This is a genomic window from Vibrio sp. 10N.239.312.D08 (genome assembly GCF_041466145.1).
In the GTDB taxonomy this organism is placed as follows: Bacteria; Pseudomonadota; Gammaproteobacteria; order Enterobacterales; family Vibrionaceae; genus Vibrio; species Vibrio crassostreae_C.
The window spans coordinates 1-57,671 of record NZ_JBFSSD010000025.1 but is presented as its reverse complement, the minus strand read 5'-3'; the positions used below and the strand labels follow the sequence as shown (position 1 = coordinate 57,671).

Genomic DNA, 57,671 nt, shown 5'->3' with positions numbered 1-57,671 from the left:
AACCAATGTGATGAGATGATCGTCCATAACACCACGCCCTCTGATCTTGGCAAGCGCTTGATGAGCCAATGGCAACCCACCAAGACTCTCGCGTAATCATGAAGTTATTAACTGATTGGGAACAAGCGGCGAGCTAATGTTTTAGTAAATTCTATACTCGTCTCATGTTTGATCGCCTCGTAAGCTATCAAACATGAGGCGTTTCCTCTATATCTTCCAGTCGACTCTCCCCAATAAATACTTTGCATTTGAAACCGCCACAGTGTCCAATATCAGGTAGTACGAAACTGACCGAAAAACCTTATTTTTTAAGGTGTTAAATAGGACCTTTGCCGCATGCGTAAATCAGATAAGAAAATCGAGAATCAAATCAGAGACGTGTTAACTGACGTTTGTGAAGACACGCTGAAAGGCTTCGATGGTTTTTTATGGGTGACTCACTCGGTCAACTTCTCATCTTTTCCGCAAAGTTTGAAAATTGTCTGTGTATTCGATACCAATCAGGATAGAACGAACTTCTTAAGTGGCGAAGGTCAACAGAGTGTCTCAGGGGCTATTCAACAAGCGTTCAATCAAGTTGGAATTCAACTGAAGAATATCGATAAGCATGTTAGCTACGATACGCAAGAAAATTGCGATCGCGACCATCAAGGGAAGTGGAACAAGAGGCTTTAAGGAGCGTTGTCATCGTTCTTGTTTAGACAGCCTATCCAAATTGAGTTTCAATAGTGTGGCGCTCAAACTGAGATTCGATACAGCAAATCCAAGTCCTATTCTGAGTTCTAGGCTCTGATAACTTCTCATTTCCAAACCGTATTATTCTCATTTTGAGAAAATCTGAGCTGATTTCTCGTTAGCCGGAGATACTTGGTTTCCAAATAAAATTAAAATCACAAAAACTTATATTTTCCTTAATGCATTGATTTTGAATCGGCATTTGCTCGTTTTACTTGCCACCGATGAAACAAGACAGACGAGCACTTGAACAATAGAGCCATGTAGTCGATACTTTTTTCGTATTTTGATTCCTAAATTGACACGTAAGTTGGCTGACTTTTCGTTTTGTGATTTAAGGCATGACAGTATCGATTAGGAAATTTGAATCATGAAAACCTACATTTCTGGGCTGCTCGCACTCATACCGTCATGTTTAATCGCTGGTTACGCTTTTGCTGTTGGTACAGCGGTTGTGCTGCCAGGGCAACATGAAGTTGGTGTTGATCTTTTGGGCTCCCCACTATCTACGAATGCCGTCATTGATTGGGAAATTTCCAACAGTGATATTGTGTTCGGAGCTTATGCCGACAAAGCCGACAATGAGCGGGCCACGACAATTGGTTATATGTACAACCAAGTCATGGCGATGAACTCGGGTTGGTTGGAGAACGATCTCCGTAACCAAGCTGAGTTAGAAGGCCTCAATTTCGAAGACTATTTCCTGCACTTTTCTGAAGATACTGTCATTGCCGAAGTTGATAAAACTCATGGCGAAAAGACCCTTTTAAACCGAAAACCTATGATCTTGGGTTATACAGCCAGTGAAGACCATGCTGGTTTTTGGTTGTATCAAGAGCCTCCGTGGGATGCCGATGTGTTTGAGAATTTCGAACAGGGTGGGGCTTTGTATGTCTATCATGCTGAACAGTTCGAACGGCTGACCTTTAAGTTCTCACAGTTTGCTGGCAGCGGTGAATTTTGGATTGAATACCCAACTGCTATTGATTCTCAGGGTAGGGTTTCACAATGGGAAAGGCTTGATGTAAAGAAAGACAAAACGCTCAATATGACCAAAAACCAATCGGTGATCTGGAACCTTCCGGATAACTGGTTAAGAGCTACAACTCATGATGGGAGCGGTGCGAGTTATGGCGGCGGCCAGTATTTTGGTTCAACCTTTTTGAGAGATGGTGGGCGCTTATACGTTGTGAGAGTTCGTTGGCAAAGTGAGAATGCCGACGACAGGCCGCGTTTAAAAGAAGTAAAACTCAAAAACAGTTTTCCAACCGTCAAGTTAACCGATGCTCCGACTTCAACCCCGGACGGCAATGCTATCAGCCAATGGCGAAAAATCCGTGGTTTTGATGTGTCTGCAGACCTAGATGGTGATAACTACTTGTCGCCAAGCGAGTATCGAAATCGAACCAATAAGAACGCGACAGCACGTTTTCGTTGGGAATCAAGAGTGGTACCATTTGGTCGAATGTGGAGCGCTAACTCATCTTGGTCGCTAACGAACGTCGCAAACGCGGATTATCTATCTGCTATTCATCGCTACTACAAGCAAAGCTGGGCAAGACAAGGTTTGAATGGTGCGTACAACGACGACACAAATAAACTCATTGGCTCGAACCAGTTCTATGTTCACTCTGGCGGGCATGTTCAAGAGTTAGGAGCTGTTGCGGGTTCGAATCAAGCGGATGATCTCTACAAGCAACAATTTTCAGCGTTTCTCAAAAATCTTTCTGCTTTAGAAAGTGATGCGTCGATTGGGTTGAATATCGGAACCGCGAACTTACTGGGTCGAAATGGACAGTCTCATCTTAGCGAGGCGGGCTCTCTGTATTTACGCGAGCACTACATTTTTCCGTCTACTGGGTTTAGTGGTTACTCGGGGCTCTCAAAATTCTGGGATAATTCTGCGCTCGCCTACAATGGGCAAAGTGTTATTTTTCAGGCGACAACGCGTTATGGGCGAGTTCAGTATCTTGGAAATAGTGAAGATAATTGGAAGCAAGACCAATACTCGACCCTAGCGATCTACCACCTCAATCGACATGCTCAACATAGCTACTTTAATCAGTGGAACAATGGTTACGTCTATGGAAGTGGCAATACGACGGCTGACACTTTCTGGCAAAGTGGTGTCCCTAAAAACATCGCCTACCAACCCAGTTCGTTATTGGCCGTTGACTTGGGAGAGCCGAGTCATCAAATCCCACATGGCTTTGCGCCGATTCCTTTGATGCTTTCGACAACGACACCTCAGCCTGCTGACTACACCATCGTTGGCGATTCCTCGATGAACGAAATGGTGCATGCTGATCTGCCCAATGGCATGACTCACGTTCTACCGACGTTCACGTACTTTATGTATCAATCTGAAAATCAGGTGGTTGCTGGTGGTCCTGAGGACATGGTGTTAGCGAGAGAGTTCAGCAATGGTCGTGTGTTGTATCGCACGGATTTCCACGGTAAGAATCCGAGCTTTTATGACGCGGCAAAACTCACCATTGCGCTGGATGTCCCAATGAAACCTGTTGATGCTAACGGCAACGTTGGTGACTATGTGAGTGAAATCGAAATTGGCGGTTATGAAGGGCTGTTCTTACTTTATTAGAACCAATGCGAGTGAGTGCTCTCGAACCAGAGCAGACTAGAGCTTAGGTTCGGGATATGAGCTTATTCTTTTTACACTGCTTAAACTCTTTGGCGATCCACGATTGCTCGTTTAAACCATTGTCGATTAGAGCAAAAAGGTAGCCATCGACTTTGCTTGAAGCTGCTGGATATTCTTGAAAATCGTGCTTAGGGTAGCCGGGGTAATCTGTCTCGTATTGAGCGTCTAACTGCTTACCGAGTTGACGCCATTTTACGAATAACTCCGAAGAAGACGTCTCAACCTTATATTGCCCCAAAATGCGTTGGTGATGGGTTAACGCCACTTTAGCGCAGTGGTTGGTCTGTACGACTTTTTGTATCAATTCAACTTGTTCTTCACTCATGGTTTTCGCCAGTACATTCTCTTGTTCGATGCGCGCCATTCGCTCACCAAACGTTTCAGCATGGATGGGAAACACAAAAGTAAGCGGTAAAGCCAATACCAAAAGACGCTTGTAGAACATAACCAAACTCGTTAGAAGGATTCGCGGCTATTATGCCGCCCGCCGCCAATATTATTAATGAATATAAACGCTTAATTGTAAGAATTATTTTTGTCGAGTAGATAAACAGATGATTTTGGAGTGGTGGTATTCAGGCTCTGAATGTTTGGTTATTTTACGAAGCGACACCGATAACAGAATCAACCCAATATCTAACCATCTTGATTATAAATGTTGGATATCAATCGAGTGGTAGGAAAAACCGATTGCTTTAGCGGCGTTCAACAAAGCTTGTTGAGTCTTGAATACCCTGGGTTGCATTTTTCTGTCGGATTCAAGAAAGCTGTTTACTCCCCACTTATGACTTTTGACCATTAAGTAATAACCATTGGCGCCGGGTGATACGACACCAATTGCTGCTTTCAGGTCGCCATGACTGAAATGCTTTTTGAACTCACGTAATACCATATCAACATCCTTATTCGATGATAAAAAAAGGGAGCGCATTGCTCCCTAGTTAGTGCTTTTCTTAATGTTTACAAGAATGCGCGGTATGGCAGTTCTGGGTCATTTGTGAAGATGTCTGCAAAGCCACGGAAGTGCTGGTAGTGCATGCGGCCTTTATCTGTTGGGTATGTGTATTTACCACCAACTTGCCAGAAGAAAGGTGCGAAGCCGTATTGAAGACGTTCTTTCTTCATGTTCCACAGCATTTCGATTTCACGCGGGTCATTTTGGAAGTTAGCCCAAATGTCGTGGTGGAACGGAACAACTACTTCACAGTTCAAAGACTCAGCAGCACGAAGAATGTCTGAAGATGTCATTTTGTCTGTTACGCCACGTGGGTTCTCACCGTAAGAAAGCAGTGCAACGTCGATCTTGTGGTCATTACCGTGTTTAGCATAGTAGTTTGAGTAGTGAGAATCACCAGAGTGGTAAACTGAACCGCCTGTTGTTTCTACTAGGTAGTTCACTGCACGGTCGTCCATTCCGTCTAGAATTTCTTTGTCTAGGGAAGATGTTCCTTCAGGAAGTGTCACTAGAGCTGTACGGTCGAATGCGTCAAGAACCTTGATGTTCACGTCTTTGATTTTGATCTCGTCGCCAACTTTAGCAATAACACACCGATCTTCTGGCACACCCCATTTCATCCATAAATCAACACACGCTTTAGGGCCAATGAATTTAACGTGGTCGCCGCAGCTTTGTAGAACTGCCGCTGCAACGTTGATATCAATGTGGTCGCCGTGGTCATGAGATGCCATAACTGCATCGATCTCTTTGATAGCGAAAGGGTCCAATGGGAAGATCGCGGTACGTAGGTTTGGTTGAAGTGCTTCCACACCGCCCATACGCATCATTTGGTGCTGGTTTTTCATTTTTTGAACGGCTTGTGTTTTTTTACCAGTACCACACCAGAAGTCCATTGATAGGTTTGCACCTTCTTCTGATTTTAGCCAAATACCTGTACAACCCAGCCACCACATAGAAAAGGTACCCGGTTGCACAACTGTTTGTTCAATCTCTTCATTTAACCATGTGCCCCACTCAGGGAATGTATTTAGGATCCAAGACTCGCGAGTGATTTCGTTTACATTGCTCATGATAATACCTTTTATTTCAATAATTTGATTAATTTTGGATGTAGGGAGCCGAGCGCCTTAATTTGGATTAAGGCACTGAGCTAAATTTATTATTATTGGTGGGCTAGTTAGCCCTGCGATTTAAACTAGGATGACTTGCGTCCCTTGAGCTTCAATCAGTTTTACGACTTCGGGATTGGCGTCTTTACCGGTGATGACGATGTCTATTTGCTTGGTGCTGCAAAAGAGCATTCCGGTACGTTGTCCAACTTTTGAGCTATCGACCACGACGACAAGCTTATCGACCTGTTCGAGCATTTGTTGTTCGGCTACGGCCGTTAACATGTCGGCTTTGTACAGCCCGGCATCGGTTAAGCCTTTACCTGAGGTGAACATCCAGTTTCCCGCATAGCCGCCTAATGAATTAGGGGCAGGGTTTAGAAAGATGTTCTGCGCTTTGTTGTATTGACCACCAATGATGATGACATCGTCATGATCTTCGTTGATCAAGTAGCTTGCGAGTGGAAAGTAGTTCGTTACGATTTGAACGTCATCGCCACATAATTGCTGACCGAGTAGGAAAGCCGTCGAACCACAGTTGATCACGACTGTATCGCCAGCCTGACAAAGCCCTGCAGCTGCTTGAGCAATCTCTGATTTCTCTTCATAGAACTCAGTGCTGTTGATATTCAGTGGTGACCACTTTCTCTTCTGAGTTTCTACTCGTTCCGCACCATTTCGAATTTTTCTAAGTCGGCCAACTTCATCTAACTTAGCGATATCGCGCCTAGCAGTAGCAGGAGAAACGCTAAATTTATCAATAATATGAGAGACGTTGATTGTCTGCATATCTTCTAACAGCGACAAGATGCCGTTATGTCTTTGTACTTCATTCATATTTATCACTCTTTTTGTCGTTGTGACAATTTAATGATTACTTTTGATTTGTTTTGATTCTAATAATCACCATCATGATTGTCAAACCACATCGCTATAAAAACCAGACATTAATCACAATGTTTTATAAGTAGTTGATTTTATTGTATTTATTGTTTTTGCGTGTGATCTAAAGCTCAATTAAGCACATTCTGGGTGTGGTTAATTGATATAAATCAAAGTAATCACAAGTGAGCATTGAGTGATTACTTTTGATTGGTAAAGTCTAGTTCGTGAGCAAAACTAGAATCATCACATCCTACAAATCATTAAAATTAAAAATCAATCAGGGGTAAAGATATGGAATTCTTATACGATATTTTCTATATTTTTTACAGTCAGGTAATGACCAAAGCACCGTTGCTACTCGGTCTTGTTACTTGTCTCGGCTACATCCTTCTAAAACGTGACGCAACAACTGTTATCTCCGGCTCTATTAAAACCATCGTTGGTTTCATGATAGTGCAGGTAGGTGCAGGAACATTGGTAGCGGGTTTTAAACCGGTTATTGAAAAAATGAGTGAAATACATGGATTAACGGGATCGGTAATCGACCCGTACACCTCCATGATGTCCACCATGGAAACCATGGGCGACAACTACTCTTGGGTTGGGTATGCAGTATTACTGGCTCTTGGGCTAAACATTCTACTTGTTGCCTTCCGACGTATTACGGGTATCAGAACCATCATGCTGACTGGGCATATCATGTTCCAGCAAGCTGGCCTCATTGCTGTTTTCTACTTCGTGCTTGGTGCAGGTATGTGGGAAACCATTATTTATTCAGCAATATTGATGGCGTTGTACTGGGGTATCTCCTCAAACATCATGTTCAAGCCGACTCAAGAAGTCACTGGTGGTGCGGGTTTCTCGATTGGTCACCAACAACAGTTTGCTTCATGGGTAGCCACCAAGGTTGCACCGAAGCTTGGCGACAAGAACGACAGTGTTGACCACATCAAACTGCCTAAGTGGTTACACATTTTCCACGACAGTATCGCTGCAACAACGTTAGTAATGACTGGCTTCTTCGGCATTATTCTTCTTTCGTTCGGTCTTGATAACCTTCAGGACATGGCAGGTAAAACGCACTGGTTTATCTACATTTTTGAAACTGGTTTGAAATTCGCTGTTGCCATTCAAGTCATCGTTACTGGTGTTCGCATGTTCGTTGCGGAACTGTCCGAGGCATTTAACGGTATTTCTCAACGCCTTATTCCTAACGCTGTTTTAGCAATCGATTGTGCTGCTATTTACGCCTACTCTCCTAACGCAATGGTATTTGGTTTCATGTGGGGCGCAGTGGGTCAATTCACCGCTGTTCTTGCAATGCTAGCGTTTGACGCACCAATCATGATCATTCCTGGCTTTATCCCAATGTTCTTCTCGAACGCCACTATCGGTGTGTTTGCTAACCACTTTGGTGGCTGGAAAGCGGTGATGAAGATCTGTTTCGTGATGGGCATCATCGAAGTGGTTGGCTCTGCGTGGGCAATCCATATCTTCGCTCAATCAGGTACTGAGTTTAATGGCTGGATGGGCATGGCTGACTGGGCTCTGGTATTCCCACCAATCATGCAAGGTATCTCAAGCTCTAGCATGTTCTTCTTTGTGATTTTGGCTTTGGCTGGCATCTACATGTACTTCGCTTCTAAGCAACTACGAGCTGAAGAAGACGCAGAAGCTGCTGCTGAAACAATGACCGCAGTAACGCCTGAAGGTATTGAGGTTGAAGTCGCGGTTCCACAACAATCGACAGCAACCGCTGAAGCACCATCTGTTTCAACAACGGCAGCTTCTACAACATCAGAAACTCGAATCTCACCAGCCGCTGACCAGAAACCGGTTCGTGTCTTAGTGTGCTGTGGCTCAGGACAAGGTTCTTCAATGATGTGCTCTAAGAAAATCAAAGAGTATTTGGACAAGAAAGGCATCCCAAGCTCGACCTTTAACAGCGCCATCACTGATTACAAATCACACCTTGGTTCATTCGACATCATCGTTACTTCGGTTGCTCTTGCAGCGAAGATCACGGGTCTGCCGGAAGGTAAGCAACAGTTAGCGGTTAAGAACATGATTATGGTGAAAACTTTCGGCGACGAGCTTGTTTCCATCATCGAGAACAACTTCCATAAATAATTAAAAACGGCTCAGTGGTGTCGCACTGCTGAGCCAATAAAAACAATTATATAAGTGAGCAATAACATGAACTTAAAAGAATCTCTTATCAAGAATAACTCTATCCTACTGAATGCAAAAGCAACCGACTGGAAAGCGGCGATCAAGCTAGGTACTGACGCATTGGTAAAAGCGGGCGTGGCTGAAGAGCGTTACTACGACGCGATTACCAAAGCGATTGGCGAAGAAGGGCCTTATATCTGTATTCACGATGCGTTCGCACTGCCACATTGCCGCCCTGAAGACGGTGTTATTCGTACTGGGTTTGCGCTAACCGTGCTTGAAGCGCCAATTACCTTTGAAGGTGTTGATGAGCCTGTAGATGTGCTGATAACACTAGCGGGTAAGGACTCAGAAGAGCACATCGAAGGCACCATGCAAGTGGCGAACTTGATTGAATTCGATGAAGACTTCTCAAAACTTCGCGCGTGCAAAAGCCCAGAAGAAGTGGCGCGTTTAATTGATGCTGCATTGCTTCAAGCGGAAGCGGCGTAAGGAGGCAACGATGTCTAAATATAGCCAATTGAAACAACGTGTTTTAGAAGCCAATTTGCAACTTCCGAAATACGGTTTGGTGACATTTACTTGGGGTAATGTCTCTGAGTTTGACCGTGTTAACGGAGTGATAGCGATTAAACCATCAGGTGTCGAATACAGTGATATGACGGCTGAAGACATGGTGGTCGTCGATCTCGAAGGCAAGGTTGTTGAAGGGAAACTCAATCCTTCAAGCGATACCGCAACGCACTTAGAGCTCTATAAAGCTTTCCCTGAAGTGAGTGGCATTGTTCACACGCATTCACGCAGTGCCACCATTTGGGCACAAGCGGGTATCGACATCCCAGCCTTAGGCACCACTCACGCTGATTATTTCTACGGTGACATCCCATGTACACGTCGATTGTCTCACTCTGAAATTTCTGAAGAGTACGAGAAAAATACTGGCTTGGTGATTATTGAAGAGTTCAAGCAACGTCGAATCGATCCAATGGCCGTTCCAAGTGTGATTGTTGCAGGACATGCGCCGTTCTCTTGGGGCAAAGATGCCAACGACGCCGTTCATAACGCGGTGGTATTAGAAGAAGTGTCGGCAATGGCGTTGGCAACGCGCACCTTGAATAGCGGCATCAAAATTCAGCCAGAACTATCCGACAAACACTACTTACGTAAGCACGGTGAAAATGCTTATTACGGCCAACAGTAAATCGGATTTCGTTTAAGTAAGTCGTTTCTATTCGAAGTAGCTTCAATATTGATTAGGCCCGACTTCAGGGAATAAGTAGAGGACTCTATGTATAAAGTGCTGGCGTTAGATCTCGATGGAACCGTGTTAAAGGATGATCACACGATTCATCCAGAAGTAAAAAAGGCGATTCAAGAAGCCAAACAAAGTTGTCACGTCATGATTGTTACTGGCCGACACCACACAGCAGCACGACCTTACTATTACGAATTGGGGCTAGATACTCCAATCATCTGCTGTAACGGCACTTATGTTTATGACTATCAAACTGAAACGGTATTGACTCAAAACGCCATAGAGAAAGATAAGGCACTTACTTTCATTAACATGGCTGACGAGTTTCAGCTCAAGATGGTGATGTATATAACTCATGCCATGACGTACTCACAGTACAACCCATTTGCCTACATGTTGGCATTGGAAAGCTGGGCTGAAACGGCACCAGAGCAACATCGCCCACAAATTTACCAAGTGGAATCATTCATAGAAACAGCTCAACAAGCTGAACACGTTTGGAAGTTTGTGGTAGAGGGGAGCCAAGATTCCGTCGACCGTTTAATGCAACACCCATGGATAGGAGAGAACTTCAACGGTGAGCGTTCTTGGTCAAACCGAATCGACTTTGCTGCAAAAGGTAACAGTAAGGGCCTACGCCTTGCTGAATACATCGCAGAACTCGGTTATCACGCCGATGACGTCATTGCCGTCGGTGATAACCACAACGACATATCCATGATTAAGTACGCCGGATTCGGTGTAGCGATGCTCAATGCTGATGACATCGTCAAATCACACGTTCAACGCGTGTGCTCAACAGATAACAACCATGATGGCTTAGCCCGTCTAATACGTGAACAAATTAAAGGATAACAACATGACTAAACCAATGATTCAGATCGCCCTAGACCAAACAAACCTTCCTGCCGCAATTGAAGTGGCAAATAACGTTGAAAGCTTTGTTGATGTGATTGAAGTGGGTACTATTTTGGCGTTTGCAGAGGGAATGACGGCGGTTTCTACGCTTCGTAAAAATCACCCAGACCATATCCTAGTGTGCGACATGAAAACCACAGATGGCGGCGCAATTCTAGCGCGTATGGCATTTGAAGCAGGCTCCGACTGGATTACCGTTTCTGCAGCCGCACACATTGCGACTATTGGTGCATGTAAGAAAGTCGCTGATGAATTTAACGGTGAAATCCAAATCGAAATTTACGGAAATTGGACAATGGACGATGCTCAATCTTGGGTTGACTTAGGTATTTCACAAGCGATTTACCACCGTTCTCGTGACGCTGAATTAGCAGGTGTGGGTTGGACAGAAGAAGATCTCGTGAAGATGCGTGCCTTGTCTGAAATGGGCATCGAGCTTTCTATCACAGGTGGCATCGTGCCTGAAGACCTATACCTATTTGAAGGTATTAAAGCGAAAACCTTTATCGCAGGTCGCGCACTTGCGGGTGACAAAGGTAAAGAGACAGCAGAAGCGCTAAAAGCTCAGATCGATCTCTACTGGAACTAGGAGGCGTTATGTATCAAAACCTGTTACGCCACCGTGTTGGGCTTTATGAGAAGGCCCTACCTAACGAACTTAACTGGGAAGATAAGCTGGCAACAACCAAAGAACTCGGCTTTGATTTTCTTGAGATATCGGTCGATGAATCAGACGAGCGTCGCAGTCGATTAGATTGGAATGACGATGAGGTTTATGCCTTGCGTCACCTTTGTGAAAAGCACGGCGTACCGCTGCAATCCATGTGTTTAAGCGCGCATCGTAAGTTCCCATTTGGTTCAGCAGATCCGGCGATTCGTGAACAAGCCGTTATTCATATGGAGAAGGCTATCTCGTTGGCTTATAAGTTGGGTATTCGTACCATCCAACTCGCTGGCTATGACGTCTACTACGAGCCTGCTGATAAAGTGACTCACCAGAGGTTCATTGAAGGCATGAAGCTTTCGGCGCAGTTGGCGGAAAGAGCGGGCGTAATGCTTGCTGTGGAAATCATGGATACCGATTACTTGAATTCTTTGAGTAAGTTCGAAGTGCTGAGTCGCGAAGTCAATTCACCGTATTTCACGGCGTATCCGGATGTGGGCAATATTTCTGGTTGGAATTACGACATAGTGACTGAGCTAAAACTGAGTAAGCCTCATATCACTCAGATCCACCTCAAAGACACTTATAAAGTGACTGACGAATACAAAGGTCAATTTCGAGACTTAGTGATTGGTGATGGTGAAGTCGACTTTAATGCCATTTTTGAAACGTTGAAAGAGACTGAGTGCGTCGTACCACTCGTGATTGAGATGTGGGCTCAAGATGAACGTTGGAAAGAGAATATACTTACGGCACAAAAACGACTGAATGATGTTTGTGTGCAAACGGGTGTTCCGATGTTGTTTGACCACTAGCTCTACTTAGAATGATTAACCCGTTTCTCTTTGCGTTCTCAATGCTCCTAACGAAAAGAGAAAATGCAGCATATTGCCCCCAATATGCTGCATTTTTATATCAACATGTCGCTCTAAACTGTTGAAGCTGAGGTTATGTCAATTTCGAAATAGTGGCGGTTCTTAAACTGCGATCGTCACATGATCACGGCCCACTTCAGCCATCTGAATCAGGTAGTCCGTGTGGTATTTTTTCTTGATGACGATTTGGCTACCGATTTCAGCAACAATCTTTACCACTTCCAACGCATCAGAAGGATGCAATGACGAGTCTTTTGAAATTTCGATATTAACGCCTAAATTTGCCAATTTGATGATGTCGCTAGAATGCATGGTCGTGTCCAAGGTATTTGATTTTCGTGGACTATATCATCTTCAATTTATGCAACTCTACTCTGCCCAGCCTAAAATTTCGGTCGATGTTCTCAAACTATGATTCCAATATGTAAGTAGTCGATCTAACTCACAAATTGCGGGTATCAATAACCTCAATGTGAGGGTGACGCTATGTGCTTAGTATTTACTTTATATACTGCCCCTATTAAGTGATTAGCTTGCTGATCTTCAATAGGGGCATTTTTGGATCGGGCACTCATCAAAATTACTAATCTTTTGGATCTCTCAGTATGAAAATTGTTATTGCACCAGACTCGTTTAAAGAATCTCTATCGGCTGTATCTGTGGCGGCGTGTATTGAAAAGGGCTTTCGTGAAATCTTCCCAGACGCTGAATACGTAACATTGCCTTTGGCTGATGGTGGTGAAGGGACTGTGGATGTATTGCTCCAAGGGCTTTTTGGTGAAAAGCGACATAGCCAAGTCGAAGGGCCGTTAGGGCAACCAGTCAATGCAGAATGGGCAATGCTAGAACCGTCGGATCAGAATCCTAAGAAAACGGCTTTAATTGAGATCGCCGCTGCCTCTGGTTTGGATTTACTTAAATCAGAACAGCGTAACCCGTTAATAGCTTCTTCATTTGGTACAGGGCAATTGATCTTAGAAGCCATTGAACAAGGTGCTGAGAGCATTATTTTAGGATTGGGTGGCAGTGCGACCAACGATGGTGGTGCAGGTATTGTTCAAGCGTTAGGTGGACGCTTGTTAGTTAGTAAAGGGCAAGATGGCAAAGGGCAAGATAGTACTGGACAAGAGCTTGGCCGAGGTGGTGCTGCACTTGCAGAATTAGCATCAATAGATCTTACAGGTTTGGATTCGCGCTATGCAGATGTCGAGTTGATTGTGGCATGCGATGTTGATAATCCATTGTGTGGGGATAACGGTGCCAGCCATGTATTTGGTCCGCAAAAAGGAGCGACACCTGAACAAGTCTTAATGCTTGATAAGGCGCTTGCGAATTTTGCTCAAGTCGCAGAAACGCAAGGTTGTGTAGACGGCGGTGAATCCGTTCAAAAGCGTATGGGTTATGGTGCGGCTGGTGGCTCGCCGATGGGACTTGGTTTGCTATTCAACATGCAAATTAAACCCGGTATCGAGATGGTACTGGACGTTTTGCAAGCCGATGATGTGTTGAAAGGTGCCGACCTTGTGATTACCGGTGAAGGGCAGATGGACAATCAAACTCTGCAAGGAAAAACACCTTATGGCATTGCCAAACGTGCGAGCTTACAGGGCATTCCAACCATAGGAATTGCCGGATCTTTAGGCACCGAAGTAGAAGCGCTTTACGGCGAAATGAGCAGCTTGTTTGGAACTGTAAGATCGCCACAAACTTTAGAAAAAGTATTACAAGAGGCAGAGCTTAACTTAACAAGAACGGCAAGAAATATCGCAGCGACTTTACGGTTAGGTCACAAAATATCTCAAAAATAGTGGCTTCTACGAGGTAGGCTGCGCCTAGCTTTGGTTTTCTGCGTGTTGTAAGTTCATGATTATTATATTGTAAATATTATTGTCAATATTGAATGATTATGATTTAGATCATTAATTTGATAGGTTTTATCCATGATAACGATAAATACAAACGATTATATTTTACTTTAGCCCAGGCGTATTCTATATCCTTAATTACTGCGTGGTTTTGTGTGATGAATAGCCACCATTCAGAAGTAAAGATGCAACAAAGATGGTGCATCTAAAAGGTAATAAGGAATAGATGATGAGTAAAAAATTAACTACAGCTGCGGGTTGTCCTGTTGCTCATAACCAGAATGTTCAAACTGCGGGTAAACGCGGTCCTCAACTTCTTCAAGATGTTTGGTTTTTAGAAAAAATGGCGCATTTTGATCGTGAGGTGATTCCAGAGCGTCGTATGCACGCGAAAGGTTCAGGGGCTTACGGCACTTTCACTGTGACTCACGATATTACTCAATACACCAAAGCTAAACTATTCTCTGAAATCGGTAAAAAGACGGATCTGTTTGCACGATTTACAACGGTAGCTGGCGAACGTGGCGCAGCGGACGCGGAGCGTGATATTCGCGGTTTCGCGTTGAAGTTTTATACTGAAGAAGGCAACTGGGATATGGTGGGTAACAACACGCCAGTATTCTTCCTTCGTGATCCTCTTAAGTTCCCAGACTTAAACCACGCCGTTAAACGTGACCCTCGCACTAACATGCGTAGCGCGAAGAACAACTGGGATTTCTGGACTTCTTTACCTGAAGCACTTCACCAAATTACTATCGTGATGAGTGATCGCGGTATCCCTGCGACTTACCGCCACATGCATGGTTTCGGCAGTCACACGTTCAGCTTCATCAATGCTGACAACGAACGTTTCTGGGTTAAATTCCACTTCAAATCTCAGCAAGGTATTAAGAACTTGTCTGACGCAGAAGCGGCACAAGTGATCGGTGATGATCGCGAAAGCCACCAACGTGATTTGCTAGACAGCATCGATAACCAAGATTTCCCGAAATGGACGTTGAAAGTACAAGTGATGCCAGAAGCGGATGCAGCGAAGGTTCCATACAACCCGTTCGATTTGACTAAGATCTGGCCTCATGCAGATTACCCGTTGATCGAAGTGGGCGAATTTGAGCTAAATCGTAACCCGCAAAACTTCTTCGCAGAAGTAGAGCAGTCAGCATTCAACCCAGCGAACGTAGTTCCAGGTATCAGCTTCTCGCCAGACAAGATGCTGCAAGGTCGTCTGTTTGCTTACGGTGATGCACAACGTTACCGTTTGGGTGTAAACCATCAGCACATTCCAGTGAATGCGCCTCGTTGCCCAGTACACAGCTACCACCGTGATGGCGCGATGCGTGTCGATGGTAACTTCGGTGGCACATTAGGTTATGAGCCAAACAACGAAGGTCAATGGGCTGAGCAACCAGATTTCGCTGAACCAGCACTGAACCTAGATGGCGCAGCAGCACACTGGGATCACCGCGAAGATGAAGATTACTTCTCGCAACCGGGTGACTTGTTCCGCCTAATGACACCAGAGAAGCAAGCGATTCTTTTTGATAACACTGCTCGCAACCTAGGCGGCGTGCCAAAAGAGATTCAATTGCGTCACCTAAGACACTGTTACAAAGCTGACCCTGCATACGGTGAAGGCATTGGTAAACTGCTTGAAATCGACGTGAGCGAATTTAAGTCGTAATCAATCATCTTGATTCGTTAATTGAAAGGCCGTTGAGTGAATCACTCAACGGCCTTTTTTGATCTCGCTGTTTATTAAGCAACCCTAAATCATTGAAAAATTTAATAATCCACATTGATAGTTTTTACCTATCGAATTGATAAATCTATCCCATTATCTTTGTAAGAGTGATGGGATTATTCTACGACTATCAGTTTAGAAAGTAGAGGAGTTTGAGATGAATAAGAGCGCATTAATCGTTGAAGGTGGAGCAATGAGAGGTATTTTTGCTGCTGGAGTTTTAGACGCCTTCATGCAAGGCGATTTCCGTCCTTATGATTTTGCCATCGGCGTATCTGCAGGTGTGTCGAATCTGGTTGGCTACTTATCTCATGCACCAAAACGCAGTTATGATGTGATCACCACGATGGCGACGGATAAAACTTTCTTTAATCCTGCTCGCTTTGCCAAAGGCGGTAACTTGGTAGATGTTAAATGGTTATGGAACGAATCCAATCAACGTTATCCGCTCGATTGTGGTGAGTTGTTTTCAAGTATCCCACTCATTGCTGCTGTCACAAATGTCGATACGGGCAGTGCAGACTACTACCATATTAAGCCAGAAAACCTTTCTAATGTTGTTGAAGCAACAACGGCTTTACCTATCGCTTACCGTGAAACTCCGTGTTTCTCTGGTGGCTGTTATACCGATGGCGGTGTAGCCGATTCGATTCCGGTTCGTGAAGCATATCGCCGTGGCGCACGCGATATTACCGTGATTCTGTCTCACCCATTGAGCTACCGAATGAAGCCTCAAAAGCACCAATGGATGCTGAAGAAACTATTAAAGAAATTCCCAAATATTGCTGAATCGATGGCGGTGCGTGCTGAAAACTACAACCAGTCTCTGGAGTTCATTCGTAACCCACCCAAAGATGCGACCATTAAAGTGATAGCGCCGCCAGAAGCGTTCGCAGTAAAGCGTTTAACTATGGATCAAAGTACTCTTAATACAGGTTACGAGATGGGCGTCAAAGCCGGTGAAGAGCACCTTGCTATTAGAAAAGGCGTTTATGGTTTAGACACTGAAGATTGTCATTTCTGCGTCTAGGAACGGTTTTAGAATACTGAATAAACGACGAAGCCACGCTGTTCACTTCAGAATAGCGTGGCTTTGTATCTGTAGACCTAGTTTGTTTTTAACTCAGCCTGCTGTTAACTCAATCTGTTATTAAACGAGTTCGTTGCCGCTGGTGTTGCCAGCAAAGAAAGCATCAACACTGGTGAGTGTTGTATTGGCGATATTGAACAGAGCATCTTTGGTTAAGAAAGCTTGGTGACCTGTGAACAGCACGTTGTGACAAGCAGATAGACGGCGGAACACATCATCGACAATCACGTCGTTTGATTTGTCTTGGAAGAACAGCTCTTTCTCGTTGTCATACACATCAAGACCAAGTGCGCCAATCTTACTCTGTTTAAGCGCTTCGATAGCAGCTGTGGAATCCAGTAGTTCACCACGGCTGGTGTTGACAATCATCACGCCGTCTTTCATCTTCTCAAACGCAGTCGCATCTAATAGGTGGTAGTTCTCTTTACTCATTGGGCAGTGTAGAGAAATCACATCAGACTCTTGGTAAAGTTCGTCGAGTTCAACGTATTTAGCGCCTAACTCAACAGCTAACGGGTTTGGATATGGGTCATAGCATAGGATATTCATGCCTAAACCCTTCAGAATTCGCATCGTCGCTAGGCCAATCTTACCCGAGCCAATCATACCGACCGTTTTACCGTGGAAGTTAAAGCCAACTAACCCCTCAAGAGAGAAGTTCGCATCACGAGTGCGTTGGTATGCCTTGTGTAGTTTACGGTTCAAACACATCATCATGCCAACCGTGTGTTCTGCTACCGATTCTGGTGAGTAAGCCGGAACGCGAACCACTTGCAGACCAAACTCTTTGGCTGCGTCTAGGTCGACCTTGTCAAAGCCCGCACAGCGCATCGCGATTAACTTGGTGCGGCCTTGAGCAAGAATCTCTAACACGTCTCGCGATAGGTCATCGTTTACAAACGCACAAACCACTTCGTTGTCGTGCGCCATTTTTGCTGTTGTTGTGGTGAGTCGAAAATCGTGAAAATGAAACTCAGCGTTGAGTTCGCCTTTTGCCAGTTCGAATGATTTTTCGTCGTATGATTTTGAGCTAAAAAAAGCAATGTTGAGCATGGCTTCCTCTCTTACCTAAAATATAAATAACCCACTGATTCATTCTCTGAAACGGGATTAAAACAAGGGCATGTTGACCTTTCGCGGTTAAGTTTTGTTCGAGATAAAATCGTTTTAATCGCGACGAGAGGTTTGCCGCCTAGTCATTCTAAGCAAAACCCTCTCAACAAAGAGTAAAACGATTTTAGCCGAACCCTTCGGGCAGTGTTTGTGGTTCCTTTCTACAGCGTTATCGAATTCTCATGTAGGCGAGCTACACGTCGAGTTCTCTGCCTTGTATAAATAACCCACAAACGGCTGCAAAAATCAGCTCGATAGGTCAACATGCCCTACAACTCTGTTCAATGTGCTAGAGTTTTTTTCTCTTGTCTATCACCATTAGTCATTGTAATTGCTATGGTTATTTGATCTTTTGTCTTCACTTATTGAACATTAAAAATCACATTACGAGGTTGCTTGCTTATAAGTTCATCAATATTGAATGAATCTTACTTTCGGGTGTGGAACGTTGAATTTTCCAGTGTGACGGAATACGTAAATGACTCATATAAAACCTCTTCTCTAACTGTTCTTTGAAAGTTGTGCTTCTGTCTAACGAGTGGCGGTTGTTATTTACCAGTAGTTCTCACTGCTGAATTGACCGGGTTTTCTGCGTAAGTGCTTTTCGAAACCTAAGCTAGTTAGCGCTTCGCTTGTGTCACGAACCATTTGCGGATTGCCGCAAAGGTAGAAAAAACTGCGGGTTTGATTGAAAGCGACAGACGCGGCTTGCTCGAGGTCGCCTCCAAGTAACAAATTTGGGATTCGTCCGCGCAAAGTTCCGGTAACTGATTCTCTAGAAATAATTGGCACATATTTAAGTCTCCCTTGAAAGTGATTAACGAGTTGAGTGATACGATCTCGATAAGTCAGGTCTTGCTCTGTTCTTACAGCATGCACTAGAACCAGATTCTTGAATGAAGAGGCTTTGTCTGAAGCCAACTCATTTTGCTGTATCTGCATGCTCTCAAGTATTGAGATAAATGGGCCTACCGCGGTTCCGGTTGAAAGCATCCATAGATCGTCGGCGATCTCTGGGATCTCATCTAAGGTCATAAAGCCACTTGGGTCTTTGCCGACAAAGATGTCATCGCCCATCTTCAACTCATGAAGTTGAGGTGAAAGCTGACCGTTCTGATCCTTAATAATCAAAAATTCCAGATGTTGATGACCTTGTTCGTGCTCTGGCGCGTTCACCATCGAATAGGCGCGTCTTACGAACTCATCCTCACTGTTAAGTAAGCCAAGTTTCGTGAACTGACCTGCCTGATAAGAAGAGACAGGTGCACTAACCTGGAGTGAGAACAATTGATCTGTCCATTCTGTTTTGTTTAGGACTTTGCCTGTAACTAAACCATGAGGAATATCTGTCATATCATCCACCTTTAAGAAGAGAAGTTATCTCATTAAGGATACTCAACTATTTACACTTTAGAGTTGCATGTACCATGCCAATAATGAGAATGCTTATCAATACTTATTAAAGGTTAATTATTGGGTCGAATGTTGTCAAAAAGACAATATACTATTTGAGTCCAAATGACTCGCGCATGTGTTTTGGTTTCGTTTTAATAGACTTTAGCTGGTTGAACATCGTTAACATAGGTTGAGTGGTTTGACCCCTAGGATATTCAACCAATTACTGAAGAGAATAATTTATAGATGCGTATAATGGCGGCTTTCGTTCTCAATATAACTGTGTTTTATGCTTGATAATCTTCGTATGGCCTTGAACGTATTGTTCGTGACCATTAATACTGCATTCACCGCATTGGCTGTGAGCCTGTTTGCCCTAATCAAACTTATTTTGCCAATTTCTGTCGTTCAAAAATCATGCACTCGCTTAGCTAACTTCACATTCTGGTGTTGGGCTTCTCTTAATTTATGGATGTTGAACGCCAATAACGATATCGAATGGCAAGTGGAAGGGGGGGAAGATATTTCGACCAAGCAGTGGTATTTGATGATGTCCAACCACCTAAGCTGGGCAGATATTGTGATTTTGTCTTCAATCCTAAAAGACAAAATGCCGATGACGAAGTACTTCTTGAAACATGAATTGTTGTACGTACCATTTGTTGGCTTGGCCTGCTGGGGCTTAGATATGCCATTCATGAGACGCCACTCTCGTGAGTTCCTATTACGCAACCCAGAACGCCGTAATGATGATTTTAATGCAATCAATAAAGCGTGTACTAAGTTCAAATTAGCACCGACAACATTGGTTAATTTTGTTGAAGGGACTCGTGCAAACCACGAGAAACTGGCGTCAGCAAAGACCCCTTATCGCCACTTATTGAAGCCGAAAACTGGGGGCGTGGCATTTGCTTTATCTGCAATGGGCCCAATTTTGGATGGCATCGTGGATGTGACCTTAGCTTACCCTGAAAACCAAACCTCTCCGTTTGAAGATATGCTGAAGGGCAAAATGACTAAGGTCGTTGTGCGTATTAAATTGCATCCAATGGATGAGAACGTGAACGGTAATTACTTTGAAGATAAGGCTTTTAAACGTCGCTTCCACAATTGGTTGAACAGCACGTGGAAAGAGAAAGACGTCTACCTTGATACGGTTTATGGGGTTGATAAGCCTTCTGAGGTAGAGACAGTTGACGAGCCTGATGTGGCTTATAAGAAACAAGAACAGTAAGCTAAAACTGAATCGATAGCATTAATAAAGCCGATAGCTCATTGAACTATCGGCTTTTTTATTAATTTGACTTTCTTAATATTCAAACCATTAAGTTAGTACTTACTATGGCTTAACCGCCTGGTAAGCATCAATAATATGCTTTACTTGGCTAGGTTTTCCTTGCTTCTCTTGTCCTTGATGGATACGTAAGTAGTGCTGCAATGTTTTGGCTTTGTATTGCTGTGATACCTTCACTTGTTCATCACAACTTGGTGTCCAGATCTTGTCACCGACGTTTGATATCTCGCTAACGGTTTGGCTCTTTTCTGAATCACCGCGACTATTACTCACCAATAAAATCTCGTAGTAACGACGGTTCTCTTCAATCAACACTTCATCAATAAGACCAAAATGGATCGCCTTTAAATGGCTTCTCAACTCGAATTGCTGATGCACCGGACAAAGCAAGAAATCGATCGCTTTGTCTGGGTGTTGACGATGAATATCATCGACGAGCTTTTGAGTAAGATCGCCACCGACGCCCGCAATAATCACCAGGTGTTTGCCAGTATGTTTCTCAAGCGGGATAGCGGCGACATCCATACAGTAGACTTGCCATTGGCTAGTCACTTTCTGTTCTGCTATTGCACCTTGCGGAAAGTAACGCGTAAGTTTGCTTTCCAAATCGCTCATAAGAGACGGGACAATATCGACAAAGTGAAGCTGAGGTGCTTTGTTATCCGACAACAGTTGAACACCCAAGAAGCCGTGATCACAACAACAGTCCCAAATATGTTGGTAGTCATTGCTGACAAGGGAATGGAGAGTTTGCAGTCGGTTACTTAGCTTCATAAGGCTCGTGTCGTTAGAAAAGGGGTATTGTCGTGTTGAACGCGCATTGTAATGACTTTCCATAAAAACAAAAGCACCTAGGGTATGAATCCTAGGTGCTTTGTAGTGGCTACAGAAATGTAAGTATAGGTTTACGATGCTTTGGCAACGGCTCTGATATGGCCTTCCACTCGGTTCTTACCAAGTTGTTGCGCGATAAGTTTCGCTTGTTCCGCCAGCGCTAAAGCTGAGTCTGTTTCACCCTCTATTTGCGAGTATCCCACGCTAACCCCTAGCGATAAGGTGATATCTGGAGTGACGATGGTTTTCTCCGCGATTGCGACTCTGCACTGGTCTAGCTGGAATTTGGCATCTTTCACATCATTGGCTTTGAATAATACTGCGAACTCCTTTCCTCCAACACGAGCCAAGCAAAGTCCCTTTGGCTTGGGGAAGTAACTGCGTATCGATTCTGCAGTCAGCTTGATCATCTTGTCACCCACCGCTTCACCGTAGGCTCGGTTTACGTGGTCGAAGTTATCGATATCAAGCAGAGCGACATAGGTATCGGGCTCGCTCACGTAGTTTTCGATGGCGATGCTGAAACTGCTCTTATTGTCTAACTGCGTCATCAGATCTTTGCTGCTCAACTGATGTTGAAGCAGTAAGTTAGACAAAGAGACTTCAGTGTAATCACGGATCATTCGTAGAATACTCTGGCTGATCGGTAAGTTTACGTTTACGTACAACACTGCGATCAACTGCTGACGAGAGTGCAAAGGAATACAGTAATGACGTTGGTGTATTTTGAGTTTACACGCCAGTGGATCGGCGTACTTACCACTTCGGTAAGCCATAGTGTCCGGTGTAAATCGCTCTGCAAGGGCTTTGTCACAATGTACCGTGGATTTGTTTCCGTGATAGTCGATGGTACTGAATGCGTGGTTCTCAAGCTGATAGAGACAGAATTGAATGCCTTTTTGGTAGGTGAAACTATCCAGTATGGATTTTAACTCTCGCTTAAAGCTTACAAGGTCATCGACTTTATTCAGTTGCGACAAGGACACGTTCAAACGATAAGCCAGATAGTTGGCACCAATCCACAATAGCAGGAGTGAGCCCAGTACTAAGCCCGTCAACGTAAATTGATGTGAGCTGGTTAAGATGTCATGGCGGTCAGTGCCCGCAATGAACACCCAATTTAAGCTGTTGTCTGCGTCAAATACCGATATTTTGAAGTTATCTTGATAGTAATATTCGTGCTTACCAACGGTTTCACCTTGTGAGAGTTGGTGGCTGATCCCTGCATGGAAGCTGATGGATTTAGAACCGATACGCTGTGGATCCGGGTGGAATACCAGTCGCTCTGTTGCTCTGTCTACAACAAATACATAGCCATTATTAAGCGTTTTTAAATCTCTTAAACCTTGCGTGGTATGCATTAAATCAAACTCAATCCATATTTCTTCGTTGAGCTTTTCTGCAGTGTGTTTAACGGCGAAAACCCATCGTCCATCGGCTTTTTGGTAAACGGAAGAGATGTAAAAATCTTCTACAACACCGTCTATTGAATGCCATTGTATTGTGGCGATTTGTTCATTGGAAAGAGGAAGGCCACGAGTGGAGACATAATGTTGGGAGTTAGGTTGGTATCGAACGATATCGGAGAAATTTGGTGTTCTTCTTAGAATATTACCACTCAATTCTCTGAATTTTTTATCACCGATTGGAGCCGTTTTAGGCAAGCCTAGACTGGTTTCTAAAAAATAGAGTTTGCCGAATGTGGCTTCGATGTTGGAACGAATGGTAGAGCTTGCGATACGAATGTTTGATGATGATTGTTCTGTTGCTGCTGTTTCTACTTTTTCAAGCTGAGTCATAGCAAGATAGAGCATCCCTCCAGTTAATAAAATAATGTATGGTTTAAAAAGCCGAATTAATGTTTTAGGTAAAGCCATGATATCCAAAGACGTTATAGATTCATTTTTATAGTACGGCAATACTAAACAGTTTCATTAACCACATCAATGCAAATGATTCCATATGGATGAATGATTTTTGTGATATTCAGCTAACAAAAAAGCCAGCTGCAAATATAACTGGCTTCTATGGTTTTCGGTGTTTTATTAAGCTGACTAAGCTTTTGCTTTAATCAAATCAGCCTGATCTGGCGAATAGTGCAAAATTGCCATCGAAGTTGGCGACAACAACATTTCACCTTCTGCATGACCGGGTTTTACATTTCGTAAGTTGGTATCACAAATGGTGACCCAGTTTTGGTCGCGATCAGTCGGTAACGAGAATCGAGCGGGTGCGTTGGTTTGGTTTATCAAATAAATCAATTCGTCACCGTCTTTGCCAATACCTAAGTGCAGCGCAACAGAGCTTAAACGATTCCAATCATCATGCTCCATGAGTGTGCCATCGACACGGCTCCAGAAGATGCGGTTCGAGTTGCGTTTTTCTCCGCTGAACGCCTTAATAAAAGGCACCATATATTGTTGACGTGCAGAGATCATTTCAGCTAACCAAGTCTTGAAATAAGTTTTTCGCTCAGAATCTTCCCAGTTAATCCAGCTAGTTACACTATCTTGACAGTAAGCGTTGTTGTTGCCTTTTTGAGTGTGAGATAACACATCAGCTGTCAGAATATGTGGAATGCCAAAGGCAAACAACAGACTCGCCATGAAGTTACGTTTCTGTTTTTCGCGTGTGGCAACAACCAATAGGTTTTCGGTTTCCCCTTCAACACCGTAGTTATCAGAGCGGTTATCACCGTGTCCATCTCGGTTGTTCTCGCCGTTATCTTCATTGTGCTTGTGTTTGTAAGAGACAAGATCTTGCATTGTGAAGCCGTCGTGATACGTGATGTAGTTTACGGTTAGTCTGTATGGCCAGTGTGCTGCGCTGTAGATATCGCGAGATCCCATTAAGCGCGTCGCAAACTCTTTTAGATAGCCTTGATCACCGCGCCAGAAGCTACGTGTGATATCACGCAGTTTGTCGTTACATTCATTCCAGCCTAGTGGAAAGTTACCTACTTGATAACCGTTAGGGCCAATATCCCACGGTTCTGCAATCAACTTGGTCTCTTTGAGCACAGGATCTTGAGCAACGGCTTTGAAAAAAGCAGCTTCAGGGTTGTAATTATCGCCTTCACGTCCCAGCGTCGCGGCCAAATCAAAACGGAAGCCGTCGACTTTGAATTCACTCACCCAGTAACGAAGCGTATCCATCACTAAGTTGAGTGCGGGCTGGTGGGTAAGGTCGACGGTGTTTCCACAGCCAGTGAAGTTCGCGTAATGGCAGCCATGTTTAATGTAGTAGCGGCTATCGAGTGCTTTTAGGTTGAAGGTGGTTCCGCCTTCCCCACCTTCTGCTGTGTGGTTGTACACCACGTCTAGAATGACTTCGATGCCATTGCGGTGCAGTTCGCGAATCGCAGTCTTTAACTCGTTTACGGCATCTTTCTCTGCGTAGCGAGGGTCAGGCACCATAAACAAGTATGGGTTGTAACCCCAATAGTTCACTTTACCCATGTCTAATAGGTGTGGTTCATGCATGCATGCGGCAATGGGCAAAAGCTGTAGAGAGTTGATATTTTGCTGTTTGTAGAACGCAAGCATTTCAGGGCTCACTAACCCTAAGTAGCGTCCTTTAGTATTGGCAGCCACTTCTGGGTGCAGTTGAGATAGACCTTTTACATGCGTTTCAAAAAGAACGGTATCTTCGCGGCTAATGCGTGGCTTTTCTACATCTTGCCAATCGAAGGTGTCATCAACAACGACACATTTCGCCATAGCAAAGCTTTTTTCATTGGTATATGGCGTGACGTAATCGAGCGGTTCGCTTATTGCTTTGGCATACGGGTCTGAAAGCAGGATAGGACCATTGTCCGTTTCGGCAATGAAGCCGTATTTTTGCCCCGCTTTAATACCATCAATAAAGACATATCTGATATCAGCGTATTCATTTTCCAATTTATAAGTGGTGAATTCGTCGTTCTCGTCAAAAAGAGCGAGTGAAAGAGATTTACAGTCAGGAGAATAAATAGAGAAGTTGCAGCCAGTGTTACCTAGCGTTGCGCCTAGCGGATAAGGGCGAGCGAGCGTTCTAGTCATTGCTTGATTTCTTGTTCGTTTATCGACATCAGTGAACTATAAGTAAAAAGCTTTGTCACAGTAAGGTCAAGCAACTTCACAGAATAATTATTGTTAAAAAAATAATTTACCGATTAGGTTCAAATTATATATTTGAACTAGATCCCACTTATATTGAATAATTAGATCTGTGTGCTGTCTACTCCTCCTAGATTAAGTGATCTAACTCCTGTAAACACCGTTCTGTATAAATTCTACTCCCTTCTCATCCCCCTTAATTTAGTTCAGGGCGGAGGAAGTCAAACTTGTCATCCCCTCTTAATATTGGCTCCGTTGAAACGAATCAGGGGAAACCCTAAACCTCTCTATCTTACGTCCGCCATAACTGCCTTTGGTTGTCGCAAGAGAGCAAAAATATAAAAACCTAAAATAAATCGTCCTTAATGGAGTTAAGAATGAAAAAAGTAAGTTTGATTGCTGCAGCAGTGGCAACTACGTTAGCTGCTGGCTCTGCGTTCGCTGTAGATTTTCATGGTTACATGCGTGCTGGTGTTGGTCTTAGCGCTGACGGTGGACAGCAAGTAACATTTGAAAAGAACAAAATCGGTCGTCTAGGTAACGAAGGCGATATATACGGTGAAGTTCAACTAGGTAAAGAAGTTTACAATAACAACGGTAAAACGTTCTACGTTGACTCTATGTTTGCAATGACTTCTAACGGTTCAAACGATTGGGAAAGCACTTCTACTAACTGTGGTCTTGACGACGCTGGCGATATTAAATGTGTTGATGATGCACAATTCGCGCTACGCCAATTCAACGTTCAAGCTAAAGGTGTTCTAGATTTCGCTCCTGAAGCGACTCTATGGGCAGGTAAGCGTTACTACCAACGTCACGACATCCATATCTCTGACTTCTACTACTGGAACATCTCTGGCGCGGGCGCTGGTGTTGAAGGCATCGAAGCTGGTCCAGGTAAAGTATCTTTTGCATGGGTTCGTAACGACCGTGGCGATATCGCTGACCCAGGTAACGATGGCGGCGATGCAAACGTTAACACTCTAGACGTACGTTACGCTGGTCTTCCAGTATGGGAAAACGGCTCTCTAGAACTAGGTCTAAACTACGCTCTAGTTAACGAAACTGACGACGCACCAAACAGCACTAAAGATGCAGAAGACGGTGTAATGTTCACTGCTGAATTGACTCAAGGTCTAGATTCAGGCTTCAACAAAACAGTATTCCAGTACGGTACAGAAGGCTACTCTAAAACAATGGCATTCTACGGCGACGGTAGCTGGTACGGTGCAGAAGCTGACAGTGGCGCATCTGGTTACCGCCTAATCAACTGGGGTGTAATCGGCATGGGCGAAAACTGGGAAATGGGTCACCAGTTAGTATACGGTGTTGGTGAAGACATGTGGGCTGGCCAAGACAAGTGGGAAGCAATGTCTGTAGTTGTACGTCCAATGTACAAATGGGATGACAACCACAAAACTATCTTCGAAGCTGGTTACGCTATCGATGATAACGACGGTGCAGAGAACAAGTTCGGTAAACTAACTGTTGCTCAAGCATGGTCTGCTGGCTCTAGCTTCTGGGCTCGTCCTGAAATCCGCGTTTACGCGTCGTACCTAACTGCAGATAAAGACGACAACTCTAACGCATTTGACGGCGGTCGTTCAGACGATACATTCCAATTCGGTGTACAAGCTGAAGCCTGGTGGTAATCATCTAGCCACTAAGTCCTAAATTGTCCTAGAATGATACAGCCAGAACCTTATCTGGCTGTATTTATTTCAAAAAAACAATAATGAGTCGAGGTAGAAGGTAATGAAAAAATGGCTTGCTCCCGTACTGTTGGGAATGTTGGCTACAGGTTGTACTTCTGTAGAACAAGTCGATATGAACCCGAAAGGTCAGCAACAAGTGATCACGCAATCGGGCGACATTCAATGGGTACCAATTGATGTGCCTGTGGTTACTGAGTTCGCTTTGACTGACAAAAGCCAAATGTTGTTAGATGGTAATAGCGCTGGCGCAATTGCAGCGTTCGTGTTACCAGGTAATCGCGGCAGTCTCGATATCAAACTAGAGACATTTGTAAACAAAAATCTAGAGTTCTTCGCTCCTAACGTTATGGTAATGAATACGGCTGGCGAAACTATTTACCAAGCAGATTTCTCAAAGTTTAAGTACGAGCCAGCAAAACTGTTGGATAACGATAAGTTTGTACTTGAAATGAACGTGATTCCAGACATGACGGGTAATGACTTGCATGTACTGGTTTACACAACTTCCGCAGATTTAAAAGGAAGTTCTGAAGTTCTTCACCCTGCAAAAGCCTTCGCACTGGCAAATCACACTCAGCCACCAGATATTGCAGATCCTCAAGCGAAACACAGACCACTTGGTCAGTTCCGCTTCTCAGTATCCGCGAACGATATCGTGAATACTAAAATTGTCGCGAAAAACGACAACATCCCACAAGGTACGGATTTAACCAGCTACTACCACAGCTCGATTAAAGCAGCGGTCGCGGCTAACGATATTCCGAAAGCATTAACACTGCTTGATGAAGCGAAAGAGTTGGGCATCAAAGGTGCAAAAGAAGTATTTGTGAAAGCAGTAAATACAAAATAATTTCAAAAAGGTCAGCGATATGCTGACCTTTTTTATTACTCTATTTGAGTGTTTAAAGCTCCCCCCTACATATAGTTACCTTATTCACAAATTTGTTTTTTTACTTTGTTTTTTTATATTGAATAGATCAATAATTAAATTGTATTTCCAACCTCAATCGTCATCGATTAGGAAATAATTAAACCTATCAAAGTAATCTGGACCAGCAAGATATGGAATAATACTCCTTATCGGTAGTTCGATATTTTGTTCTTTTTAAATATTAAACTTTTACCAACTTGGTGAGTTTTTATTTACTTTGTAATATTAAAAAGGAATTAACGTGAAAATGAACATGATGAAAACATCACTTGCTGCTGCCTTGCTTTTTACTCTTGCTGGTTGTCAATCGACAGCAGAATCAGACGGAGCTGCTGAGCCTATTGTTAATTTATCTCAAGAGGAAGTTGTTGCCTTCATGGCCGCTTGTGACAACCCAGATAGTATGGCGAAAGGCCCGATTTCTAAACCTCTGTTTGTCGTAGGCACGTTTGCTGATTCTGATTGGAAACATGTACCTCAACGTAAGTATATATACAAAGGCAATAACTTCTATCAAGTGGTGACGCAAGAAAAATCAGGCTCTTACAAAATGCAGTATGCGACAGAGTTGTGGTCCCCTCAATTTACTGCAAAAGGTAATGTAATGAATGTTGGTGAATTAACGCCACTCACATTTGGTGGTTACGGTACAGATACTTCGGTTGATATTGATGAAGATGGGGAATACGTTTGGAGCCTTCGGTTTGAAGGAGATGGAAAACCACTTAATATTATGATTAATAAATGTAAATAATATTCCATTTGGTTATTTGAAGTTTGTTTTAATTATTAACCCCTACATGAAACTATGTTGGGGTTAATTTTATTCAGGAGAACTTAATGCATAATGTTCGATATAATAAATTGCTGAGTAAATCATTTATAGCGTTGAGTGTTGTAAGTGTATTATCAGCGTGCAACTCCTCAGGTGGAAGTGATAGTGGCAGCACACCGTTGCCCGATACAAGTTACGCCTGCCAAGCGAATGTAATGGAGCAAAGCAATCAGCTTCGGACTTATCAAATCATGGTTGAAAGCTTTGTAGATGGAGATTCGAACATAGGCCATGGAACGGGTTATGGCACCAGTCATCACAATGGTGATCTTCAAGGGATTATTGATTCGCTTGATTACATCCAAGGTTTGGGTATGAACGCAATTTGGCTTACTCCGATTTTTGAGTCCCAAGCGATCACGGGACAAGACCATTGGGCCGATCGTTTGGATGCAACGGGCTACTTTGCCACGGATTATTTTAAGATTGATCCTCGTTTTGGTGATTTGGAAACCGCGAGAACGCTGGTAGATGAAGCGCACAAACGCGGCTTGTATGTTTTCTTTGATGGCGTGTTTGGTCATCACAAAGAAGGGTTGATTAAGCCATCTCCATCAGGGCTGTTACCTTCTGGTTCGAGTAATCCATTGGATTACCCAGCAAGCTTGGATTTCTATAAAGAAGTCGCGACTTACTGGGTAAAAGAGCTAAAAATTGATGGTTGGCGTTTAGACCAAGCGTACCAAGTTCCAACCGATGCATTGACACAAATCCGCAAAGCGGTGGATGAAGCCTCGCAAAGTGTGACATACACCAATGCGAATTGGGAGCAAGTTAATCCTTTGGGTTACATGGTAGCTGAGATCTGGAAAGGCGAATCAGAGATTGGAAGTGACGCCTACGGTGCGTCTGCTGAACCTGCGTTGTGCTCGGCATTTGATTTCCCTATGCGCTATCGAATCGTAGAAACATTAGCGGTTAATGAAAGTGGCCTGGGGGGGCGAGGTGTCGATTGGTTAGACAATGGCTACCAAACGCACCGCTTATATCCATCCCATGCACAGCCGAACTTAATGATCGGTAATCACGATTTAGTTCGTTTTGGCGATTTACTTCAACGTGGTGGGTTGGCTGATGTGAACGACGTAGAATATTGGCAACGTCACAAAGCGGCGTTTGCGTTTCAAGCCGCTTACTCTGGGCCTATTACGCTTTATTACGGCGATGAAATTGGCGATCAAGTTGACGGTTTCGCTGTGAAAGAAGACAACAACACCTGTGCCATTCGAGGAGTGTGTGATGATCACGTCGCACGAAGCAGCGCCAAGATTGAAGGCGTAACCGCGACCCTAGATGCCAACCAAGTTGACCTGAAAAACTACGTTAAGTCATTGATGGCTATGCGTGCTGCTCATCCTGCTTTGTATCAAGGCAGCCGCACTAACTTGGTAGCAAGCAATGGCAGTTATGTGGACTTGAAAGTATCTGGCGATGACCAAGTCTTATTTGCTTTGAATACCCTTGAGAGTGCTCGCAACATAGTGTTGACAGAAGCGCAAGTCGGTAGCAATCAAGCGCTGGTGGATTTAATCACTAACCAACAAATCACACCAAGTAACGGGCAATACCAGATCCCGATGTCATCATTACAAGGGCGCTTCTTCAAAGTGATACAAAGCGGACAATAAGTTTTCCCCATTTATCCAAAGCCAAGTGTTGCTGCTGACCCCCATAGGCGCACGCTTGGTTTTTTCGTCTCTTTGTCTAAGATGCCGTTCTTTCTTGTTCTTCGGTGGCGATATTGCACGTTGAATCCCAGTTTTCCTTTCTACATCTATTTGTTTTATATCGAACATTCGCTGCTAAAAATTGAAAGAAACAGTACGCAGTTTGTGAGATGTGCTGCACGATAATGAGAATATTCACATTCATGCAAAGTCAAAATGTGATTTAAGGCTTACTCATGTGTAATTGTTATGTTTATCTTTTTGTGGATTTATATAACTAATGGGAAATTATAATGAAATCCACAACGAAGCCCTTCTATCCATTACCTCTTATTTGCTCTCCAGTCACGTTCTTAATGGCGACTTTGAACAGTGGAATGGTAATGCACCAACGCAGTGGTCTGTGATTGATTCCGGCATTGCTGTTTCACCGACCAGTGTGGCCAATACAAAACGGAAGGCGATTGCTACAACCGTGAACACTTATTCCCTAAGAGCTGGTTTGGTGGCAAGGTTGAACCGATGAACTCTGATGGTCACCACCTATTTGCAACCGATGGCTATGTGAATGCGAAGCGCAGCAACTGGCTATTTGGTGAAGTGGGTAACAGCACTTACGCATCTAGCAATGGCTCAAAAGTCGGCTTAGCAAGCTCTACTTTGGGCTATTCAGGAACGGTATTTGAGCCTATTGATGAGTTCAAAGGTGATTTTGCTCGCGTGTATTTCTACATGGCGACACGCTATGAAAATGTGATTGGTAACTGGGAAAGCAATTCAAGCAGCTCAGACGCAGTACTAAACGGCACGAAAACGACCGTCTTTGAACCATGGATGCTGAACATGTTGAAACGTTGGCACAAAACGAACTTGTTAGCGCGAAAGCGATCAGCCGTAACCAAGCGGTGTTTGAATTCCAAGGTAACCGCAACCCGTTTGTGGATCACCCTGAATTTGTAGAGATCATTTGGGGAAACTAACCCCATTAGCTAAAGCAAATCGCCAGAAACAACACAGCCGCTATCGTCACTGTTCGGGCGGCTTTTTAATGCCGTTTTAGAGGCACAAAAAAGGGGAGGTTTTACCCTCCCCAAGCTAGCACATGGTTGAGCCTATTGTTTTTAGTTCTTAGTTACTGTCACGACTGGTGCGGCTTTATCAGCTGCATTGAAGTGGAAGTTGTAGTTTCCTGCTTCTGCAATTGTGATTTTAAGGTTTGCACTGTCGCCACCAACATCCATGGTGACTGCTGCGCCGAGCTCTACATTGCCTTCTCCACCGAAGTTGGTGTCACCCGCCCAATCCGCACTTGCGATCTTCATTTCGTAGCTACCTGCTGCTAGGTCGATATCTAAAGAGTAAACATCTGCGGCTACGTAGTTGAACTTCGCGCTTGAATCTTCAGCTGGCGTATCCCAAGTTGTGATTGTGCCGCGTAGGAAGAGTGAAGTTTCACCAAACGTTGGTGCGTCTGCCGCTTTCGTTACAGAAGCAACCGGTTTGTCAGCTGAATCGCTTTGCTCATGAATCGCATTTAGAACGAAGGTGTATTTGCCTGTTTCAGTAACGGACAATGCACAGTTATCTTCAGTACCCAAGTCTAGAGATCCAGAAGCTTGTTCTGTGTAATCACAGCCAAAGTTTGGTGTACCCCAGCTATCATCAGCAAACTTAAAACCGTAATCACCAGCTTCAAGTACACCCGTTACCGAGTACATACCGTTACCAATGAATGACATTTCCCATTCTTCTGATGGATTCCAACCGCTCATGTCACCACGAACATAAACTTTGGTTTCGCCATAAGGAGGAATGCTCGATACGTCTTTGTTATCTGTATCAACAGGCAGACCAGCACCTTGTGCGTTACCTTGAGGTTGTACAAATACCGCTGTTGTAAGTGCCGGAACCGTGAAAGTCTCACTGGAGAAGCTTGCGCTCTTAACGGTCATGTCAGCCGAGTTCTTCTGAACGTAATGCAGTTCGAAACCCGTCGTGCCCTCAATTTTGAAAGATTTCTCTTCTGCTGTTGAGTTCACTACTGCGACGATGGCGTCGTAGTTTGTATCTAGATCTGCACCCGCTGACGTACCGTCGTCAATAGACATCACAATCAAGCCTTCAACTTGGTCTTTGCCTACGTTGCGGAAATCAACGCGGTTCATGACCTCTTGAGCGGTATCTAAACGGAACAGTTCGCTTGAGCTACGAATAGTCAGTAGTTCTAGGAATTGTTGCTTAGTTAGCTCGATATCGTCAGTGTTTGGCATCGCAGTGCTGTCAGCAATGATTGTTTTGATCAGATCCCAGTTTGCACCATCTTTATCTTCACGAGGTAAGCCAACATTCCAGTTGTTGTCCGTCCCATCAAACATGACGCGGTTGTACCAGTCACCAGAATCGTAAGAATCGCGCTGCATAGACTTAGATCGTAGCAGTTCAGAACCCATATGGATGAATGGTATGCCTTGGCCTAGCATCACGGTAGAAAGCGATACAGACTGCATACGCGCACGCTCTGCAGAGCTAGTACCAGTGGCGATCTTGTAAGCGTTGTTATCCCAAAGTGTTTGGTTATCGTGTTTGGAAACGTAAGAGATGTTCTCGGAAGGCATCTTGGTGTAACCAGCTGGCGCGCCGTTGTAATCAACGTTTTTACCCAGTTTGGTATCGCCTTTGTAATCAATCAGTACGTATTCTGCGAGGTTACCTGCCATACCTAAACGAACAAGGTCTTGGTTATGTAAACGACCATTGATCGAATCTTGATCAACTTTGGTTTCTTCGTTGGCAATCGCTGCGTTACCAAAGCCTTGGTTAAAGCGAAGTGGGTGGTTCCCTTCTGAGTCGACACCACCATCGAATGGGCTACCACCACGAACGGCGTCACGCAAACGGTCTGAGAAGGTACCGATTTCTGTACCTGCCATGTTGATTTGGTTCGCTTGATCGAAGCGGGCGTTGTTGGCGACTTCACCAAAGTCCCAGCCTTCCCCGTAGAACAGAGTATTCGGGTCGATTTTGCGCACTTCTTCCAATGCTTCGACCATTACATCTTTTGGCTGGTGGCCCATCAAGTCAAAACGGAAACCATCCACTTTGTAGTCGTCAGCCCACACCTTAAGTGAGTCGACCATCAATTTACCCATCATCAGGTTTTCGGTCGCAGTGTTGTCACAACAAGTCGAGTTTTCTACGCCACCAGTGTTGACGTTAAGACGGTGGTAGTACCCAGGGACAATCTTATCCAGTACCGACTTATCGTTCACACCAGACGCATTGGTGTGGTTGTATACCACGTCCATGATCAGCTTAAGATCCATGTCGTGCGTAGCTTTGACCATCTGACGGAATTCGAGAATACGCTGAGAACCATTAGGATCGGTCGCGTAACTTCCCTCAGGAACTGTGTAATGGAATGGGTCGTAGCCCCAGTTGAAGCTATCAAGCATACGAAGGTCATTCATTAATGCTTGTGCGTCACCCGTTGAAGGGTCATAACCATCGAGTACGTCTTCGATGACTTTGTTTTCGTCTTCGCTTCCACATAAGGTAGCTGTCGGTTTTACATCACACAGTTTTCCTACGGTGTCGGTGATATCAACACGGCTCGCGGCATCTTCATCGACGGTAGCGATATCAAATGCTGGTAAGATATGCAGCGTAGTTAAACCTGCTTCTTGGAGAGCTTGTAGGTGTTTGACCGACTCACGATCGGCTTCTGTAAGAGCGAGGTACTTGCCATTTAGGCTAGCTGTGCCGAGCTTATCGCTGAAACTAAAGTCACGTAGGTGTGATTCGTAAAGTACGTGGTCTTCGTCTTTCTCTACGGTTGGTCGTTGGTAGTTGTCCCAGTTCGCTGGTTTCAAGGTTGAATCATTCAGGTCAATCACTTGAGAGTATGCTGAGTTCTTTGACAAACTGAGAGAGTATGGGTCTGTCACAAGGCGAGTTTCGATATTGCCTGTGGTTGGGTGATAAACCTTCACTTGGTAACGGTAATAACTGTTCACTGCATTAGACACGGCATCAGTCGCCCAAATGCCCGTCTCAGTGCTTTCTGTCATTGGAAAAACTTGTGAGCTTTTCAGGTCTTCGCTGTAAAGAACTAGCTCTACATCTTGCGCGGTTGGTGCCCAAAGCTTGAAGGTCGCCGCACTGCCTTCAACAATCGCGCCGAGTTCTTCAGCCATTGCATTACCAGCATCTTCGCTAGCAAATACCGCATCAAGCACACCAGGTTTTTGAACCTCAGTTGAAGAGATAACATCGCCATTGGCATTGTAGGCAACAAAAATTATCTGAGATTTTAAAATAGTGCGAAGTGTGCTGTCGTCAACATCGATAGCTAGGGCAGGTAAGCTTGCAAGGTGTCGAAAACGCTCTTTCAATTCAGAAGATAGTTCTCCGTCTTTGCTTAGTTCAATTGCAGTTCCACCGACAATCTCTTTGTCATCGTTCATTGTGATGCTGTTGTCTAGTGCATAGAAAAGCTTCACAGAGTCTGCATTGCTAGCCGCTTCCCAACCAATTGTGGTTGCATCTAGCCAGTGTGCTTTTTGACCATCAATATTGACTGGTCGCTCTGAAATAGGGTCGTAGTACAACTCGCTGCTGCCATGGAAACCAAATACGCCTTGTGAATCGCCAAGCTTAGTTAACTCGACTTTTGAGTTCGCACTGCCAAATGCTTTCTCATCACCATTGTGCAAGATGAAGTTCATGCATTTGTGTGGGTCAGAGGCATCTGGGTCAACTTTCAACACATAATAGGCACCGTAAGTATCGCTGATACCATCATATTCGTAAGGGCTGTTCCAGTCGGTTCCGGTTTCACTTAATCCCATGCCGACTAAATCTGTGCTGGTACAGCCTTCACCATTCCAAAGGTGCAGCCCCCAACCGTCGTAAGTTGAGCCAGATGAGCTGGCAGCGGCAACATCGCGTTTGTAGTAAATAACGACTTCGTTTTCAGCTGCAGGGTATAAACCACTGTTGCCAGGGGCTGTACCGTTGTCGCTATCATTATCACTACCACAACCCGCGATCAAAGTAGCGGTGAAGAGCGGTAACATTGCTTTGGCCAATGTAGAGCGTTTGAAGCTCTTCTTTTTGGTATTGTTGAAGGTATTTCGTAGAGAGATAATTTTATTAATATTTATGTTGTTCACGTTTTGATATCCATATTTCACTTTTTATGAAGATGAATATCCTAGCTTTAACCAAGGTCAACTATTTGTGATGGCAATGTATAAAGTTATTTTAAATTCGTAAATATAGGAAACCTAGTGTCAATATCACGCTTTGTATTTGGTTATTGTTAAATTAATTGGATCAATGACTCATTTGCATAATATCAATAATGTAAGGCGTAGAGGCTAGGCGTAGTTAATAAGGATGAGAGCTCATCCTTATTATTGTGAGTAATATATCGAATTGAGAGAGTGTTAATTTGATGTGGAAATTAAGTTATTTATCAATTAGCTAAAAGCGAGCTGTTCGGTAATTTATATTGATAGGTATATCATCCATTTAAGGATAACACCCAAGCCAAAGACGCCAGCGGTTTCAATTCAATATTAAAACTGCCAACACTGTTCTCAATGTCGAGCACTTGTTGCGCTATGCCTTCAATATATTCATTGAGTATGTAACGACCATCAACTAATTTGAGTTTTTGGATTACATCACTTGGAATCTTTAAGTGAATATTTTCAGTGGTATGTTGGCTGAAATTAGCTGCAACAATGGTTAGCTCTTGGTGGTCAGAGCGCAGAAATGCGTAGACTGAATCACTTAAGTTACAGCACTGGTGTAAGTCTTGGTAATCACCTGTTATCGATGAGTGCTCTAGCGAAAAGTTCATTACCTTTTGATAGAAGTGACGCAGCTGCTTTTCGTTTTCGTCTAATAGCCCGCCATCGAATGCGCCGTGGTTCATCCACTTTTGGTGTTGTGGGACTCCGATGTAGTCAAATATGGAAGTTCGTGAGGGCTGTCCAAAGCCAGCGTTCTCCGCACCCGGTTCGCCGATTTCTTGCCCAAAGTAGATCATGGTTGGAGAACTACTCAATAACGCGCTGACTAGCATTGCAGGCTTCGCTATATTTGGGTCACCTACAAATTCAGGAGACGCGATGCGTTGTTCATCATGGTTATCCAAGAAGTGCAGCATGTGATGTTCAATATCCATCATTTGATGTTGGATTTTGGGGATGATAGCCGTGGAAGTATTGCCTAGCATGATGTCTTTTAGACCGTCGTACAGATCTACTTTGTCATAGAGGTAGTCCATTTTGCCTAAGTGGATATAGTCGCGATATAAGTCCGGTTGGTACACCTCAGCCATTAAAAAGGCATCTTGGTTTTTCATCTTTATAGATGAATTAAGGTAGCTCCAAAATTCGACTGGAACCATCTCAGCCATATCGTAGCGAAACCCATCAACACCTTTATTCAACCAAAACAAGGCGATATCTCGGAATTTAGCCCAAGAGTTAGGCACATAAACAGATTCCCAGAAACGGAAATGATCCATGTAATTGCGTTGAGCATAGTCACTCGGTAGTTCAGGGAAGTCTTTTGAACCGTCTGGTCGCATGCCATAATTGATTTTCACCGTTTCATACCAATCATCGAAACTAGGCTTGGCTAAACGTGAGCCGTTACCTGTCCATTTGGCGGGCGTCTCTATAAACGGGGAGTTTAGGTTGGGATGCTGTTCACCACCTAGCGGCGTAAAGGCGGGCTCTATGTCTGGCAATTCAAAGGTGCTGTTGGGAATGTAGTAGAAGTTATTGTCTTTGTGGTATTCCAGCGTTGTGTCATCTTGAGCGCCGAAGTCACTGACACCTTCTGGGTTGTTTAAGCCTTTATAATGACGCGCAACGTGATTCGGTACGATATCGATAATCACTTTTAAACCATTGTCGTGACTTCTTTTGATTAGTGCCTCGAACTCCTCTAGTCGGCATTCAGGGTTGTCTGCGAGATCTGGGTTTACGGAATAGTAGTCTTTGACGGCATATGGTGATCCCGCACGGCCTTTTACCACGCTAGGGTGATCGTCTGAAATACCAAGGTGCTTGTAGTCATTGATGAGCGCATGATGTGGCACTCCGGTATACCAAATATGAGTCATACCGAGTTTGCGGATTTCAGACAGCGCTTTGTCGGTAAAATCACTGAACTTACCGACGCCATTTTGCTCGATTGTGCCCCATGGAACATGTTGGGTGTTTTTATTGCCAAATAAACGCGTAAAAACTTGGTAGATGGCGTACTTTTGGTTGTACATATTTATAATTCCTTTAACTTCCATCATGTTATGTAGGGATGAAAGGGCTGTTTATTCTTTGCAGGCTAACCGAATTACAATATGCCTTACTCATCCTTATCAAAATCTACAGGGCGTAATTGCTACAGTATGTGAGCTGTTGCTCAAAAGGAGTCATGTTGTCTTCATCTATTCAAATCGTTATCACTTATTTGGTTCTGGTGGCGGTGTCTGTGTTGTTTGCGGAAAGTTCTAAAGCGCTGTTGGTGTGGTATTTGGTTATCGGTTTCGTGACGTTTTTTGTGTACGCGAAGGACAAGCGAGCAGCGATCAATGGCAATTGGCGTGTGCCAGAGAAAACCTTGCACATCTTTTCTGTTGTTGGTGGTTGGTTAGGCGCTTTGATCGCACAAGATAAGCTGCGTCATAAAACACAAAAACAGCCTTTCAGAGCGATCTATTGGCTAACCGTAGTAATCAATGTAGCGGCGTTTGTCTGGACGTTAACGCCGAGCGGGCAGACGATGTTTGGTCGTTGGCTTAGTGAACTTGTGGGTTATTTATAAAGAGAATAACGGTTAGCACCGGAGTACCAACCGTTAAAATACAGAAGTTATTCGACTAGAGCATCGGAATGGTCGATGCTAGAAGCAAGCCAGCCATACCGTAGTTGAAGCTTTTAATGCGGACTGGTGTTGTTAGCCAGTGTTGTAGTTGCTTGCCTGCTGCCGTCCAGAAGGTCACAGATGGCAAGTTGGCTAGCGTGAAAATGGCTGCGATGATTGCAAGCTCCCACCATGAACTGCCGCTGCTATAGACTGAAATCGCAGTCAGCGCCATTGACCAACCTTTAGGGTTCACCCACTGAAAACTGGCAGCGCCGAGGAAGGTCATTGGTTTAAAAGCTTCAGTACTTTTCGCTTTGCCGCTCAATGCTATCTTGATTGCAAGGTACACGAGGTAAGCAAGGCTCAGGTATTTCAATACTTGGTGAGTTACCGGATAGGCGTTGAAAATCCCCATTAACCCAAAGCCAACCAACAGCAACATAGCCGCAAAACCTAAAGCAATGCCAAGCATGTGCGGAATGGTACGGGCAAAGCCAACATTGGCACCTGATGTCATGAGCATGATGTTATTTGGACCCGGCGTGAAGGTCGAGACAAACGCAAACAAGGCAAGTGCGCTAAGTTGTTCTAAAGGCATAATGGTTCTCCAGCAATAAAATGAACGAAGTGACTGACCGGTCATGACTTTCACGTGTTGAGAAACATAGTAGGTGGAAAGTGAGGCAATTATGTGCTTTTATTTCCTCTATTATCACTAAATGCACAATAATAAATACGTATGGATAGATTTGACGAAAGGATATTGCAAGAGCTTAAGTTGGACGGCAGAATCTCCAATATTGAGCTCTCAGAACGGATTGGCTTGTCGGCTTCAGCGACGTTAAGGCGTGTACAAGATCTTGAGCGGAAAGGCATCATTCAAGGTTATCGTGCGGTTCTCGATAACAGTTTGATGGGCGTGGGTTTTATCGCCTACGTTTCGATCGGTTTATCAAGCCACAAAAAATCTGCTCAATTGGAGTTTGAAGAGCACGTCGCTATGGAGAAAGAGGTGGTCGAGTGTCACAACATTACCGGAGCCAATGAGTACTTGTTGCGAGTCGAGACTAAAGACTTACCGAGCTATAAGAAGTTTCATGCCGATGTGCTAGGGGAGTGTGCTCAGGTTCAATCCATCACAACCATGGTGGTGATGGACACCCCTAAAGATGAACGTTAATCGAGCTTAATATTAGGAGCGGCACAGTGCCCAATACCAATCAGTTATTGTTGTTTTTAGATGTGGTTCAACAAGGGTCGTTTACCAAAGCGGCAACCTTGCACGACATGGACAATTCCTCACTCTCTAAACAGATCAAAAAGCTCGAGCAAGATTTAGGTGTTCAGCTGCTGAACCGCTCTACACGCTCGTTTTCGTTGACGTCGGCAGGGGAAGATATTCTCGCACAAACCTATGTACTGAAAGACACCATCAATCAGATTCAAGGCATTGCAGATTCATACCAGTCAGAGCCAAAAGGCGTGCTACGAATTACTTCACCGATCTATTTTGGGCAGCAATATCTGCAACCTATCATCACTCAGTTCATGAGAAAGTACCCAGATGTTCAGATCGTACTTTCACTAGACGATAAGATCGCCAATATCATTGCAGGGCAGTTTGATATCGCGTTTCGCTTCAGTAAGCTTGTTGAATCGAATTTGATTGCGAAGAAGATTGCCGACAGTAATTTCATGTTGGTCGCGTCAAACGATTTTGTGAAGCAGCACGGTGAACCGAAAACGCCACAAGATCTACTCGCTCTACCTGCGGTGATTTATACCAATGGTGATATGACGGTCGACCATCTGCGCATTAGTGAAGAGCCGGGAGGTAATACCTTCCAGAGCCTAACGATTCGTGGCAACTATAAGGTGAGTGATGTTCGTACTATGGTGTCTTGTGTGAAAGATGGTCTAGGTTATGGCTTCCTTGATCAATCAAACCTGTATGCCTCAATGAAAGAACTTGGCTTGGTCACTTTACTGCCGGATTATCCGATCTCTACGATTGATACCGCAATCTACGCTGTCTATCCGCACCGTAAGCAAACCAAACTAGTCAAAGAATTCATCACTACGGTTCAAGACTATATTGGCTCTCCGACGATTTGGGAGAAGATGCAGCAAGGTTAGTTGTGTTTCTAATAGTTCAAACTAAAAAGGAGCCAGATCGTCACACGATCTGGCTCCTTTTTAATTGTTCCGGCTATCACTGATTTACAATGTAAAGCTTAGCTATAGCTGGCGTGAACGGCTCATATTCACTAATACCTATTAATGCTCATGAATCACTTCTTTACCACTCGGATAAGCTTTGGTACCTAGTACATGACCATCAACTTCTTTGCCATAGTAACCTTGGTGATTGTGGTAGCGCTTAGCATTGCTAGCAACATCACCCTTGTATCGAGGATCTTGTGGGCGTTCATGACTGTTCACAAATGCAGCCACATCCCATGCATCTTGAATCGAAAGTTGCTGGCTCTTTCCAAGCGGCATGTTTTCATAGATGAAATAGGCAGCGGTGTTCACCCGGTGCATACCCGCGCCCCAGTTATACGCGTTTTCGCCCCACAATGGTGGAAAGTATGAACGTCCGTCAGCCCCTTTAATACCTTCACCATTTTGACCATGACAGGTTTGGCAGTTGGTTTGGTAAACCTTTTCACCACGCGCTATCGATGGCTCTTGTTCAGGATTATCAATCTTAGGATAGCCACGCCCTGCCAACTTACTGCGGCCATCGATTGGGTATTTGCTTAACAGCTCTTCAGGGAGAGGGAAGCTTTCCGCTTTACCACCGACTTGTAAGTCGGCATCGCTAATCTCAGGAACGGGTGTATCTTGCATGCCGTTCTTGTCTAAGATGCCGCCCATCGCCAGCCAGTATGAATACGCCGTCAGTGCGACCATCTCTTTTGAACCCTCAGCCGGTGGCAGACCATTCATTGAGTAGGTGAAGCAACCTTGGATACGCTCTGCGTAGCTGTTTACTTTGTCGTTCTTGGAACGATACGCAGGGTAGGCCATGTACGCACCCCAAAGAGGTGCTGCGTTAGGCTTCATGCCCGCTTGCATGTGGCAGTTTACACAGTTTTGTTCATTGCCTACGAACGTACCACGCATCTGTTGTGAATCGACAAACAGCGAATAACCCAATTTTACTTTGTCGCCAAATTCCCCAGCAGGGATATCAACCAAGTCTCGTGGCACCAGATATTTGTTATCTTGAGGCTTCTCAACGGCTGGCAGTTCGGTTTGGCGATCGGGCAACTCAGCTTCGGCATAAGCGATTCCAGAGGCAAGGGTTGCGGTAATTAAAAGTAATGTTTTCATGCGAGCCCTTTAGTATCGGAAAGAGGCGAAGTAGTAAGACAGGTTTTTGATCTCATCGTCGGTCAACTTGCCTGCGATGTTGCCCATCATGTTCAAATCATCACCCTTACGAGTGCCATTTTTCCAGGCGTTGAGCTGAGTTTGAATGTAGTCGGCATGCTGGCTTGCTAGGCGCGGGAATTTGTCTACGCCCATACCGCTTGGCCCATGACAGGTTGCACAGGCTGGAATGTTTCTATCCCAATCGCCTTGGAATACAAGTTTACGATAGGGGTTATCGATATCAGCCTGTGAGCCGCGCTGCTCTAAATCGGTAAATTCGTATGAAGGTAGTGATGCAAAGTATTCTGCGACCTCACGACGAACAGCGGGATCAGATACACCGTCAGCCATTCCCTTCATGATCGCGCTTTGACGTTCACCACTTGAGAACAGAACCAGTTGATGTTCTAGATAGTCAGCATTGAGCCCTGCAAGCATAGGGGCAATGTTGGGCATGCCTTTACCGTCGGCTTGATGGCAGCCGCTACAAGTTTCTGCGGCTTCTGGCATTGGATTGGGTGCTGCTTGTGCAAAAGCGGATAAAGAAAGGCTTCCTAGAGCAGCGATGCAAAGCGTTAGAGTTTGAGTTTTAATTGTCAGCTTAGTCATGAGGCGTCGCTATTGGTTGTAATGCACGCATTTTCGACATAATTGGTTGTTCGCGCTATTGTGGATTTCCACATTAATTCACTTTGAACTTGAGGTGAGTCTCACATTAATAACCTCAGTCACCATAATGGTATTGATGTGAACTTCGATAGGCTGATCCAACTGCCGCTTATGAAATGCAAGGGAACTGCCATGTTCGCCTCGGTATAACTGCTTGTTAAGGCTCTTTTATGGCACCGATTGTATAAGCATAGCTGCTTTATGGATGCGGGCTAAAAAAGTTGTGGTGAAATGAAGATTACCTAATGGTTTTGGGTTGATTACTCTATCTAGAGCGGATGCTTTATGTAGATTGGGTACTTTATGTAGATTGGACGTTTATCCAAATAGGGTGCTTTTCTAGATCAAGGGGACGAAAAAACAGGGTAACCTCGAATGACGAAGTTGCCCTGTTGTGTTCACATCTGCAAATCAGATAAAGAAGTGTTTTGCCTCAGTGATTAAGTTATAGCTTGCTGAGTTTAAGCTAGACCTTGTAGATCTTAGCCGGAAGCGCTTGTCTGGCTGCTGCGCCCACAACCCAATCCAACATGACGCCTTTGCCTTCTCTCGTCGGGTCAATCAAGCCTATATCATTGATGTTAACGCCATCGTTCGACTTCATCTTCACTGGTTGTTGTGTGTCACCAATCCAGTGGGCACGCTCACCGAGCTCTTTATGACCAAAGCCGTGTTCAAAGCCTAATGTGCCTTGTTTGATGCCATCAATCACCATCGCCAACGCGTGTGTGGTTGAACTCGGTGTTTCAATGGCAAATACGTCACCGGTTTTGATACCAGCAGAAGAGGCGTCTTGCGGGTGAATGTAAACTGGGTTCACTCCTTTGATCGACTCTAAGCGTGGTGATAAGTTAGACACCGCACTGTGAATGTTGGATTTAAAGTTGGTTAGGGTGAACGGCCACTCTTTTGCTGGGAACTGCTCTGCTAGTGGCGTTCCGTCCGCGAGTTTTTGTGGATACCATGTAGGGCAACCCATGTATTGCTCGCCACTGATGGTGTTGCGAGAAGTACCGAGCTTTTCATTCCAGATAGCCAATGGTTTGGTCCATTTGTACTTCATGGTTTCATTGGTATACGCATTGGTTGCGTCTTCAAAACGGCCGCCACGCGCAAAGATATACGCTACTTTGAGCATCTCTTCAGGCTTGAGCGTTTTGTTCATCACAGGCACTAGGCGCTCAAGACCAGACCAAACAATATCTTCCGCATCCACATTCGGCACGCCACCTTTTACGAACGCTAAGTTAGCAGCCGAGCGCAGGTAGAAGTCTTCAGCGCTATGAATACCGTGCCAGTTACCTTGATTGTCTTTGATTACGTTGTCGCCGAAGCCACCTAGGCCAAGCGTTTTCGCTAGATCAATGAAGAAGTTCTCTAGGTTGATGGCACGTCCGTCTTGAGTGCGGGAAGTTTTAGGCTCAACAATCGGCCAACGAGCGGTGATCGCTTTGGTCGCGACACCATGCCAAGGTGTTGCCATGCCCCAGCTCTCGTAGGTCACTGTGTCTGGCACTAGGTAATCCGATAAGGCAGTCGTTTCATTGATAAAGGCATCGATAGACACGATCAAGCCAAGCTGTTTGGGATCTTTAAGCTTCTCGCCTAGCAGGTTGTCTAAGCCTGGGACACCATATAGTGGGTTCGCCATGTGGTTGATCCACGCTTTTGCACGGTAAGGGTAACCGTCAATCGCAGCTGATAAGTGCTCAGTTAAAAGCGGAGCTGATATTGGGTACCACGGCGCGCGGGTCGGGTAAGGTGACTCGCCTGCGGCAACGCGACGTTTGTATTCGCTGGTTTTTTGGTACGGGAACTTGCTGCGGGACAAGAATACACCTTGAGGCTTAGTCTTACCTTTGAATTTGGTAAAGTCATAACGTGGACCTGCAACAGAAGTTGGGTAGCCGCCTGCTTTCGCCATCGCACCGCCTTTCGCGTTGATGTTACCGATCAGCGCGTTCAGCATTAAGATAGAGAACGAGTTGTAGAAGCCGTTGGTGTGCATGTTGCCACCGTGAGTATCCACGACTGCTTTCGTCCCGTAACTGGTAAAGCGTTTCGCTAGCGCAATAATTTGGTCTTGTGGGATCTCACACTGCTCACTGTAGTAAGCAAGGTCGTATTTGAAGGCTTCTTCTTTCAATCTTTGCAGAGAAGATTTAACGCGAACAGTCTGACCATCGATTTCTACATCTTGATCGACGAACAGAGCCGCTTCATTCACCTGAATATGCGATGATAATAGTGACGTTGTCACATTGAGTGCGATGAATCCGTCATCGTCAGACATCGGTTCGCCTGTTTCTAGCAACCCTATATCCGATGCACGAAGCATACGCCCATTTTGTGGGTGGCTTTCGTCGCTGATCACGAGGTGAGATGCATTACACCAGTGTGTGGTGCCTGCTTTTTGCATGGCTTGTGCGCTTGGGCGAGACAAGAAGTCGTGATTGTATCGTTGGTTCTCGATGATCCATTGGATCATACCCAGTACTAATGCTGAATCGGTGCCCGGTTTGATCGGTAGCCAGTTATTGCGATCGCCCGCCGCAAGGCTTGACGATCCTGCCGGAAGGCTTGGTGTCACTATGGTATAGCTGAGTTTTCCGTTGGTACGAGCCTCAGCCAATTGTCTTGCTTGACGCTTGAACGGGTTACCCGCTTGAGCCGGAGACATACCGATGAAAAGAATGAACTCTGCGTTGTTGAAATCTGGTTTTAAGTGCGAGAACTTGTCTAGATCGTTCATGATCGCACCTGAACCCGCACGGAACGCGTAACCACAGTAAGAGCCGTGGTGACCAAAGTTGCGTGTGCCGTAGCTGTTAAATGCAAAGCGCTTCAAGATGTCGTCACGGCCTTCATTACCGGCATTGGTCACAAGCAGTTGGTTGGCTTTTGGCCCGTATTCAGGGTTGTTTGGATCGAGTGGTGTTTCGATGTCACGAATCGATCGTAAGCCCTCAACTTTACCTTCACCGAATAAGTCACCACCCTCGGTGATCTCAGAGATAAGTTGTTCGTAGCTGATCGGCTCCCACTTGCCTTCACCTCGTTTACCAACACGTTTTAACGGTTGAGTGATTCGGTATGGGCTGTTTTGAATCTCCAACATGCCGTTACCACGGGCACAGGCTGTCGAGCGGTTATTGATGCCTGACTCACCAGACAAGCCAATGTAGGCGTCTTTTACCGGTGTTTTGAACGGGATCTGCTGATCACTTGATAGTGGGTGATACGGATTACCTGAGATACGCAAGATCTCGTCATTGCGATTATCGATACGTACACGCAAGCCACACAGTGTCCAGCAACCAAAACACATTGATGGTGCAACGCGTTGGTTTGGATTCGGCGAGATCTTACCTTGCTCATCGACACTGTATTCCGTCTCTAGCGAATTACCGTGATGGATGTGGTTGGTTTTCTTACCCGCGGTGCCATCGATAGCACCGTGAACCATGTGTTTTGTGGTTGTCGCATAACCTGCAGCAAAAGCTCCAACACCACCGGCAGCAAGGCCTGTTTTCAAAAATTGACGACGTTTGTTATCCATGATGATTCCTCAGACTACAAGCTATGTGAGCGGTTAAGTGGTGAAGGTGTATTTTGGTTTGGCTTCGATGTTGTCTTTGGTGCAGAACCAGTTGTTCGTGTAGAACCAGTAGACACGATCTCAGAGGCGAACAATGCAAGTGCTAACCAAAGACCACACATACCAACAATGCCGAGTAATCCTGCGCTACCCATCGGCAGTTCATAAGGGAATGGGCCAACATCGAAACGTGGAATGGTTTGAACTTCCATCATGGTGACCCAACGTACCGCCCATGCAGAAACTATGGTCGCAAGCGCAACACAGATAATTCCTAGCTTACTTTGCGATAGGCGTTGCAGTGGTAGAACCAAGATCATGCACAGCAAAATGCTGGTGGTCATGATGCCTAAATTGATGCCCCAAGCGTCATTCTCATACAGGCTGAAGTGACCATGGTTAGATGCCCAAATCGACGTGAAAATGATGGCAAGGCCACCCGTTAAGGTAATGGTTCTTTGTATCAGAGCTAGGTCTGTTGGTTTTAAGCTTGGCTTGCTTGAAGGCAGAAGAGCCCAAATCAACAGCGTTAAACCCGTTGCAGCAAAGAATGCGGTAGTGAACCAAAGTAGTGGAGAAGCCGGTTGATGCCAAAGCGGTCGGCTCGCCAAAATCGCAATCTCTGCGCCTGTATAAAGCGCGATGCTTAGGCCCGAAATAGCCGTCACAGCAGCGAGTGCAATCATCAGCTTTGATGATATTTGCCATTTACCTAGCGTCAGCCAAGACAAACGTTTTAGAAATGGGTTTTCACTTTGTTTAAGCTGTGCGATGTCGTCACGCAGGTAAACCCAAGCCGTCGTGACAGCCAGACCAGAAAATAAAGGTAGAAACAAAGAGCCCAATGACATCCATGACCAAGGCGTAATATGAGCATAGAAGTGCCACGCACGTCCGGGTTGGTGCAAGTCACCGGTTAATGCTAATGGTCCAACAATCGCGCCAATGGCCATCACAAGCACAAGGGCAGAACGGAATTGGTGACTGGTTGAGTTTTTAAAGATCAGTGCAATCAAGAACAAAATAGCGGCCGCGTAGGCTGAACCTATGTAGAAGAAATATTGAACCGCCCACGGTAGCCAAGCGATCTCTTGAGCGGGAACTAACACCTCAGTGATATTCATGCTGTCTCTCCTTGTTTGCCTTGTGTCGCGATTGCCAATTCTTGTTTGCTAGAGGATGAGTTATCGATGGCGGCTGGATCATAAATCGCAGGTTGGCCTTCAATGTGGCTAACGAATCGCTCATTCATGCCGATATAGAAAACATGTGGGTTGGTATTCTGCTCTGGTTTAAGCACTTTTATGTCGTCTTGGTTTTCATTGAGCAGGCGGTTAATTTCGCTGTTTGGGTCTTTGAGGTCACCAATCACACGAGCACCACCAACACAGGTTTCGACACAAGCGGGCAGTAAACCGTCTTCAAGGCGGTGTGCACAGAAGGTGCATTTGTCTGCGGTAAGGGTGTCGTTGTTGATGAATCGAGCATCGTAAGGACAAGCTTGAACACAGTAAGCACAGGCTACGCAGCGTTCGTTGTCGACCATGACAATACCGTCTTCGCGTTGGAAGGTCGCTTGAACTGGACAAACCTTGATGCAGGGAGCGTTGTCACAGTGATTACACAGACGAGGTAACATGAAAGATTTCACGTCTTGTTGAGCAGTCGAACCATCATCAAGGGAGACTTCATACTGTTTTACTGTGGTTCTGAACTGACCAATTGGCGCTTGGTTTTCGACGCTACAACCCACTGTACATGCCTGACAGCCCACGCATTTACGCAAATCAATAGCCATGGCGTAGCGTTTGCCTACTTCACCTTTACGGTCTGGTTGGTTGTTATTACGAATGGCTGTGCTGGCAACTGCGGTGTTGATTCCGGTAATGGGAATGAGCGCTGCACCAGCGGAAACTTTGCCGAACTGGCTGAGAAACCGTCTTTTCAATGAGTCCATATTGGTACCTATAAATGGGTATTCGTTCTGTTGAGCTCATTGTCAGATTTTGACCCTACACGGGGTATTGTGGATTTCCACATTCCCAGATCAAAGTTGATCTAGAACAAATGTGGTTTTCGCTATCTAGCTGTTATGCTTTATTTAAAAGTGCTTCAACGCGTTGAGAAATCATTGAATAGGTAATCCGATTGAATAAAGAGATGTCCGTGACTGTTCGTAACTTCATCACATTCATCAGTACGTGCTGGCTGAACTTGAGTGCAGGTATTTGTTTCGCTGCTCAAACGGAACCTGTTTCAGTAGCGACAAGTACGATTGAATCAGATCAGACGATTGAAGTGGGTGTTTTAGCCATCAGGGGTAAACTTGCAGCGCAACAACGCTGGCAACCAACGATGGACTGGTTGTCTGAGCGTATCCCAGGAAAACACTTTGTTCTCAAGCCTTTTAATTTGGAAGAGATGGCGGAAGCGGTAAAGAAGGTCGAGGTCGATTTTGTTATCACTAATCCCGGCCAGGCGGTTCGCTTAGGTCGTCAGTATGACCTCTCTTGGATGGCGACCATGACCAGCCACAACTACAACGATCAGGGGGTGGGCAGCACGCGCAGTATCGGCTCGGCACTGGTGGTCAGAAGAATGTCACCGTATATCTCGTTTGAACAGCTCGTCGGAAAACCAATTGCTGCGGTTTCTGAAAATGCGTTTGGCGGCTACCTCACCATGCGCTATCAAGTGATGCAGGAAGGGCTGAACCCTAACCAATTTTTCTCTAATACTCATTTCTTGGGCTTCCCAATTGATGCGAGTCTGTATCAACTGCGAGAAGGCCATATTGAAGCGGCAGTCGTCCCTGCCTGTTTAGTTGAAAACATGATCAGCGAAGGTTTGCTGGTGGCGGGGCAATATCGAATTATCGAGAATCAAGCGCCAGAAGGATTCCGATGCCAAGTGTCTACGCCGTTGTACCCCAACTGGTCGTTCGCCAAAACAGAGCGGGCTTCTTCGGCACTGGCCAAACAGATGAGTCAGGTATTATTTGCGATGCCTAAGAGCAGCGCACCGGCCATTGCAGCGAATGCATCGGGTTGGACGTCACCGACAAGCTTGCTGGCGATCGACAAGCTATATCAACAACTCGACATGCATCCACTGCAACAACCTTGGGGGAAAGAAGCGTTAATCTGGCTCAAGTACAATCAACAGTGGGCATGGGCGTTCTTTATTCTTGTCGTGTCTCTGAATGCTTACCACTTCTGGCTAGAATACAAATTCAGTCGCAGCAAAAAGCAACTAGAAGCGACGCTTTATAAGCTGAAAAGTAAGAGTGAACAGCTAGAGCACTCACAACGAATCGCGGTAGTTGGTGAACTGGGAAGTAGCTTGGCACACGAGATTAATCAGCCTTTGGCAGCTATTCGGAATTATAGCGAAGGTGGTTTACTGCGGATTTCGAAGAACAAACCGCTGACTGACATAGAGCCTGTATTTGAGAAGATCCAGTCGCAAGTGGACCGTGCTGATGCGATTATCCAGCGATTAAGAAACATGATCAAAAAACGCTCATCAGATAAATCTCAAACTGATATAGAAGTGCTTCTTACAGATACCATCGAGCTACTGCAATTTCGATTACAGAAACACAAGATAACCATTGAACGTTATGTCGTGGGTAAACCTATCACGCTACATGTTGACCCTGTCGGATTGCAGCAGGTGGTTGTAAATTTGATCAACAATGCGACGGACGCGTGTAACGCACAACAGCATCGCGAACAAAGCGCTGCGTCTGATATTGATAACAAAAACAGCGAACCACCAACAATTAAAGTGATTACCGAGTATCAACCGGATAAAATGATGCTGTCGGTTATCGATAACGGCACGGGCTTAGATTTCACTGAGCAGCAAGTCACTCAAGCCTTTGTGAGTAGCAAAGAAAACGGTTTGGGGTTAGGGCTTGCGATTTGCCAGGACGTGATTGAAGACCACAGCGGTCAAATGACCATTAAGTCACTGATTCCTCATGGCTGTCACGTTGCAGTGACGTTACCTTTTTCTCTTTCAAATGATTCATAAGGAATCTTGTTATGCCTGAACTTCATCAAACGTTGCCGGTTTATGTGGTTGATGACGATGAGTCGATGCGTGACTCGCTGGTGTTCTTATTGGAAGAGCATGATTTCACGGTGTCAGCTTTTGAAGATGGCCCCAGTTTTTTAGACTCAGTGGACTTGAGTGCGCCGGGTTGTGTGGTTTTAGACAGCCGAATGCCAGAGATGAGAGGGCAGCAAGTTCATGAGTTGATGGTAAAAGCGCAGAGCCCACTGTCGGTTATCTATCTCACAGGGCATGGCGATGTGCCAATGGCGGTGGAAGCTTTGCAAGGAGGTGCGATGAACTTCTTCCAAAAGCCGGTTAAAGGAGGGGAATTGGCCGAGGCAATCAAGCAAGGATTAAAGGCTTCAGAAAAGCACTTACACATGAATGTGTATCGCCAAGCGTACGCGTCGTTAACCGAGCGTGAGATAGACATCCTCAAACAAATTATCGACGGTAAGCGTAACCAGAAAATAGCCGATGAATTGTGCATTGCCATGAGAACAGTGGAAGTACACCGAGCAAGCTTGATGAAGAAATTCTCAGCGAAGACGGTTGCCGAGTTGGCTTACATATACGGTCAATTGACCTAGGTATAGAGCTATTCCTGTAAGAGAGTTGTACGGCAGTTGCACGAAATTGTTGATGGGAAAAACATCAATTTCGTCACCAAGCTTTAGGACTTTCCTGATGAAAGGCAGCCTTCATAATTTATCTATATTGAAGCAAGATCACATCGTCTATGGACTGCATACGGATTGAACCTCCTAGGCTTCTTATCGCAATGTAATCCTGAGATACTGAACTAAGTTCATTTTAAGGCGGAACGTGCCAGTAACTGCACTTTTCCCTGTAATTCGAAACATAACATTCACTATGGGTAGAACACACTCTCAACGTCGAGTCTTGTATCTGCCGAGTTAGGTTAAATATTTTATGAGTACAATGGGAATCGCAATTGGTGCGACGGCTCTTTCGTTAATACTTGTCGCCGTGTGGCTGATCTCTTTATCGCTAAGAAAGCAGCGCTTGGAACAAGAACGTAAGGCTCGTGCTGTTGCTTACCGAAAAGCGATTGAAAAAGCGCGCATACAAGAGCAAAAAGAGCGTCACTTCAAAGCCGAAACCGGTCATGTACCGTCGATTCTGTATTTGGCAAAAGAAGCTGAACGTAACAATATAAAGGAAGCTCTGTATTGGTACGACAAAGCAGCGCAACTCGATAATATCAATGGCATGTACGGCATTGTGCGCCTAAGCATGAAGCGTAAAGAAGACCTGATTTTAAGAGAAAAAGCCAATTTCTGGCAGCTTGCGATATCCGCATTGGACAATGACGTGTCTGCGAAATTTGAGATGGGCAAAGCGCTTGTCTTTGGTCGCGGAACCGATAAGAACATCCCTAAGGGTTATACCTATATTGAAGAGTCTGCGGCTGGTGGTAATACTGAAGCGATGCTGTTCATTGGTGACAGGTGTCTAGATAAAGAAAACCCAGACTACTCTGCCGAAAGCTCTGTCGAGTGGTACCAAAAGGCCGCGGAAAAGAATAGCTTAGACGGCAAGATCAAACTTGGTATGAGTTATTTGAACGGTGTGGGTGTTGAGCCTAACCATGGCGAGGCTGTTTACTGGTTTGAGACGGCCGCAGAAAAGAACAGTGCAGAAGCGATGTTTAGAGCAGGTGAAGCTTGGATTGACCATGGTGAACACGGTAATGCCATTGCTTATATCTGGCTATTTCTATCGGCTCATTTTGGTTACTCAGAAGCCAAGCACTTGAGGGATAAAGTCGGCGGGGAACTTGGTGTGGATGCTGTCGTAGGCTTACAGGCTCTGACTAAACCGATAATGACTAAGCTGACACAAGAAGCAATCACTAAGCACTCAATCATTAAGGCGCTCAACAAGCTCTACAAACGCAATGTCCCTGTCCCTAAGAAGGTTAAAGAAGCGTCCGATGAAGAAGGTGAGGAGTTAAATGTCGATGGTAGTCATTTAGAGACCAAAGCGTCGAGTGAGCAAGGTTCTAACGTCGATTACAGCCAGCAGGCGACGCCAAGCGGTGCTGCGAATCAAGGGTCACCCAGCGATCAAGCAACGCATAACAAAGAAGCAAGCCCTAACTCTCTAGACTTCAGTCAGGCAGCAGTGGATCCAAGCTGGAAAAGCAACCACTAAAACGTGTTGGTTAGCTTTGATGAGTTAGACAAGAATGACTGAAGCTATAAATCTATATAGCTTCTAACCGTAATCTAGAAAACCAAGACAACAAAAAAGGGAAGCGAATGCTTCCCTTTTTATTTGTGTGCTATTTGCTTTTAGAGCTTAGAGCTTAGAGCTTAGAGCTAAAGCCTAATACCCAAGAGCTGTTAAGCTTTGTTTTGCTCAGCTTTACATACAGCCGCAGTGAACACTACGTCAGTTGAGCTGTTAAGCGCTGTTTCAGCCGAATCTTGAATCACACCAATGATGAAACCAACCGCTACAACCTGCATCGCTACATCGTTTGAGATACCGAATAGGCCACAAGCTAGAGGAATCAGTAGCAGTGAGCCACCGGCAACGCCTGATGCGCCACATGCTGAAATTGCAGCAACAAGGCTTAGTAGAATCGCAGTGAAGATATCAATCTCAATACCCATTGTGTGTACAGCTGCAAGCGTTAACACAGTGATGGTGATTGCAGCACCTGCCATGTTGATGGTTGCGCCTAGAGGGATTGATACAGAGTAAGTATCTTCATCTAGCTCTAGCTTCTTACAAAGGTTCATGTTCACTGGGATGTTTGCAGCGCTTGAACGAGTGAAGAATGCCGTTACACCAGACTCACGAATACATTGCAGTACAAGTGGGTATGGGTTCTGTTTTGTCTTTACAAAGACAAGCAGTGGGTTAACGACAAGAGCAATGATCAGCATTGAGCTTAGTAGAACCGCTAGTAGTTGACCGTAGCTTGCTAGTGCATCGAAGCCCGTTGTTGCGAATGTAGTCGAAACAAGGCCGAAGATACCGAATGGCGCAAGACGAATAATGAAGCGAACAATGTGTGAAACACTGTGGCTAAGGTCTTCGAAAACCGCTTTGGTTGTTGCAGATGCGTGGTGCAGTGCAAGACCAAGACCGATAGCCCAAGCAAGAATACCGATGTAGTTAGCGTTCATTAGTGCGCTAACTGGGTTATCTACAAGCTTGAATAGAAGCGTATGAAGAACTTCTGCAATACCTTGAGGAGGGTTAGCACCTTCAGCGCCAGCAACCAGTGTCAAAGTGGTTGGGAACATGAAGCTCAGTACTACAGCAGTTAGTGCTGCAGAGAACGTACCAATCAGGTAAAGAACAATGATTGGACGCATATGAGTATGCTGACCTTTCTTTTGGTTTGCGATAGAAGCTGCAACAAGAATGAATACTAAAATTGGGGCAACAGCTTTCAGAGCACCAACAAACAGACTACCTAATAGGCCTGCATCTTGAGCTGCTGAAGGAGAAACCATGGCGAGAACGACACCGAAAACAATACCAGCAAGGATCTGTAGAACGAGATTTCCACGAGCGATGCGGGCGAGCATGTTGTGATTTTGCATAAAATACCTGCAATTGTTAATTTATTATAGTGATGTATTTTTTTATAAAGTTGTACCAAATCCAACTATACACTAGTGGAATGGGCGGTCATATTAGCGGGATCTAAGAGGGTGTCTAGGAATAGTTTACTTTTAGGGTGATTGTTTGCGCCATGTGGTGCTTTTGGAGCTAAATGTTAATCAAATGTGTTTTGATTGAGCTGTAAATCTACAAAATGACATTTAATAGACTCAATATACTGTAAATTTGGAAATGTAAACGACTATTGGTAAGAACATTGTGTGCATAAATAGTCACACTAAGACCAAATTGAAACAAAAAGCCCCACGTGTTTAACACTAAGGGGCTAAGCTTGTCTCAAATACAACTTATAGTCGTTAACTTAAAGGTTTAGTCAGAAGCTTTTTTAAGATTTCGACTTTCTGATTGAACGGTTTTGTACATCTTCGAAAGCTGCTTACTGTTAGCACGTTGCTCTGCCAATGAGGCACCATTTCTGGCTTGCTCTCGCAATAGCTTTTGATAGTTATTAAATCGTCTTTCAGACAACTCTCCACTCTCAATGGCTTTGCGTATTTTGCATCCAGGCTCTGATTCATGATGGCAATCAGAGAAACGACAGTGCATAGCTAACTCTTCGACATCAGAAAAGGTTTCGCTTACCCCTTCGGCGCAGTCTGCAAGTTGCAACTCTCGCATTCCTGGCGTATCAAGCAGTAAGCCGCCCGATGTCAGTAAATGCAGTGAGCGTGACGTCGTTGTGTGTCGACCTTTGCTGTCGTCTTCACGAATGCCACCCGTGGCCTGCTGAGTCTCCCCAAGCAGCGAGTTGACCAGCGTAGATTTCCCAACACCAGACGACCCCATCAAAGCCACCGTTTTGCCCGTTTTACACCAAGGCGACAATACTTGAGTAGAGTCTTGGTCTAGGCTATTAACGGCTTCGATCATCAGCATTGGGTCTAGGCTTTGTACTTGCTGTACTTTGTCTTGGTAGTCGTCACACAAGTCTTTCTTGGTGAGTACGATAACGGCTTCAACTTGCGCTTCATTAGCGAGAGCGAGATAACGCTCGATGCGGCTTAGGTTAAAGTCGTTATTTAACGAAACCACGATAAAAACCGTGTCGATATTGGCTGAAATATATTGTTCAGCTACGCGACTGCCAGCAGCTTTACGGCGGAAGAGCGATTGACGGTCTAGTAAGCGGTCGAATTGCAGATCAGAGTTCAAAATCACCCAGTCGCCAACGGTCATTGCCGGTTGGTTTTGGTGGATGGGTAGAACAATTTCACCTTGCTCTGACGCTAATGTATAGCCACTACGGTGATGTGCGACGATACGAGCAATGACGGAGTGGTCATAGTCTTCGAGTGTCAGTTGTTGTTGGAATACAGGTTGCCATCCAAGTTGTTGAAGTGACATTGGATGAGAAAATGCGTTTTGTGAATTCATGTCTATTTACCCAGACGTGCGAGCTTTCTTTTCTTATGAGAGCATTAACGTCTTGTAAGATCTCAGGTTGTTGATGAGATCGAAAAGCGTTGGTCAGTTCAAAAAGCGTCGAGACGTCAAAAATGTTTTGTGCTTGGGTCGAATTCAAATAGATAGGACCCCGGATTTAGTCATGCGTTGTTGGGCATGCAGGTATTGATCACTTATGATCAACAGTAAACCGGGTAAAAGTGTGCGGTCGTCAATGGATGACGATAAGTTGGTAGATCGGTGTTTAAGTTTGATTAACCAAACAAATTAACGCGTTACTTTTACTGCCAGTTTTAGTGTGTTCATTACAATCATCTTCTATTCTCCTTGGTTTATTGATGTGTTCAGGCTTTGAATAAAAAGCGCGCTCAGTTTAACAAAAAGCCACGATGGCGAGAAGTCATCGTGGCTTAATTTATTTCATTGATTATGAATCCGATTAGTGATGATCGTGATTCATCTTTTTCATGCCGCTCATTACTTTCTTAACCGGCGCGTCAAAGGTTTGCGTTTCACCGTTAGCGAAAGTCAGAGTCATTTCGATCTGCTCACCTTCTTTTAGACCATCTTTTAGGTCGAACAACATGATGTGTAGGCTACCTGGCTTTAGTACCGCTTCACCATTTGCAGGGATTGTGATTTGTTGAACTTGGCGCATCTTCATTACGTCGCCGTCAACGATAACATCATGAAGTTCTACCTTTCCTGCTGCTGGCGTTGTCGCAGAAACAATAGCGCGATCTTTATCGCTGTGGTTCATCAGAGTCGTGAATACCGCGCTGTTCACTGCTGAAGGCGGTGTTGCACGAGCGTACGCGTCATGAACCATAATATCGCTACTAGCCTGAGCAAAAGGGGTGAGCAATAAGCCTGCTAGAGCAAGTGCTTTTAACTTCATGTTGTTGTCCTTAATTTTTATGTTTTTGGTCTGGGACCTGACTTTTTTGAACTTTATTGAGTAAGTTCTTTGTTTTTACGTTTTACTGCGTCAGCTTGTTGATAGCCTCAACAATTGGCGCTGGCGTCAACGTGTGCGGTACTTTGGTAATCAAGGTACCGTCGGGCTTTAAAAAATAAAAATATGAGCTGTGGTCTAGGGTGTATTCCAACTCTGAACCTTCAAGCTTGGTCTTTCTGAAAATAACGCCGTAGTTATGAGCCAGAGTCGTTGTGACATCCAATGGACCACTTAGTCCTTCCATCATCGGGTGGAAGTATTGCGCGTATTCATACGAGGCTTCAGCGGCATCACGTTCAGGATCGAGAGAAACAAACATTGGGCGAATCTTGGCTTTTGCTTCATCAGAAACTTGGTTAAGTGCTCCGGCCAACATAGCCAAAGAAGTAGGGCATACATCCGGGCAACGTGTGAAACCGAAGTAAACGATACGAATTCTGTCATCGGTTTGGTCAAAGATTTCCGTTGGTTGGTTGTCTTTGCCGAAAAGAGTCGTTGCGGAGAACTCTTGTTTTGCAGCGTGTTGTTCTTGAACTTCGTTTTGCCCATCAAGATAGCTTTTGACACCAAAGCCAAGTACAAAAGCGACAACCAATGCTAACGACCAATTTCTACTCATCTTGCCATCCTTATTGCAGGGTTTACAGTATCGACACCATCAGTGAGTTCACCGACCCATGTCATTTTATCTAAAGTACATACAGGTAAAATCACTTCACCTTCATAGGTATTATTGCCAATGCTCTTTAATTGAAAACGCGCTGATCCCATTTCCATCTCTAAACCGGTGAGCGATAACATCAGTGTCTCAGATGCAGCACCTTCCCAAACGACCTTTATCTTTGTGGGTAGAAGAGGTTGCGCGGTTTCGCGATCAAGCGACATTGAAATGGATTCCTGCTCACACGATATGGTTGAAAGCATGCAGTAGTCATCCAAGTTGACTTCGGCAGTTGAGTGCTCAATGACCGACTTAAATTTTTGAAATACTTGCGGCCCATAAAAACCTGCCACGAGAGCAATGCCAAGAGCCACCACCTTTAATGCTGGGTGCATGAAGTGTTCTCATCTAATTTTATAAGAGCGGCGATGTTATCATACCCCTCAATACGTGCTTGTATCAAAAAGCAATTTTGTGCGTATGGTAGAACTAAAAAAGCGAAGCCATTGGCTTCGCTTTTGTCTGTTGTGCGCCGAGCATGGCGTTGATCTAGGAGGTGAAAGTCCTCTACGGGCTCA

General features: G+C 44.8%; 48 protein-coding genes and 1 pseudogene (1 of these 49 running past the window's edge). 25 read left to right on the top strand and 24 right to left on the bottom strand.

The genetic code is table 11. The annotated features are described in order from the left end of the window. From AB6D58_RS14405 to AB6D58_RS14395, 3 genes are all read left to right on the top strand, one after another. Positions 1-96, top strand: the 3' portion of a protein-coding gene (locus AB6D58_RS14405) for a winged helix-turn-helix domain-containing protein (RefSeq protein WP_136982429.1). The gene continues 1,125 nt to the left of window position 1, outside the view; 96 of the gene's 1,221 nt are visible here — the last part of the coding sequence; its start codon lies off the left edge, out of view; it ends in the stop codon at positions 94-96. 240 nt (positions 97-336) lie between these two features. Next, entirely contained in the window at positions 337-675 is a 339-nt protein-coding gene (locus AB6D58_RS14400) for a hypothetical protein (protein WP_017060926.1), read from the top strand. 430 nt (positions 676-1,105) lie between these two features. Beyond that, complete coding sequence (locus tag AB6D58_RS14395) at positions 1,106-3,337, top strand: hypothetical protein (RefSeq protein WP_372157620.1); 2,232 nt, start codon at positions 1,106-1,108, stop codon at positions 3,335-3,337. 43 nt (positions 3,338-3,380) lie between these two features. Here AB6D58_RS14395 and AB6D58_RS14390 read toward each other — a convergent pair whose 3' ends face one another. The 4 genes from AB6D58_RS14390 to ulaR form a co-directional block, all read right to left on the bottom strand. Further along, positions 3,381-3,842 (bottom strand): hypothetical protein, encoded by a 462-nt coding sequence (locus AB6D58_RS14390; RefSeq protein ID WP_102320686.1) that lies wholly within the window; start codon positions 3,840-3,842, stop codon positions 3,381-3,383. Between the two features lie 204 nt (positions 3,843-4,046). Then, positions 4,047-4,289: a hypothetical protein gene (locus AB6D58_RS14385; protein WP_372157619.1), complete on the bottom strand. Its 243-nt coding sequence runs from the start codon at positions 4,287-4,289 to the stop codon at positions 4,047-4,049. Between the two features lie 68 nt (positions 4,290-4,357). Further along, positions 4,358-5,425: an L-ascorbate 6-phosphate lactonase gene (gene ulaG / locus AB6D58_RS14380; protein ID WP_372157617.1), complete on the bottom strand. Its 1,068-nt coding sequence runs from the start codon at positions 5,423-5,425 to the stop codon at positions 4,358-4,360. Positions 5,426-5,545: 120 nt separating this feature from the next. Further along, the gene (gene ulaR, locus AB6D58_RS14375; RefSeq protein ID WP_017064005.1) at positions 5,546-6,301 is read right to left on the bottom strand and encodes an HTH-type transcriptional regulator UlaR; all 756 of its coding nucleotides are present in this window, start codon (positions 6,299-6,301) and stop codon (positions 5,546-5,548) included. 339 nt (positions 6,302-6,640) lie between these two features. Here ulaR and AB6D58_RS14370 point away from each other — a divergent pair, with 339 nt between their 5' ends. From AB6D58_RS14370 to AB6D58_RS14345, 6 genes are all read left to right on the top strand, one after another. Further along, positions 6,641-8,479, top strand: coding sequence for a PTS ascorbate-specific subunit IIBC (locus AB6D58_RS14370; protein ID WP_017060920.1), 1,839 nt, complete (start codon positions 6,641-6,643; stop codon positions 8,477-8,479). Positions 8,480-8,545: 66 nt separating this feature from the next. After that, positions 8,546-9,013, top strand: coding sequence for a PTS sugar transporter subunit IIA (locus tag AB6D58_RS14365; RefSeq protein WP_372157616.1), 468 nt, complete (start codon positions 8,546-8,548; stop codon positions 9,011-9,013). A gap of 10 nt (positions 9,014-9,023) precedes the next feature. Then, positions 9,024-9,722: an L-ribulose-5-phosphate 4-epimerase gene (locus tag AB6D58_RS14360; RefSeq protein ID WP_017064003.1), complete on the top strand. Its 699-nt coding sequence runs from the start codon at positions 9,024-9,026 to the stop codon at positions 9,720-9,722. A gap of 87 nt (positions 9,723-9,809) precedes the next feature. Beyond that, positions 9,810-10,631 carry a pyridoxal phosphatase gene (locus AB6D58_RS14355; protein WP_017064002.1) on the top strand — a complete coding sequence of 274 codons (822 nt, stop codon included), beginning with the start codon at positions 9,810-9,812 and terminating at the stop codon, positions 10,629-10,631. A 4-nt stretch (positions 10,632-10,635) separates the two neighbouring features. Then, positions 10,636-11,283, top strand: coding sequence for a 3-keto-L-gulonate-6-phosphate decarboxylase UlaD (locus tag AB6D58_RS14350; protein WP_372157614.1), 648 nt, complete (start codon positions 10,636-10,638; stop codon positions 11,281-11,283). 8 nt (positions 11,284-11,291) lie between these two features. After that, complete coding sequence (locus AB6D58_RS14345; protein WP_372157612.1) at positions 11,292-12,173, top strand: L-ribulose-5-phosphate 3-epimerase; 882 nt, start codon at positions 11,292-11,294, stop codon at positions 12,171-12,173. Positions 12,174-12,335: 162 nt separating this feature from the next. Here the strand turns inward: AB6D58_RS14345 and AB6D58_RS14340 are convergent, their stop codons facing one another. After that, positions 12,336-12,545: a hypothetical protein gene (locus AB6D58_RS14340; protein ID WP_009845895.1), complete on the bottom strand. Its 210-nt coding sequence runs from the start codon at positions 12,543-12,545 to the stop codon at positions 12,336-12,338. A gap of 293 nt (positions 12,546-12,838) precedes the next feature. On the opposite strand from AB6D58_RS14340, the gene AB6D58_RS14335 reads away from it, so the two are divergent. From AB6D58_RS14335 to AB6D58_RS14325, 3 genes are all read left to right on the top strand, one after another. Continuing rightward, a complete protein-coding gene (locus AB6D58_RS14335) occupies positions 12,839-14,041 on the top strand; it encodes a glycerate kinase (protein ID WP_102398421.1) in 1,203 nt (400 codons plus the stop codon). Between the two features lie 286 nt (positions 14,042-14,327). Next, positions 14,328-15,779: a catalase gene (locus AB6D58_RS14330; RefSeq protein ID WP_102398420.1), complete on the top strand. Its 1,452-nt coding sequence runs from the start codon at positions 14,328-14,330 to the stop codon at positions 15,777-15,779. 217 nt (positions 15,780-15,996) lie between these two features. After that, positions 15,997-16,869 carry a patatin family protein gene (locus AB6D58_RS14325; protein WP_372157610.1) on the top strand — a complete coding sequence of 291 codons (873 nt, stop codon included), beginning with the start codon at positions 15,997-15,999 and terminating at the stop codon, positions 16,867-16,869. A 120-nt stretch (positions 16,870-16,989) separates the two neighbouring features. On the opposite strand, the gene AB6D58_RS14320 is transcribed toward AB6D58_RS14325, so the two are convergent. Together AB6D58_RS14320 and AB6D58_RS14315 are read right to left on the bottom strand one after the other, a co-directional pair. Further along, a complete protein-coding gene (locus AB6D58_RS14320; RefSeq protein WP_102398419.1) occupies positions 16,990-17,982 on the bottom strand; it encodes a 2-hydroxyacid dehydrogenase in 993 nt (330 codons plus the stop codon). A 612-nt stretch (positions 17,983-18,594) separates the two neighbouring features. After that, the gene (locus AB6D58_RS14315; protein WP_017058858.1) at positions 18,595-19,395 is read right to left on the bottom strand and encodes a ferredoxin--NADP reductase; all 801 of its coding nucleotides are present in this window, start codon (positions 19,393-19,395) and stop codon (positions 18,595-18,597) included. Between the two features lie 331 nt (positions 19,396-19,726). Here AB6D58_RS14315 and AB6D58_RS14310 point away from each other — a divergent pair, with 331 nt between their 5' ends. Continuing rightward, positions 19,727-20,671: an acyltransferase gene (locus tag AB6D58_RS14310; RefSeq protein ID WP_017063993.1), complete on the top strand. Its 945-nt coding sequence runs from the start codon at positions 19,727-19,729 to the stop codon at positions 20,669-20,671. Between the two features lie 105 nt (positions 20,672-20,776). Here AB6D58_RS14310 and AB6D58_RS14305 read toward each other — a convergent pair whose 3' ends face one another. From AB6D58_RS14305 to glgX, 3 genes are all read right to left on the bottom strand, one after another. Next, the gene (locus tag AB6D58_RS14305) at positions 20,777-21,505 is read right to left on the bottom strand and encodes a tRNA (adenine(22)-N(1))-methyltransferase TrmK (protein WP_017069730.1); all 729 of its coding nucleotides are present in this window, start codon (positions 21,503-21,505) and stop codon (positions 20,777-20,779) included. Positions 21,506-21,636: 131 nt separating this feature from the next. Then, a complete protein-coding gene (locus AB6D58_RS14300) occupies positions 21,637-23,379 on the bottom strand; it encodes a diguanylate cyclase (protein ID WP_372157608.1) in 1,743 nt (580 codons plus the stop codon). Positions 23,380-23,619: 240 nt separating this feature from the next. Further along, positions 23,620-25,605 (bottom strand): glycogen debranching protein GlgX, encoded by a 1,986-nt coding sequence (glgX, locus tag AB6D58_RS14295; RefSeq protein WP_372157606.1) that lies wholly within the window; start codon positions 25,603-25,605, stop codon positions 23,620-23,622. 434 nt (positions 25,606-26,039) lie between these two features. Between glgX and AB6D58_RS14290 the strand changes: the two genes are divergently transcribed. The 6 genes and pseudogenes from AB6D58_RS14290 to AB6D58_RS14265 form a co-directional block, all read left to right on the top strand. Next, complete coding sequence (locus AB6D58_RS14290; protein WP_102394254.1) at positions 26,040-27,314, top strand: maltoporin; 1,275 nt, start codon at positions 26,040-26,042, stop codon at positions 27,312-27,314. A gap of 103 nt (positions 27,315-27,417) precedes the next feature. After that, positions 27,418-28,227, top strand: coding sequence for a MalM family protein (locus AB6D58_RS14285; protein ID WP_102394255.1), 810 nt, complete (start codon positions 27,418-27,420; stop codon positions 28,225-28,227). Positions 28,228-28,555: 328 nt separating this feature from the next. Beyond that, positions 28,556-29,062, top strand: coding sequence for a glycosidase (locus tag AB6D58_RS14280; protein WP_102394256.1), 507 nt, complete (start codon positions 28,556-28,558; stop codon positions 29,060-29,062). An 86-nt stretch (positions 29,063-29,148) separates the two neighbouring features. After that, complete coding sequence (locus AB6D58_RS14275) at positions 29,149-30,771, top strand: alpha-amylase family glycosyl hydrolase (RefSeq protein WP_102394257.1); 1,623 nt, start codon at positions 29,149-29,151, stop codon at positions 30,769-30,771. Positions 30,772-31,090: 319 nt separating this feature from the next. Then, positions 31,091-31,336: a hypothetical protein gene (locus AB6D58_RS14270; RefSeq protein WP_133151248.1), complete on the top strand. Its 246-nt coding sequence runs from the start codon at positions 31,091-31,093 to the stop codon at positions 31,334-31,336. Beyond that, positions 31,240-31,790: pseudogene (locus AB6D58_RS14265) on the top strand (endonuclease); the annotation flags it as partial. The gene AB6D58_RS14270 and the pseudogene AB6D58_RS14265, both read left to right, overlap by 97 nt. Positions 31,791-31,931: 141 nt before the next feature. On the opposite strand, the gene pulA reads toward AB6D58_RS14265, so the two are convergent. Together pulA and AB6D58_RS14255 are read right to left on the bottom strand one after the other, a co-directional pair. Then, positions 31,932-35,981 (bottom strand): pullulanase-type alpha-1,6-glucosidase, encoded by a 4,050-nt coding sequence (gene pulA, locus AB6D58_RS14260; RefSeq protein ID WP_372157603.1) that lies wholly within the window; start codon positions 35,979-35,981, stop codon positions 31,932-31,934. A gap of 353 nt (positions 35,982-36,334) precedes the next feature. Continuing rightward, positions 36,335-38,107 carry an alpha-amylase family glycosyl hydrolase gene (locus tag AB6D58_RS14255; protein ID WP_372157601.1) on the bottom strand — a complete coding sequence of 591 codons (1,773 nt, stop codon included), beginning with the start codon at positions 38,105-38,107 and terminating at the stop codon, positions 36,335-36,337. A gap of 155 nt (positions 38,108-38,262) precedes the next feature. On the opposite strand from AB6D58_RS14255, the gene AB6D58_RS14250 reads away from it, so the two are divergent. Continuing rightward, positions 38,263-38,652 (top strand): DUF1294 domain-containing protein, encoded by a 390-nt coding sequence (locus tag AB6D58_RS14250; protein ID WP_372157599.1) that lies wholly within the window; start codon positions 38,263-38,265, stop codon positions 38,650-38,652. A gap of 55 nt (positions 38,653-38,707) precedes the next feature. Here AB6D58_RS14250 and AB6D58_RS14245 read toward each other — a convergent pair whose 3' ends face one another. Next, entirely contained in the window at positions 38,708-39,292 is a 585-nt protein-coding gene (locus AB6D58_RS14245) for a LysE family translocator (RefSeq protein ID WP_372157597.1), read from the bottom strand. Between the two features lie 141 nt (positions 39,293-39,433). On the opposite strand from AB6D58_RS14245, the gene AB6D58_RS14240 reads away from it, so the two are divergent. Then, positions 39,434-39,874: an Lrp/AsnC family transcriptional regulator gene (locus tag AB6D58_RS14240; protein ID WP_060980634.1), complete on the top strand. Its 441-nt coding sequence runs from the start codon at positions 39,434-39,436 to the stop codon at positions 39,872-39,874. A 26-nt stretch (positions 39,875-39,900) separates the two neighbouring features. Then, on the top strand, positions 39,901-40,830 hold the full coding sequence (locus tag AB6D58_RS14235; protein WP_017070613.1) for a LysR family transcriptional regulator: 930 nt from the start codon (positions 39,901-39,903) through the stop codon (positions 40,828-40,830). 141 nt (positions 40,831-40,971) lie between these two features. Here the strand turns inward: AB6D58_RS14235 and AB6D58_RS14230 are convergent, their stop codons facing one another. The 5 genes from AB6D58_RS14230 to dsrO all read right to left on the bottom strand — a co-directional run bounded on the left by AB6D58_RS14230 (position 40,972) and on the right by dsrO (position 48,299). Beyond that, positions 40,972-42,033: a c-type cytochrome gene (locus AB6D58_RS14230; protein ID WP_102320676.1), complete on the bottom strand. Its 1,062-nt coding sequence runs from the start codon at positions 42,031-42,033 to the stop codon at positions 40,972-40,974. 9 nt (positions 42,034-42,042) lie between these two features. Beyond that, the gene (locus AB6D58_RS14225; protein ID WP_017064226.1) at positions 42,043-42,684 is read right to left on the bottom strand and encodes a c-type cytochrome; all 642 of its coding nucleotides are present in this window, start codon (positions 42,682-42,684) and stop codon (positions 42,043-42,045) included. Between the two features lie 526 nt (positions 42,685-43,210). After that, on the bottom strand, positions 43,211-46,303 hold the full coding sequence (locus tag AB6D58_RS14220) for a tetrathionate reductase subunit A (protein WP_372157594.1): 3,093 nt from the start codon (positions 46,301-46,303) through the stop codon (positions 43,211-43,213). 14 nt (positions 46,304-46,317) lie between these two features. Beyond that, a complete protein-coding gene (gene nrfD / locus AB6D58_RS14215) occupies positions 46,318-47,466 on the bottom strand; it encodes an NrfD/PsrC family molybdoenzyme membrane anchor subunit (RefSeq protein WP_372157592.1) in 1,149 nt (382 codons plus the stop codon). Next, positions 47,463-48,299 carry a sulfate reduction electron transfer complex DsrMKJOP subunit DsrO gene (gene dsrO / locus AB6D58_RS14210; protein WP_102279811.1) on the bottom strand — a complete coding sequence of 279 codons (837 nt, stop codon included), beginning with the start codon at positions 48,297-48,299 and terminating at the stop codon, positions 47,463-47,465. Before dsrO ends, nrfD begins: the two co-directional genes overlap by 4 nt. Before the next feature lie 209 nt (positions 48,300-48,508). On the opposite strand from dsrO, the gene AB6D58_RS14205 reads away from it, so the two are divergent. The 3 genes from AB6D58_RS14205 (at position 48,509) to AB6D58_RS14195 (ending at position 52,582) form a co-directional block, all read left to right on the top strand. After that, positions 48,509-50,380 carry a PhnD/SsuA/transferrin family substrate-binding protein gene (locus AB6D58_RS14205; RefSeq protein WP_372157590.1) on the top strand — a complete coding sequence of 624 codons (1,872 nt, stop codon included), beginning with the start codon at positions 48,509-48,511 and terminating at the stop codon, positions 50,378-50,380. A gap of 11 nt (positions 50,381-50,391) precedes the next feature. Further along, complete coding sequence (locus AB6D58_RS14200) at positions 50,392-50,994, top strand: response regulator transcription factor (RefSeq protein WP_372157588.1); 603 nt, start codon at positions 50,392-50,394, stop codon at positions 50,992-50,994. 352 nt (positions 50,995-51,346) lie between these two features. Next, positions 51,347-52,582 carry a tetratricopeptide repeat protein gene (locus AB6D58_RS14195; protein ID WP_372157632.1) on the top strand — a complete coding sequence of 412 codons (1,236 nt, stop codon included), beginning with the start codon at positions 51,347-51,349 and terminating at the stop codon, positions 52,580-52,582. A gap of 191 nt (positions 52,583-52,773) precedes the next feature. Here AB6D58_RS14195 and sstT read toward each other — a convergent pair whose 3' ends face one another. From sstT to AB6D58_RS14165, 6 genes are all read right to left on the bottom strand, one after another. Then, positions 52,774-53,988, bottom strand: a complete 1,215-nt coding sequence (sstT, locus tag AB6D58_RS14190; RefSeq protein ID WP_004732110.1) for a serine/threonine transporter SstT — start codon at positions 53,986-53,988, stop codon at positions 52,774-52,776. Between the two features lie 391 nt (positions 53,989-54,379). Beyond that, positions 54,380-55,444, bottom strand: a complete 1,065-nt coding sequence (rsgA, locus tag AB6D58_RS14185; RefSeq protein ID WP_052879180.1) for a ribosome small subunit-dependent GTPase A — start codon at positions 55,442-55,444, stop codon at positions 54,380-54,382. Between the two features lie 469 nt (positions 55,445-55,913). After that, positions 55,914-56,372: a copper chaperone PCu(A)C gene (locus tag AB6D58_RS14180; protein ID WP_372157586.1), complete on the bottom strand. Its 459-nt coding sequence runs from the start codon at positions 56,370-56,372 to the stop codon at positions 55,914-55,916. Between the two features lie 82 nt (positions 56,373-56,454). After that, positions 56,455-57,051, bottom strand: a complete 597-nt coding sequence (locus tag AB6D58_RS14175; protein ID WP_004732104.1) for an SCO family protein — start codon at positions 57,049-57,051, stop codon at positions 56,455-56,457. Then, positions 57,048-57,488, bottom strand: a complete 441-nt coding sequence (locus AB6D58_RS14170) for a hypothetical protein (RefSeq protein WP_017073657.1) — start codon at positions 57,486-57,488, stop codon at positions 57,048-57,050. The genes AB6D58_RS14175 and AB6D58_RS14170 overlap by 4 nt, the downstream gene beginning before the upstream one ends. Beyond that, positions 57,473-57,671, bottom strand: a 199-nt coding sequence (locus tag AB6D58_RS14165; protein WP_372157584.1) for a hypothetical protein, incomplete at its 5' end; no start/stop codon positions are given. The genes AB6D58_RS14165 and AB6D58_RS14170, both read right to left, overlap by 16 nt.

Coding starts and splice junctions, on each gene's coding strand:
- AB6D58_RS14390 (WP_102320686.1), bottom strand. CDS start 3,842: ATGTTCTACAAGCGTCTTTTGGTATTGGCTTTACCGCTTACTTTTGTG.
- AB6D58_RS14245 (WP_372157597.1), bottom strand. CDS start 39,292: ATGCCTTTAGAACAACTTAGCGCACTTGCCTTGTTTGCGTTTGTCTCG.
- AB6D58_RS14240 (WP_060980634.1), top strand. CDS start 39,434: ATGGATAGATTTGACGAAAGGATATTGCAAGAGCTTAAGTTGGACGGC.
- AB6D58_RS14305 (WP_017069730.1), bottom strand. CDS start 21,505: ATGAAGCTAAGTAACCGACTGCAAACTCTCCATTCCCTTGTCAGCAAT.
- AB6D58_RS14330 (WP_102398420.1), top strand. CDS start 14,328: ATGAGTAAAAAATTAACTACAGCTGCGGGTTGTCCTGTTGCTCATAAC.
- AB6D58_RS14310 (WP_017063993.1), top strand. CDS start 19,727: ATGCTTGATAATCTTCGTATGGCCTTGAACGTATTGTTCGTGACCATT.
- nrfD (WP_372157592.1), bottom strand. CDS start 47,466: ATGAATATCACTGAGGTGTTAGTTCCCGCTCAAGAGATCGCTTGGCTA.
- AB6D58_RS14395 (WP_372157620.1), top strand. CDS start 1,106: ATGAAAACCTACATTTCTGGGCTGCTCGCACTCATACCGTCATGTTTA.
- AB6D58_RS14400 (WP_017060926.1), top strand. CDS start 337: ATGCGTAAATCAGATAAGAAAATCGAGAATCAAATCAGAGACGTGTTA.
- AB6D58_RS14365 (WP_372157616.1), top strand. CDS start 8,546: ATGAACTTAAAAGAATCTCTTATCAAGAATAACTCTATCCTACTGAAT.
- AB6D58_RS14285 (WP_102394255.1), top strand. CDS start 27,418: ATGAAAAAATGGCTTGCTCCCGTACTGTTGGGAATGTTGGCTACAGGT.
- rsgA (WP_052879180.1), bottom strand. CDS start 55,444: ATGAATTCACAAAACGCATTTTCTCATCCAATGTCACTTCAACAACTT.
- AB6D58_RS14335 (WP_102398421.1), top strand. CDS start 12,839: ATGAAAATTGTTATTGCACCAGACTCGTTTAAAGAATCTCTATCGGCT.
- AB6D58_RS14170 (WP_017073657.1), bottom strand. CDS start 57,488: ATGCACCCAGCATTAAAGGTGGTGGCTCTTGGCATTGCTCTCGTGGCA.
- AB6D58_RS14195 (WP_372157632.1), top strand. CDS start 51,347: ATGGGAATCGCAATTGGTGCGACGGCTCTTTCGTTAATACTTGTCGCC.
- AB6D58_RS14360 (WP_017064003.1), top strand. CDS start 9,024: ATGTCTAAATATAGCCAATTGAAACAACGTGTTTTAGAAGCCAATTTG.
- ulaG (WP_372157617.1), bottom strand. CDS start 5,425: ATGAGCAATGTAAACGAAATCACTCGCGAGTCTTGGATCCTAAATACA.
- ulaR (WP_017064005.1), bottom strand. CDS start 6,301: ATGAATGAAGTACAAAGACATAACGGCATCTTGTCGCTGTTAGAAGAT.
- AB6D58_RS14200 (WP_372157588.1), top strand. CDS start 50,392: ATGCCTGAACTTCATCAAACGTTGCCGGTTTATGTGGTTGATGACGAT.
- AB6D58_RS14370 (WP_017060920.1), top strand. CDS start 6,641: ATGGAATTCTTATACGATATTTTCTATATTTTTTACAGTCAGGTAATG.
- AB6D58_RS14320 (WP_102398419.1), bottom strand. CDS start 17,982: ATGCTCAACATTGCTTTTTTTAGCTCAAAATCATACGACGAAAAATCA.
- AB6D58_RS14180 (WP_372157586.1), bottom strand. CDS start 56,372: ATGAAGTTAAAAGCACTTGCTCTAGCAGGCTTATTGCTCACCCCTTTT.
- AB6D58_RS14280 (WP_102394256.1), top strand. CDS start 28,556: ATGAACATGATGAAAACATCACTTGCTGCTGCCTTGCTTTTTACTCTT.
- AB6D58_RS14225 (WP_017064226.1), bottom strand. CDS start 42,684: ATGACTAAGCTGACAATTAAAACTCAAACTCTAACGCTTTGCATCGCT.
- AB6D58_RS14325 (WP_372157610.1), top strand. CDS start 15,997: ATGAATAAGAGCGCATTAATCGTTGAAGGTGGAGCAATGAGAGGTATT.
- glgX (WP_372157606.1), bottom strand. CDS start 25,605: ATGACTAGAACGCTCGCTCGCCCTTATCCGCTAGGCGCAACGCTAGGT.
- AB6D58_RS14340 (WP_009845895.1), bottom strand. CDS start 12,545: ATGCATTCTAGCGACATCATCAAATTGGCAAATTTAGGCGTTAATATC.
- AB6D58_RS14175 (WP_004732104.1), bottom strand. CDS start 57,051: ATGAGTAGAAATTGGTCGTTAGCATTGGTTGTCGCTTTTGTACTTGGC.
- AB6D58_RS14275 (WP_102394257.1), top strand. CDS start 29,149: ATGCATAATGTTCGATATAATAAATTGCTGAGTAAATCATTTATAGCG.
- AB6D58_RS14315 (WP_017058858.1), bottom strand. CDS start 19,395: ATGACAGATATTCCTCATGGTTTAGTTACAGGCAAAGTCCTAAACAAA.
- sstT (WP_004732110.1), bottom strand. CDS start 53,988: ATGCAAAATCACAACATGCTCGCCCGCATCGCTCGTGGAAATCTCGTT.
- dsrO (WP_102279811.1), bottom strand. CDS start 48,299: ATGGACTCATTGAAAAGACGGTTTCTCAGCCAGTTCGGCAAAGTTTCC.
- AB6D58_RS14220 (WP_372157594.1), bottom strand. CDS start 46,303: ATGGATAACAAACGTCGTCAATTTTTGAAAACAGGCCTTGCTGCCGGT.
- AB6D58_RS14270 (WP_133151248.1), top strand. CDS start 31,091: ATGGGAAATTATAATGAAATCCACAACGAAGCCCTTCTATCCATTACC.
- AB6D58_RS14300 (WP_372157608.1), bottom strand. CDS start 23,379: ATGCTCTATCTTGCTATGACTCAGCTTGAAAAAGTAGAAACAGCAGCA.
- AB6D58_RS14250 (WP_372157599.1), top strand. CDS start 38,263: ATGTTGTCTTCATCTATTCAAATCGTTATCACTTATTTGGTTCTGGTG.
- AB6D58_RS14230 (WP_102320676.1), bottom strand. CDS start 42,033: ATGAAAACATTACTTTTAATTACCGCAACCCTTGCCTCTGGAATCGCT.
- AB6D58_RS14290 (WP_102394254.1), top strand. CDS start 26,040: ATGAAAAAAGTAAGTTTGATTGCTGCAGCAGTGGCAACTACGTTAGCT.
- AB6D58_RS14385 (WP_372157619.1), bottom strand. CDS start 4,289: ATGGTATTACGTGAGTTCAAAAAGCATTTCAGTCATGGCGACCTGAAA.
- AB6D58_RS14355 (WP_017064002.1), top strand. CDS start 9,810: ATGTATAAAGTGCTGGCGTTAGATCTCGATGGAACCGTGTTAAAGGAT.
- AB6D58_RS14255 (WP_372157601.1), bottom strand. CDS start 38,107: ATGTACAACCAAAAGTACGCCATCTACCAAGTTTTTACGCGTTTATTT.
- AB6D58_RS14345 (WP_372157612.1), top strand. CDS start 11,292: ATGTATCAAAACCTGTTACGCCACCGTGTTGGGCTTTATGAGAAGGCC.
- AB6D58_RS14350 (WP_372157614.1), top strand. CDS start 10,636: ATGACTAAACCAATGATTCAGATCGCCCTAGACCAAACAAACCTTCCT.